Genomic DNA, 57267 nt, shown 5'->3' with positions numbered 1-57267 from the left:
GTAGTCCTTGTCGAAGATCGCCTTGTACTGGCAGGTGGTCACGCCGCCGCCGGCCTTGCGGAAGTGGAAGATGTAGTCCCACTCGCGCGGGCCCGCCATGCCTTCGCTGAAGTGCGGACGGCCGAGCAGGTCGTACAGCTGATCCTTGGTGACGCCGGGCGCCACGGCGCGCAGGTTGTCCAGGTTGGGGAAGGTGCCTTCCTTGAGCCATGCATCGTTGTCGATGTTCGGGAAGATCACCTCCGTGGCCTTGCCGTCGTCGGTGATGCCCCGGCTCACGTAGGAGCTGCAGCCCTGCAGCAGCAGCAGTGCCGCGGCGCCCGCTGCGATGGCCGTGAAGCGATGGAATTGCGTTGTCATGATGTTGTGTTCCTCTTTTGATGCGGCCGGCTTACCAGTGGAAGCCCGCACCGGCTGCCACGCCGACCTTGCCGCGCGAGTTGGCCGAGCCGCTGAACTTCACGACCCAGCGGCCGTTGTCCGAGAGCTTCGACACGCCGATGGCGAGGGCGGCCTGGCCATCGAAGCCCGCCACGCCCGCGGACACCATGCTCTTGCCCGGGATGTAGGCCTGCGGCATGTTGGCCATCGCCATCGCGCCGGCCGCGCCCGCGCTGGCATCCTTGGCGATGCTGCGGATCTCGCCGCCCAGGGCGTTGACGCGCGCATCGGTGTAGGCGTTGGCCCCGGCGATGCCGCTGTTGAGCTGGTTCACGTTGACCGCATCGGTGCCCGCGACGCCGGGCGCCACGTTGTGCACCGTGACCGGACCGGTCGCGTTGCTGCCGCCCATCGACACGCTGTTGTAGTTGATCGAGCCATCCGGGTTGGTGTCGTACTTGACCGTCGACTGGTCGATCACCGCCACCTGGCCCTGCACGCCGCGCAGCTGCGAGACGTTGACCGCATCGCTGTCGGCCGAGCCCGCGGCCACGCCGGTGATCTGGCGGAACTGGCCGTTGGCCGCATCGCCCACCGACACCGCCGCCAGCGTGCTGGTGGTGGCGCCGATGGCGATGCGCTGCGCCTCGGTGGCCGTGGGCGGCACGTAGCCGGCCACGCCCGCGGCGGTGGAGGCCACCGAGCCCGCGCCCAGCGCCACGCCGCCGGCCTGCGTCACGCTGCTGCCCGCGCCCAGCGCCACGCCTTGCACAGCCGCGGCCGACGACTGCGTACCCAGCGCGATGGAGTCGGCCATGTGCGAGGTCGCGCCCTGGCCGATCGCCACGCCGCCCGGCGCGGTCTGCTGCACCACCGCGCCGTTGCCGATGCCGATGCCGTTGTTGCCGTTGACCACCGTCTGCGGGCCCACCGCCACCGACTCCGCGCCGATGGCCAGCGAGTCCGCCGCGCTCGAGTTGGCGTGGAAGTACAGCGTCGGCGTGACCGCGAAGGACATCAGCGCACCCGAGAGCTGGCGTACCGTGACCGCGTCCTGCGCCTGCGTGCCGTCGGCCACGTTGGTGATCTGGCGGTAGCTGGTGGCGCTGCCGACCGACAGGGCGCCCAGCAGCGTGCGGTCGGTGGTGTTGTAGCTGATCAGCGAGCTGCCCGCCGGGATGCTGCCGGTGGAGGGCGCCACGAAGCGGTCGGAGACCGCGCCCGCGCCGATGGCCACCGAGCCCGCGACCGTGGCGCTCGCATCCTTGCCCGATGCGATCGCATCGGCCCCCGTGGCACCCAGGTTGTCCTCGTTGCCGCCACCGGTCGAGTTGACGCTGTAGTACCGGGTCTTGTTGGCCGTGACCGTGGTGCTGAGGTTCTCGATCGACTGGTTGGTGGCGAACAGCTGCGAGCCGTTGATCGCATCGGTCGAGCTGCCCGAGATCCGGCCCGCCGCCACGTTGGTGATGGTGCGCTCCGCGCCCACCGCACCGACGCTGACTGTGCTTGCCGGCGTGGTGCCCGCGAAGCCGTAGGTCGTGCCGTTGATCACCGTGCTGGCCGTGCCCACCGCGGCCACCGTGGTTGAGCCGGCGCCCAGCGCCACGTCGTTCGCGTTGTTGGCGACCGCATTCGGGCCGATCGCGACCGAGTCGGTGCCCAGCGCCTGCGAGTCGGGCAGCGTCGAGGTGGCATGGAAGTACTTGATGCCTCCGCCGTTGTTGATGTCGCCGATCGTGTTGCCGAGGTTGGTGATCTGCGTGGTGTTCGCCGTCACCTGCTGGTTGGTGGCAAAGAGCTGCGAACCGTTGATGGCATCCGTCGAGGTGTTGGAAAGCCGGCCCGCCGCCACGTTGGTGATGGTGCGTTCGTTGCCCGCGCTGCCCACGCTCACCGTGCTCGCCGGCGTGGTGCCGGCAAAGTTGTAGGTGGTGCCGCCGATTACCGCGCTGGCCGTGCCGACGGCCGCGGCCGTCGTCGAGCCGGAACCCAGCGCCACGCTGTTGGCGTCCGACGCCGTGGCGCCGAGGCCGATGGCCACGGCCGACGTGCCGCTCGCCGCCGCGTTCTTGCCCGACGCGATGGCGTCGGCCCCGGTGGCGCCAGTGTTGTCCTCGTTGGTGCCGCCGGTGGAGTTGACGCTGTAGTACTTGGTCTTGTTGGTCGTGACCGTGGTGCTGAGGTCCTCGATCGACTGGTTGGTGGCGAACAGCTGCGAGCCGTTGATCGCATCGGTCGAGGTGCCGGAGATCCGGCCTGCCGCGACGTTGGTGATGGTGCGCTCGGCGCCCACGCTGCCTACGCTCACGGTGCTCGCGGGCGTGGTGCCCTGGAAGTTGTAGGTCGTACCGTTGATCACGGCGCTGGCCGTGCCGACGGCCGTGGCCGTGGTCGAGCCGGAGCCCAGCGCCACGTCGCCCGCATTGGCCGTTGCCGCCGCAGCATCGCCGATGGCCACGCTGCCCGCCTTGCCCACCGCACCGGCGGTGGAGCCATTGCCCAGTGCCACCGAGCCCTGGCCGATCGCCTTGTTGGCATTGCCGATCGCGACCGCACCGTTGGCCTGGTTGGCTGCGGTGGCCGAGGCCGTACCGTCGCTGTTGGCGGTGTTGTTGGCACCGCCGGTAAAGGCGCCGGTGCCGCTCGCGTAGCTCGGATCGCCGATCACCACGGCGCCGTTGCCGTAGGCCGTGTTGCCCGAACCGATCGAGATGGCCTTGCCGCCCGTGGCAGTTGCTCCCTTGCCGATGGCCACCGCCTCTGCCGAATCGGCCGTCGCGCCGCTGCCGATCGCCACGGTATCCGCGGCACTGGCGCGCGAGCCGTTGCCCATTGCCACGCCGCTGGCACCGGCCGCCGAAGCGTTCACGCCGGCCGCCAGGGCATTGAGGCCCGTGGCGCCGTCGTTCGCATAGTTCCCCTGCTTCGTGCCGCCGTCGTTCACGCTGTAGTAGCGGATCTTGGCTCCGTCTATCTGGGTGTTCAGCTGGCTCACGTTCACCGCGTCGGTGGGTGCCACGCCGGGGGCCACGTTGGTGATGACCGTGTTGCCGGCATTGATGCCGGTGATCGTCACGCTCGGGCCGCCCGTGATCGTGAGGCCGTTGTTGTTCAGCACCGTGCCGCCCGTGGTCACGCTGGTGAAGGTGGGCGTTGCGCTGGTGGCGATCTGCACCTCGGCGCCATTCTGCGTGATGGCGATGTTGTTGCCCGCCGTGTAGGTGGCGGTGGCGCCCGGGGCGATGTTCTGCACGCTGGTGCCGGTCACGGTGCCGGTGCCGGTTTGCGCCGTGGTCACGTTCCAGCCCTTGCCGGCGGTGACGGCCACGGCATCGATCGCCGAGTTGGTGGCGAACAGCTGGCTGCCGTTGATGGCGTCGGTCGAGGTCTGGGAGATCCGTCCCGCCGCCACGTTGGTGATGGTGCGCTCGGCGCCCGGAGCGCCCACGCTCACCGTCGAAGCCGGCGTGGTGCCCTGGAAGTTGTAGGTCGTGCCGTTGATCACGGTGCTGGCCGTGCCGGCCACCTTGCTCGTGGTGGAACCCGCGCCCAGCGCCACGTCGCCCGCGTTGGCGCTCGCGTTCGCGCCAGAGCCCAGTGCCACCCCGTTGACCGTGCTGACCGCGGCGTTGGTGCCCATGGCCACGCTGCCGGTGGCCGCCGCGGTGGTGCTGGCGCCCACGCCTGCGGCGATGGAGTTGATGCCCTGCGCCCCGTCGTTGTTGACGTTGCCGCCGGCCACCCCGTTGTCGTTCACGCTGTAGTACTTGGTCTTGTTGGCCGCCACTGTGTCGTTCAGCTGGTCCACGTTGACCGCATCGGTGGGTGCCACGCCGGTCGCCACGTTGGTGATGACCGTGTTGCCGGCATTGATGCCGGTGGTGGTGATGCTCGGGCCGCCGGTGATGGTGACGCCGTTGTTGTTCATCACCGTGCCGCCGGTGGTCACGCTGGTGAAGCTGGGCGTCGCGCTGGTGGCGATCTGCACCTCGGCGCCGTTCTGCGTGATGGCGATGTTGTTGCCGGCCGTGTAGGTGGCGGTGGCGCCCGGGGCGATGTTCTGCACGCTGGTGCCGGTCACGGTGCCGGTGCCGGTCTGGGCCGTGGTCACGTTCCAGCCCTTGCCGGCGGTGACGCCCACGGCATCGATCGCCGAGTTGGTGGCGAACAACTGGCTGCCGTTGATCGCATCGGTCGAGGTGCCGGAGATCCGGCCGGCCGCGACGTTGGTGATGGTGCGCTCGGCGCCCGGAGCGCCCACGCTCACCGTCGAAGCCGGCGTGGTGCCCTGGAAGTTGTAGGTCGTGCCGTTGATCACGGTGCTGGCCGTGCCGACGGCAGCGGCCGTCACCGAGCCCGAGCCCAGCGCCACATCGCCTGCATTGTTGGCCACGGCCGTGTCGCCGAGCGCCAGGGCCGAAGCTGCGAGCGCCTGCGCGCCGTTGCCGACCGCCGTGGCGCGCACCGCGGCGGCGGTCGCGCCCGGGCCGATGGCCGCCGCAGCCTCGCCGGACGCGTTGGCGAACTCGCCGACTGCCAGGCTGTTGGTGGCGCTGGCGGTGGAGAAGGCGCCCAGCGCCGTGGAGCCGCTGGCCCCCGATGCCGTGGCGTTGACGCCGATCGCGGTGCTGCTGACGGCCGAAGCCTTGGTGCCGGTGCCGATCGCAATCGCATCGCCGGCCGACGCGCTCGCCCCGAAGCCCTGCGCAACGGACTGATCGCCCGAGGCAGAGGCTGCCACGCCGCTCGCCAACGAGTTGACGCCTGTCGCACCGTTGTTGGTGTAGTTCGCCTGCTGCACGCCACCGTCGTTCACGCTGTAGTAGTGGGTGGGCGTGCTGGCCGCGATCGCCGCAACTGCCTGGTTGGTGGCGTAGAGCTGGCTACCGTTGATCGCGTCGGTCGAGTCGCCCGCGATCCGCCCCGCCGCCACGTTGGTGATGGTCCGTTCGGCGCCGAGGCTGCCGACGCTCACGGTGCTCGTCGGCGCGATGCCGGCGAAGTTGTACGTCGTGCCACCGATGGTGGTGCTGGCCGTGCCGACCGCCGCCGCCGTCACCGAACCCGAGCCCAGCGCCACGTCGTCTGCATTCTTGGCCACTGCCGTGTCGCCGAACGCCACCGCACCCGCCGCCAGCGCGCTGCTGGTGCTGCCGATCGCGACACTGCCCTGGCCCACCACCGTGTTGCGGTAGCCGATGCCGACCGCGCCCTGTGCTGCCGTGCCCGGCGTGCTGACCGCCTGCCCGCCGCCGCCCACCATGTTGGTATTGCCCATGGCCACGGAACCGTCGCCGGTGGCGGTGTTGTCCAGGCCCGAGGCGATCGCACCGTTGCCGGTGGCAGTGTTGGGATCGCCGATGGCGACCGCGCCGTTGCCGTTGGCGACGTTGCCCGAGCCGATCGAAACCGCGCGACCGCCGGTGGCCCTGGCGCCGTGGCCGATCGCGACCGCGTCATCGGCATCGGCGACGGATTCACCGCCCATGGCGATGGCATTGGCGCCCGATGCGAGGGCGCCCAGGGTGGCATTGCCACCGATGGCGAGCGAACCGGCGCCGGTGGCGCGCACGGCTGTCGCCGCGCTGTTGCCGCCTGCGCCGAGTGCCGTCGCGTAGTTGGCGGCCGCAGTGGCCCATGTACCTGCCGCCAGTGAGTCCTGGCCGGTTGCCTGGCTTACGACACCCAACGCGACTGCGCGATCCTGCGAGGCCGTCACGTCCGTACCGATGGCGATGGCGCCCTGCGCCAGGGCGCCCGACCCTGCAAGCGTGCGTGCGCCCAGGTTGATGGAGTTGATCTCCGAGGCGATCGCCTGGAAGCCGATGGCGATGGCGTTGCGGCCGGCTGCGCTCGTGTTGGTACCTTGCGCGACGGCGTCCAGAGCGGACGCTTTTGCTTGAGAGCCGAAGGCGATCGCCCTGTCCGCGCTCGCATTCGCGCTCAGGCCGATCGACGTGGTTTCGCTGGCGGCGACGCCGATACCTGCGTTGGTGCCGATGGCGATGTTGTCGCTGCCGCTGACCAGGCTGCCTGCCGAAGCCTTCAGGGTGCCATCGTAGGCGACCGTGCCATCGCCCGAGCCGAAGGCGACGTTGCGCGTTCCCGTGACGCCCGAACCCGCGCCCCGCATCACGCTCGCAATGCCCCCGCCCATGGCAGTGTTCTGCGCACCGCTGACCAGCGTGCCGGCGGCGATGCCCACTGCGACCGAACCCGTGTTGGCGACCGTCGAGCCCGCGCCGGCCCCCTGGCCGACCGCAACCGTGCTGTCCCCGATGGCGAGTGCTTGCGCTCCGAGTGCAAGCGAACTGTTCCCTAGCGCCCGAGCAGTGTTCCCGACGGAGGTGGCTGCGTCGCTGGTTGCTTCTGCCTGATTGCCTATCGCGACGGTGCGCAATCCGGTTGCCTGGGCCAAAAAGCCTCCGGCGAACGCGAAGTTTGCACCTGCCACGGAGTTGACGCCGACGGCGGTGGAGTTCCCTCCCGTAGCTGTGGCAGCGGTGCCCAACGCGCTGGCGCCAGCTCCGGTGGCATTGGCGTTAACGCCCAGCGCGACCGTATTGATATTGTTCGAGACCGTGCTGCTACCGATCGCGACTGCGCCGCCCGGGCCTGACGCTGCTGCATTCAAGCCAATGGCCACCGAGTATTGTGTCGACGAGACGGACTGACCGCCGATGGCGATGGCATCGACGCCCGATGCAAGCGCGCCACTGGTGGCATTGCCACCGAGAGCCGTCGAACCGACGCCGGTGGCCCGTGTGGCTGTTGCTGGACTGACGCCACCGCCACCGAGTGCTGTCGCATAGTCGACAGCGGCATTGGCTTGCGCACCCAAGGCAACGCCCCTAGTTCCCATTGCTTTCGACTGCGCACCAACAGCGACCGCTGCCGCGCCGCCGGAGTTGACATCCGTACCGATAGCAATCGACGACTCCCCGGACGCTCCGACTCCACCGGTGCGCGCACCAACGTAAATGGCGTTGGTGGCTGAGGCAAGGGCTTGGTAGCCGAGAGTCGTGGCATTCAGCCCCGTACTCTGGGCGTTATAGCCTATGGCAGTGGCTCCGCCGAAAGTCGCTTGGGACAGATAACCCGCGCACGTCGCGCTGCCGCTGTAGAAGTTGTAAGGCGCCGCAGTGCAGTTCACCTGGGCTTGGACCGACGAGGCCCAACCCATTCCGCCCATCGCCGCCAGCGCGGCCACGATCCTGGCGAACTTGCCGTAGACCTTCGAGGTGCCCGCCGGCCGCGATGCCTCGGCATCCAGGCCGCTCGCCAGTGCGCGCGAAGAACCCTTTTTGCCCCGTGCCGATGCGAGCTCGGAGGCCGCCACCCAGGCGCCCAATGCCTCATTCCAGATGCTGCGGTACGACTTATTCATGCATTTCTCCTCGATTGTTCAAGACGCCAGAAGCCTTGCTCCACGGCAAGCGGTATCCACGGATGGCATTGCCCATAGAACCTTTAGAAGTAATTGCAAAACTATTCGATCAATTGCAATTAAGCGGAAACATTTTTTTTGGCGAATCTTAAGAGGTTGTCGCGGAATGCAACTGGCGTGTGGCGAATTAACGTCAACGGCGCATTGCGGCAATTGGAGATTTTTATCGGACGGGCTTCTAGGTTAGTAATATGAATTTATTATTTATCATTAATGCATAGCATGATTTTCAATGAATTATTTTGGAAATTTCTATTAACTTAAGAATACAAATAGTAATACAAAGTTTTTAAATGTTCTATTCATCGCCACGGATTTCCGTAGCTTTCGATTAAAAATTTATATCAATTGTTTTATGGCGGTAGTACGCCGAATTGGCGCGTGCCCCTGATCGGATGGCACCAAATTGATGCGCGCTGAATAGCGCGGCGCCCGAATATCGGCTCGATGCCGTTTGCTGTGCGGAGGGTTGGCCGAGGCCGGGGAGGATGGCGCGCCGGACAGGCAGCGAACTGCGATCCGATCTGGCGCGCGCGCCGCCTCCGTGCGAGCTGCTGCCGATGGCTACGGCTCGCGCTCAGGAGGTGGTGCGGCGATCCGTCGAGCGCGGAAGGGGAGATTGCTGCTGCGAACGCCTGCCGCCATGGGGTATTCGCCTGGCCGATGCGCCGCGGGAGCCGCGGCGCATCCTAGGAGAGCGGCTTAGCGCAACACGTAGCCGCTCAGGCGCCACGTGCCGCTGGCGTCGAGGCGAAAACTCGTCATCTCGCGCACCACCCGGTTGCTCGCGTTGGCAAAGCGGGTTTCGTATTCGACGTTGATGTATTGGCCGGCCACATCGGGATCGTCGTTTGCAACCAACTGGCGATTCACCGAGACCCATGTGCGCTGCTGCGCCGCGCCGAGCGGCGACCGCGACGCCTCGACCTGGCGAACGAACTCGGGACGTGCGACCCGCTTTTTGGTGGCGGGGCCCGAGCCGTCCCAGAGTTCGCCGATCTTGCCCTGGTCCACCAATTGGATCGCTTGCAGGCCGCCGCGAACCATGTTCGTCGGATCGGCGTCCTGGGCCGAGGCTGTGCTCATCCAACCCGCCAGGAATGCGGCGCCGAGCAGCAGTTTGCTTTTTGAGGTCATGTCAGGTCCGGGAGTGATATGAATTTCAGTGTGTAACTACGTCGATATTGCATGCGGCACTTCCATGGTGCCATTCGTTTATAGCATTCGGGATTGATGTCGAGTGCGGATGCATCGCGCGATTGCCGCATGTCGGGCAATTCAAGGAATCGCGCCGATGTTTCCATTGCCATTGAAGCGCGAGTCGTCCATGTGCATGCAACACGCTCCGATGCCTGCGGCACTTGAAAGAAATGAAGAAGCAGCAATCGTTTTGCCGGGCGTTGCTTGCATTGAATTCGGATGCCGGGGGAATGGCGCCCCGCGCAGCGGTTGCGGATCGCGGCCTTACGCTGAGCCCGCCTGCGTCCATCGCAGCGACACGCGGGTGCCTTCGCCGCTGCGGCTGTCGATGCGCAGATGGGCGCCGATCGCGTCGGCCTGCTCCCGCAGTCCCACGAGCCCGTAGTGCCCCGCGGCGCCTGCACTCGGCTCGAAGCCGATGCCGTCGTCCGCGATCTCCAGTTCGATGCTGTCGCTCGCAGCCATGCGCTGCAGGCGGATCAGCAGCCGTGCCGCGCCCGCGTGCCGTTCGACGTTGCGCAGCACTTCCTCGCACATGTGGAACACGGTTTCAGCCGGCTCGGCCGCGAGCGCGGACAACACAGGGTCGATCCGGCAGTCGAGCTCGATGCCGGAGCGCTCGCTCAGGTTCTTGGCCAGCTCGGCCAGCGCTGCTCCCAGCCCGATGTCGCGCACCGGGTTGCTGCGCAGCTGGTCGATCGCGCGGCGCGCCTCGTCCAGCCCGTCGCGCGCCGCCCGTTCGGCCCGGACCAGCTCGTCCGGCAGCGCATCGGGCCGGATCGATGCCAGGTGCTTGAGCACGCGGATCTCGGTGAGCATCGCCATCATGGAATGCGCCAGCGTGTCGTGCAGCCCGCGCGCCAGCCGAAGGCGCTCGCGCACCACTGCGGCATCGCGCGATTCCTGCGCGAGCCGATTGATCTCTTCGGTGCGCTGGCGTACGCGTTCGTCCAGCTCGGCATTGAGCCGGCGCAGCTCGTCGCGTTCGCGCCGCAGCGTGTCCAGCAGGCGGTCGAGCGCGCTGCCCAGCCGCGCGGCTTCGTCGACGCCTTGCGGCACCTCGATGCGCGTGGCGCTGCCGGCCAGCACCGCGTCCGCGGAATGGGCGATCACGCTCACACGGCGCGTGAGGCGGCGCGCCATGACGATGCCCGCCACCGCGGCGGCCAGGCCCAGCAGGCTCAGCACGATCGAGATGCGCCATTCGATGGCAGTCGCAAACGCCGCGACCGATTCGACCGGCTGGATCACCACGGCCTGCCAGCCGAGGCGGCGCAGCGTGCCGTCACGCGCATTGGGCGGGGTCGCGATCAGGTAGGGCCGGTTGTCCAGCAGCCGCCTCGTGCGGATGCGCGTGGGCAGATCGGATCCGTCGTTCCCCAGGCCTGCGACCACGGGATCGAAGGGCGTGATCGGATCGCCGGCGTCCTGCCAGCGTTGCCCCAGAAGTGCGCCCGGCCCGTGGCGCACGATGCCGTCGCGGTCGATCAGCAGCCATTCGCCCGGCGAGGCGCGGATCTCGCCCATCATCTTCTGCACCCAGTTCCAGCGCAGGTTCGCGGCGACGACGCCGATGATTGCGCCGTCCGCGTTGCGCACCGGCGCGGTGAGCTTCAGGAAGCGCTCCTGCGGCGAGCGGCCTTCCTCGATCCATGCGGCGTCCAGGCCCTGCGAGATCCACGCGTGCTGATTGACGTTCTGGCCGACCACCTGCTCGTCGGTGGCGGCGACGATGAAGCCGTCGGCATCCGTCACCGCCAGCCAGATCAGGTCGGGCACGCCGCGGCGCACCGCCTCGAGCGAGCGCTTCAGGCGCGCGCCCTCGCTGTGCTGCACATCCTCCGACAGCATGGCCGCCACCACGCTGACGGCCTGCAGGCGCAGCAGCAACGCGGTGTCGAGTTCGGCATTGACGTGCTCGGCCGCGGCTTCCAGGCGCTGGCCGTGCTGCTCGAGCAGCGTCGCACGCACGAAGCTGCGCAGCCACAGGTTGGCCACGAGCGCCAGGCACAGGGTGAGCGCAATCAGCAGCCAGCCGATCGCGGCGGCCATGGAGCGCCGTGGGTCGATGCGGCGTGCGAGGTTCATTGGCTGCGGATTCTCGCAGCCGGTGGCCGTGACTTTCGGCATGGGTACTTCCCCGGAGTCCTCGGGGTTTGTCTCGATCCGTCGCGTGACTTCCGGCAGGCGCGCCGGCGGCGGTTTGCGGCAACAGTTGCACCCATCGCGATCCGTGCCCGCAGCGCGACTGAATCCCAACCCTCAACGTGCCGCGACGCGATCGGCGCGACAACGAATGGAGACCCAACGAATGAACCCCGCTTCCCTGACGCAGGCCGCATCCGGCGCGCCGCCGCGCCTGTTCGACAACCGCTGGCTGCAACTGGCCGTCGGCATCGTCTGCATGATTGCCACGGCCAACATCCAGTACGCATGGACCTTGTTCGTGCCGGAGATCCAGGGCAAGTTCGGCTGGGAGCGCGCATCGATCCAGATTGCCTTCACCATCTTCGTGCTGGTGCAGACCTGGCTCGCGCCGATCGAGGGCTATTTCATCGACAAGTTCGGCCCGCGCCTGATCGTGGCCTTCGGCGCGCTGTTCATCGGCGCGGCCTGGGCCATCAACTCGCAGGCCACGACGCTGATGGGCTTCTACATCGGCGCGGCCATCGGCGGCATCGGCGTCGGTTCGATCTATGCCACCTGCATCAACAACGCGCTCAAGTGGTTTCCCGACCGGCGCGGCCTGGCGGTGGGCCTGACCGCAGGCGGCTACGGCGCCGGCTCGGCCGCCACCATCCTGCCGATCGCCGCGATGATCGAGAGCTCCGGCTTTCAGCAGGCCTTCCTGTTCTTCGGCCTGCTGCAGGGCTCGCTGGCTTTCATTGCGGCCTGGTTCCTGCGCGCGCCCAAGGGCAACGAAGTGCGGGGCTCGACCAAGCTGGTGCAGAGCCGGCGCGACTACACGCTGGGCGAGGCGCTTCGCACGCCGCTGTTCTGGCTGATGATCCTGATGTTCTCCTGCGTGGTCACCGGCGGCATGATGGCCGTGGCGCAACTGGGTGTGATCGCGCAGGACCTGGGCGTGAAGAACTTCAAGGTGGACCTGTACTTCGTCACCATGGCCGCGCTGCCGCTCGCGCTGATGCTCGACCGTGTGATGAACGGCATCTCGCGCCCGCTGTTCGGCTGGATCTCCGACCACATCGGCCGCGAGAAGACGATGGTGATCGCCTTCACGCTGGAGGGCATCGGCATCATCGCGCTGGGCTACTTCGGCCACAACCCGTGGGCCTTCCTGATCCTGTCGGGCGTGGTCTTCCTGGCCTGGGGCGAGGTGTATTCTCTGTTCTCGGCGCTCGCGGGCGACGCCTTCGGCACCAAGCACATCGGCAAGATCTACGGCGTGCTGTACTGCGCCAAGGGCGTCGGCGCGCTGTTCGTGCCGCTCGGCAACCTGATGATGGAAGCCACCGGCACCTGGTCGACCGTGCTCTACACCGTCGCGGCGCTCGATCTGTTCGCCGCCTTCCTGGCCATCGTCGCGCTGCGGCCGATGCTGGCCCGGCACACCGCCAGCAATGCCGCCGCATCGCATGCGCCTTCGCCGGCAGCACCTGATCTCGCGATGCCCGGCGGCCTGTCGCCTGCAGGCCGCACGGCCTGACACTCCGCTGCCCATTCCAGTGCCCCCTTGGGGGGAGGCGCCGAAGGCGCTCCGGGGGCTTACTTCTTCAACACCAGCACCGCCAGTTCGGTGCGGGTGTTCGCGTGAAGCTTCTGCATGATCCGGCTCACGTGGTTCTTTGCCGTTCCCTCGGCCAGGTTGAGCGCGGTGGCGATCTGGCGATTGCCATAGCCCTTGGCGATCAGTTCGAGCACGGCGGCCTCGCGCTCGGTCAGGGGTTTGGTCGCCGCCGTCGAATCGGGCGGCGATGGCTCGCCGGGCGCGGCGGCCTGCGGTGCGGCGCGGGAATCCGGCGCGGGCGGGGAGGGCGGCTCCTGCGCGACGCGATCGGCCAATAGCCGGAACTGGTCCATCACCTTGCGCGCGATCTGCGGCGTCAGCCGCGACTCGCCGCGGTGCACGGCCCGCACGGTGTCCAGCACCTCTTCTTCCGAAGCGTCCTTGAGCAGGTAGGCCTGTGCGCCGGCACGCACCGCGTCGAAGACGAGGTCGTCGCGGTCGAAGGTGGTCAGCACCATCACGCGCGTGTGCGGCAAGGCAGCCGAGATCTCGCGCGTCGCGAGCACGCCGCCCTTGCGCGGCATGTGCAGATCCATCAGCACCACGTCTGGCAGCAGGCGGCGTGCCAGCTCCACGGCTTCCACGCCATCGGCCGCCTGGCCGAGCACCTCGATGTCCGGCGCAGCGTCCAGCAGCATGGCCATGCCGCGACGGATCAGTGCCTGGTCGTCGGCAATCAGCACGCGGATTTTCTGCGCGGCATGCGAAGAAGAGGATGACGGTTCGGCAATGGTGCTCATGGCAGGGCCGATTGTGCCCCGAGGGCTCCGAGCCCGTCACAATTTGCTGAGTCGACCGCTACACAAAAGGAAATCCGATGTCACATGCCAACCAACTGCGCCCGTTTTCGTTCGTGCTCGCTGTTCCGGACCTCGAGCGAAACACCGCCTATTTCAGGGACGCCCTGGGCTTCGAGGCGCAGTGGCCGGAAGGAACCGGATGGCAGCTTCTTTCGCGAGGAGATGTGCGCATCATGATGGGCCATTGTCCGGACGCCCTGCTGCCGTCTGCGACGGGCGACCACAGCTACTTCGGCTATCTGCATGTGGATGACGTCGATGCGCTCCATGAAGAATTCGTCCGGCGCGGCGCGTTGATAAAGCAGGCGCCGGCAGACAAGCCGCATGGCATGCGCGAGTTCTCGGTTGCGACGCCTGACGGACACCGGCTCATGATTGGCCAGGACCTTGCGTCGAGGGCGGGGAGCTGAACTGGCTTGCGGAAAAACGACCATGGAGAGTCCTCATTTGAAGAACTCTTGCCTGACCTCGCAAGATTCAACATCAGGACACGAGGCCAGTTGGTGGCGCTCATGACTCATCATCGAAAGCGGCTCCTGCGAATCGACAGTGAGCCGCTCGATGCATGGCATCCGCCGTCAGTACTGGTTCGCCTATCCCGCGCTGATTCGCATCGCGCTCGGACCTTTCGGCTCACTGCCTGTTGAATATCATGTGGCTCATGGCGATATCCGCGTTTGCTGTCAAAGTGCCCTCGGCCGAGCCGTGGGTCGGCGACCTTCGGCAGCGCTTCGACGCGACGACGGAGCTGGGCGTGCCAGCGCACATCACTGTGCTTGTGCCGTTCATGGACCCTCAGCACATCACGCCTGCCGTACTGGATCGGGCGCAACACGCGTTGGATCGCGTGGTTGCGTTCTCCTTCTCGCTGGACAGGGTCGCGCGCTTCCCGGCGACCGCGTATCTCGCGCCGGAACCGCCCGGGCCGTTCATCGCGATGACCAGGGCGCTCGTGGATGTCTTTCCAGATTTCCAGCCGTACGGCGGGGAGCACCAAGGAGTGGTTCCGCACCTGACCGTTGCCCATGGAAACCCATCCGAGGCCGATGCAGCCGCTGCTGAGTTGCAAAAGCGGCTGGATGCATTCGGCGGCATCCGAGCGGATTGCGCCTCGGTCGTGCTGATCGAAAATTCGACAGGCCGTTGGGAAGAGTTGCATGTCTTCCACTTGCCGTCGGCCGATACCCTGGACCGCGGCGATTGACGCCACTCGGTTCCGGATGCCAAACCACTACCTGGTCGTTCTCGCGTTCGCCTCGTGCCTGGCTGGCGCCTTTGTCTGCATCTGCCTCTGAGGCTTCTACACGATGAAGGTCATGACACCAGGCTCGACATTCGGGATCGGCATGCTGTGCGAGCCAACGAAGCGCCGCACGAGAGATCGGGTGCCTACGCGCCGTAGGCCGCCATGAAGACCCGCACGGCCTCGCGCAGAAGTGCCCTGTTTTCCCGGGAATCCGGCATCTCGAGCTTCAGCAGCCCGCGGATGTGCCCGGAGCCCAGGAACATCGACAGGAACAGGTCCGCTGCCTGAAGCGGGTTCCGCACCTTCAGCGTGCCCGCCGCGTCGGCACGGCGCAGGTATGCAGCCAGCTCGCCGTTCGCACGCTCCGGACCTTCCTTGTAGAACGCACGGCAGGCTTCCGGCTGCGCCCCCGCGACGCCGTAGACAGCGCGCAACGCGCCGAGGGCGTCCCCGCGCGCCAGTGCGAGAAACCGGGTGCCGACCGCCAGCAGCGCCTCCTCAGGGTGGTTCGGGTCCAGCGCCCCGGCGCCCGGGACGCCATCCACCACCGGCGCCGTCCTGTCGCGCACGACCGCCTGGAACAGCCCCTCCTTGGAGCCGAAGTTGCTGTACACGGTCATCTTGGACACACCGGCTTCCGCGGCAATGGCATCCACGCTGGCACGCTCCAGCCCATGCTCGTTGAAGTGCCTTTGCGCCGCTTCCAGGATACGCCGCACGCGCTCGGGATCGCGTGGCCGGCCGCGTTGGGGCTTGGGAGCAGGAACTGGGGAGCGGGCCATGGGCATATTTAGTGGACTTGACAGTTTACTATATCGACTCTACATTACTGTACTAGATAGTCCAATAATCAACCAGCCCACACGGAGCCCATCACCATGAATGACGTCATCATCGTCGGCGGCAGCTTTGCCGGCCTCGCCGCCGCCCTGCAACTCGGCCGTGCCCGCCGCAAGGTCACCGTTCTCGATACCGGCCGGCCGCGCAACCGCTTTGCCGGCCACTCGCATGGCCTGCTCGGCCACGATCACAAGCCGCCGCTGGACATCCTGGCCGAGGCGCGGCAGCAGCTGGCGCGCTATCCAACGGTCAGGCTGGTCAATGCCCGGGCCGAGAGCGTGTCTGGCGCCATCGACGATTTCTGCGTCGTCACTGACGATCACGAAAGCCTCGGGGCGCGCCGCGTGATCCTGAGCTACGGCGTTGCTGACCAGATGCCTGAGGTTCCAGGCTTTGCCGAAAGCTGGGGCACGTCCATCGTGCCCTGCCCCTATTGCGACGGCTTTGAAGTCGCCGACCGGCATTGGGGCCTCGTCTGGTCCGGCCCGCAATCGCACAATCAGGCCAGGCTGTTCCGCGATTGGACCGACAAGTTGACTGTCTTCGCCGATGGTCACGACATCCCGCCCGATATCCAGGCCGATCTGGCGCGCCGCAACATGCCTGTCATCGATGGCCGGATCGTCGAGATCGCCCATCACAAGGGCCATATCTCCACAGTCAATCTCGATACCGGCCGCAACGTCGCGGTCGACGTCCTGTTCGCCCATCCGCGCAACAAGCCGTCCGCAAGCCTGCATGAATCACTGGGCCTCGCCACGGTGGATACGCCCACCGGCATCGTCCTCAAGGTCGACGAGCGCCGCCAGACCAGCATGCCCGGCATCTACGCCGCCGGCGACCTGACCACGCCCTTCTTGCCCTCGGTCACCCAAGCATCGTCGCAGGGCGCGATGGCGGGAATCTTCGCCCAGCAATCGATGGTGGTTTGAGAAGACACACATGGAGTTCGAACACGTCACCTTCGACCTGCCGCACGGCACCTTTCATGCGTTGCAGGGGGGTGATCCCGATGGCCAACCGACTATCGTCTTGCACGGCTTCCCGGACCATCCCCCGACCGCGAAGCCCTTCCTTGCCGAACTCGGCCGCCGTGGACGTCACGTCGTCGCACCCTGGCTTCGCGGCTACGCGCCGTCCCCGACTGCGGGGCCGTTCGACTTCGCAGCCCTCACCAGCGACGTGCTCGCGCTGATCGACCTCTGGTCTCCGGGGCGACCCGTTGAGTTGATTGGCCATGACTGGGGGGCCCTGATCACATACGATGCCTGCGTGACCGCGCCGGAGCGGATCGAACGCGCGGCCACTCTCGCAATCCCTCACCCGCTCACGTTCATGCGCCAGCTTGCGCGCCCCGCTCAGCTGCGCCGGAGCTGGTACATGGGACTCTTTCAACTGCCGGGAAGCGGCTGGATGGCCGCCGCCCGCGATCTCGCCCTCATCGATCACCTCTGGCGTCAGTGGTCGCCCGGCCTCTCGCTAGCTCCTGCTCTCCAGGCAGAGCTGCACGAACGCCTGCGGGCGAGCATGCCCGCGCCTCTCAAGTACTACCGGGCGATGCTGCGGCCCGGCATGCTTGGGGCGACGCGCCGCCTGTCTCGGCCGATCGCGGTGCCCCTGTTGCAGCTTCACGGTGCCGACGACGGCTGCATCCTCCCCCAGCAGGTCGACGACCGACATCGGTTCGCCGCTCCGCACGCGCTGGAAGTCATCCCCGGGGTCGGTCACTTCCTGCACATCGAGGCCCCCGAGGCGATCGCGAAACGGATCGCGGCATGGGCCGAGTAGCGTCATTTCCCCCTGCCTCGATAAAAGGGTAGCTAGTTAAGAACGAATCAGAACAAGGAGATAGCATGACAGAGAAAAATGCCTATCAGGTCGCCGACTGGAATGGCCAAAGCGGAGAGCGCTGGGTCGCCAACCAGGCCCGGCTCGACGCTATGGTGGCGGTGTTCGGCCAGGCCGCGATCGAAGCCGTCGCGCCTGCGACGGGCGAGCGCGTGCTGGACGTCGGCTGCGGCGCGGGCGCGTCGAGTCTGGCTCTGGCCGCCCGCGTTGGCCCGGGGGGCCAAGTGCTGGGAGTGGACATATCCGAAGCGCTGATCGACCGAGCGCGCGCGCTTGCGCCACAGGATACGCCGGCCCTGTTCCGGGTGGCCGACGCCAGCAGCGCCGAGCTGCCCGAGGGCGCGTTCGACATCCTGTTTTCGCGTTTCGGGGTGATGTTCTTCGACGATCCGACAGGGGCGTTCGCCCACTTGCGACGCGCGCTCCGGCCGGGTGGGCGGGTCGCTTTCGTCTGCTGGCGCGGCGTGGCCGAGAACGATTGGGTGCGCCTGCCGATTGGCGCGCTCAAGGGCATCGTCCCGCTGACCGCGCTGCCCGATCCCGAAGCGCCCGGCCCATTTTCGTTCGGCGACCAGGGACGAGTGGCGCGCATCCTGACGGCAGCCGGCTTCACCGATATCGCTATCGCGCCCTTCGATGCTTCCGTCCCGTTCGGCGAGGGCGGGACGCGGGACGCTGCGATCGACGACGCGGTGAAGATGGCGCTCGAGGTCGGCCCGCTTTCGCGCGCGCTCGCTGATCAGCCCGACGACATCCGCGCCCGCGCCTCGGCCGCGGTTCGTGCCGTCTTCGCAGGCCTCCCCGGCGAGCGTTCGGTGATGATCGACGGCGCAGCGTGGATCGTCATGGCACGCAATCCGATCAGACCTGCCTCCTTACACAACTGATCCTCCTCACTCCACTGCCTCTACACAACGGAACTGCCATGTCGAATTCCAAAGTTGTCCTCGTCACCGGCGTGTCGTCAGGCATCGGGTGCGCCGCCGCCACAAAGTTTGCCGAACAAGGCTGCCGGGTCTTCGGCACCGTGCGCAACACGGCAAAGGCCCAAGCCATACCTGGCGTCACGCTCATTGAGATGGACATCCGCGACGATGTTTCCGTTGATCGAGGCATTCAGGCCATCATCGCGCAGGCCAAGCGCATCGATGTGCTGGTCAACAATGCGGGTGTGACCCTGCTGGGCGCGACTGAAGAAACCTCGATTGCCGAAGCCCAGACGCTGTTCGAAACCAACCTTTTCGGCCTCTTGCGCGTGATCAAGGCCGTGCTGCCGCACATGCGTCAGCAGCGTTCCGGTCGTATCGTCAATGTCAGCTCGGTGGTGGGCTTTCTATGTTCGCCGTACATGGCCTTGTATGCGGCCTCCAAATACGCTGTTGAAGGGCTGTCCGAGTCACTGGATCATGAAGTACGCCAATTCGGCATCCGCGTGTCGCTGGTCGAACCCTCCTTCACCAAAACCAACCTTGATCTCAACGCGCCTCAGACTGCTGCCAGAATCCCGGACTACAGCAAAGAGCTTGCCATCGTCACCAAAGCCTTCCAGAACAACGTGCAAAAGGCGCCCACGCCTGAAGGCGTTGTGGCGACGATGGTCAGCGCGGCACTTGGTCCGTGGAAGATGCGCCACACGCCCAAGGGCGAAGCGTCCCTCCTGGCCAAGTTGCGCCGTTTCATGCCCGCTGGCCCGGTCGAAAAGGGCCTGCGCAAGACGTTCGGACTGGGCTGAAATCACAGCTGTGTTCACGGCCGGGTGCTAGACCTCATGGAGTGATATGAGCGTGCTTGAACTGAAGGTTCCTCCCCCGATCGTGGCGCTTGTCCTGGCGCTTCTTATGTGGCTGACACCAGCCCTCGCGGGGCTTGTGCAGATTCCCTATCCGGCCCGCGTGCTCTGCGCCGTCGTTTTGGTGTGCGTCGGCCAAGGCATCAGCATCGCCGGAATGCTTGCGTTTCGGCGCGCCAAGACCACCGTGAACCCGGTCAAGGCAAGCTCGGCCTCCTCGTTGGTCATCCGAGGCGTGTACCGCTACACGCGCAACCCCATGTATGTCGGGCTCTTGCTGACCCTGTTGGCGTGGGCAGTGTTTCTGGCGAATCCGCTCGCTGTCCTGTGGGTTGTCGTGTACGTGCTCTACATCACTCGGTTCCAGATCATTCCGGAAGAACGCGTTTTGGCGTCTCTGTTTGGGGCAGAGTACGAGGCTTACAAAAGCAGGGTACGCAGGTGGGTATGAGGCCTGACTGGTCTGCATCGTGCCCGGCACCCAACAAGTTGGGCCCATGGCCTGCGGCGGAATCCACCGACCACCGCTCTTCGCCGCGGACCCACCCGGCACACAGGCATCGCCCCATGGGCTTCAGCATCTACTACACCGCGAAGCAGGACACGCCACTGACCCCCGTCGAGTCGCAGCGCATCGATGCGATCGTGCAATCCTTCGACGTCATCGCCGACGTCGAGCGCTACGCGCACACGGGCAAGGGCCTCAACTGGGAGAGCTTCACGCGCTACGAGACATCGCGGCTGACCGGCGCAGAGGTGTTCTCGGGCGCGACGGCCCTGCCCGACAACACGCCCTTCGCCATGCACAAGGGCGCCCGCCATTGGATCGAGTGCCTCGACCGGATTCGCCGCGAAGTGCTTGCCGATGCGCAGTGGAGCGTGCAGATCGAAGACAACGCGCTGCTGTGGGACGACAAGCATGGCTGGCACGACAAGGCCTCCAACGGCCTTGTGTCGCTCTGGCTGGGCTGTCTGTTGAGCTCGCCGTTCCGGCTGTTCAGCCGGAGCGCCTGAGCCGTCGGCCGCGCCGGCGGCGTGTTTGCTTGCAACGGGCGGTGCCTAGCCCGCGAGCGTCGGATAGTCCGTGTAGCCCTTGGCACCGGGCGTGTAGAAGGTTTCCGGCGCAGGCGCGTTCAGCGGCGCGTCCTGGCGCATGCGGTCGACCAGGTCGGGGTTGGCGATGAAAGCCCTGCCCATGGCCGTCAGGTCCGCGCGCCCTTCGCTCAGGGCCTGCAGTGCGCTGGCCTTGTCGAGTCCGCCGGCAAGGATGAAGGGGCCGTCGAACGCAGCCCTGAGATCGGTCTTCAGCTGGGCGGGGACGGGCGGGGTGCCCATGGCCGAATGGTCCAGCACATGGACGTACATGAGGCCGAGTGCGGAGAGCTGCTTCACCAGCGCCAGGTACTGTTCGTCCACGCCTTCGAACGCGCCGGTGCCATTGAGCACGCCGTGCGGCGACAGGCGGATGCCCACGCGCTCGGCGCCGATCTCCTTCACGGCCGCACGCGCGACCTCGAGCACCAGCCGGTTGCGCCCTTCGGCCGTGCCGCCGTAGCCGTCGGTGCGGCGGTTGACGTTGGCGTTCAGGAACTGCTCGAGGAGGTAGCCGTTGGCCGCGTGCAGTTCGATGCCGTCGAAGCCGGCCTCGATGGCAAGGCGCGCGGCCTTGGCGTATTCGCCGATCGCGGCCTGGATGTCGGCCTCGGCCATGGCGCGCGGCGGCGTGTGCGGCTGGTTGCCTTGTGTATCCGTCCACATCTGGCCGGGGCACGTCTCCGACGACGAGCTCAGCACTTCGGCACCGGCCGGCAGGTTGTCCGTGTGGGCCACGCGGCCGGTGTGCATGAGCTGCACGACGATCCTGCCGCCCTTGGCATGCACTGCGTCGGTCACGAGCTTCCAGCCTTGCACCTGCGCGTCATTGAACAGGCCGGGGATCCGGGCGTAGCCCAGGCCGTTGGGCGAGGGCGAAGTGCCTTCGGTGATGATGAGTCCGGCGCCCGCGCGCTGGGCGTAGTACGTGGCCATCAGGCTGTTGGGCGTGTTGTTCTCGGCCGCGCGGCTGCGGGTGAGCGGCGACATCACGGCACGGTTCTTGAGCGGGGTGGCGCGCAGGGAGAAGGCGTCGAAAAGCATGGACTGTCCTGAAGAAGAAAAAGGGGAGTGAGAAAAAAGAAGAGGGAATGGCCTCGGTCTGCTGGGGCTCAAGCGACCCGGTAGCGCGGGGCCGGCGTTCCCACCTGGGTGGCGGCGAACAATGCGGAGCGCGCCGCTTCGTACTTCTCCCACAGCGTTGCATCGGCGACCGACGGCCACGTGACCGCTTCGCCCTGGTCCCATCCCGCGAGCGCCGCATCGACCATGTGCTCGGTGGTCATCAAGGCGTCCTTGTTGAGGGCCGCCAGCGGAATGCCCGACAGGTCCCAGATCTCGGTGGCCGTCGAGGCCGGCAGGACCAGCTGGACCTTCACGCCGGTGCCGGCCAGCTCTTCCTGCAGGCCCCGGCTGTATTGCAGTACGAAGGCCTTGGTGCCGCTGTAGACGGCGCTGACGGGCAGCGCATGGATGCCCAGCACCGAAGCGATGTTGATGATCACCCCGTCGTTTCTGGCGATGAAGGCCGGCACCACCGCCTGGGTCAGGCGCGTCAGCGCCGTGACGTTGAGGGCGATCTGCGACAGCGCGTCGCCTGCGGACCTCTGGGCCACCGGTCCCAGCCGCGCAATGCCGGCGTTGTTCACCAGGACGCGCAGGTCGGCACGGGTGGACAGGATCGTCTCGATGCGCGCCAGGTCCTCGTCCCGGGTCAGGTCGGCGGTGACCGGCTCGGCCTGGATGCCGTGCGCCTTCGAGACCTGTGCGCAGAGGGCTTCGAGGCGGTCGGCGCGGCGGGCGACAAGAATGAGGTCGTAGCCGCGCGCAGCGAGGCGGTCCGCATAGACGGCGCCGATGCCGGAGGAAGCCCCGGTGACAAGAGCGACTTTCCTGGAGCTGGGATGTGTCATGGATGGCTTTCCAATAAAATTGAGGGCTCAACCAAAAAAGTTGAGGGCTCAAATGTAGAAGCGGTCCGACCCCGGCTGCCGTTGGTACAGCACTCAACCATTTTCTGAACATGGGAATAAGCACCAAAGCCGTCGACGCAAAGAACAGCCTGGCCAAGCCGCCCGCGGACGAGCCGGGCGTGCTGGGCGGGCGTGTCTGCACGAACACGGCACTGCGGCTTGCCGCCCGCCGGCTCGGCCAGCTGTATGACGAAGCGTTGGCGCCGTTGGACCTCAAGGCCACGCAGCTCGCGCTCATCGCGGAAATAGACAAGCTCACGGCGACCGCCCCGCAAGGACCGACGCTGCAGGACCTGGCGGCGCGGCTCGCGATCCAGCTGTCGGCGCTGACCCACGCGCTCAGGCCGCTGGTGCGCGACGGCTTCGTCGAGTTGCGTGCGGACGCCAAGGACCGGCGCACCAAGCACGGCGTGCTCACTCCGCTTGGCAAGGCTCGGCTGTCGGAAGCGGTGGTGCGCTGGGCCGCTGCGAACGACCGCGTGGAGGCCGTGCTGGGCCCTGCCTCGGCGGCGAGCCTCCGGGCCCTGGCCGATCAGGTGTCTTCCGACGCGTTCCTGGCGGCCTACAAGTCGCAGGATTGATCGGCGGCCGCGCAGGTCGAGCCCGGCCTCGGGATCTATGCGGCCACCAAGGCCGGCATCGCGCAGATGGTGAAGGGCTTCGCGTCGAAGGTGGGCAGACACGGCTGCCTCCTCGTCCTAAACTGCGGCCCGCACAACTTCCGTTCGGAGCACCGATGACGACCAATTACCAAGGCAGCTGCCACTGTGGCCGGATCGCCTTCGAAGTCGAGGGCGACATCCAGGGGGCGATGGCATGCAACTGCTCGATGTGCCAGCGCAGGGGATCGCTGTTGTGGTTCGTGCCGCACGACCGGCTCAGGCTGAAGACGCCGCCCGAGGACATCGGCACCTACATGTTCAACAAGCATGTGATCGCGCATCGCTTCTGCGCGGTCTGCGGCATTCATGTCTTTGGCGAGGGCACCGATCCCAAGGGCAACAGGATGGCGGCCATCAACATCCGCAGCCTCGAGGGCATCGACCTGGATGCGGTGCCGGTGCAGCATTTCGACGGGCGTTCGAAGTAGGCCCGGGGCAGCCACCCGCTTGCGCCGGCACGGCCAATCCCGTACGCTGGCCTGGCGTCCACGCGCAGCACCCGAGCCCCCGCAGGCCGCCGGGCCGGCCATGCGGGCGCGTAAGGAGTGCATGCCATGCCAAGCCGATCGAACGGCCTTGCGGCCGAAATGCAGGCCGTGCGAACGCTGGCGCTGGTGGGCGCGGCGGCCGCCGGCAAGAGCTCGCTGGCCGAGAACCTGCTGCACAAGGCGGGCGCCATCGCGGCGTGCGGCAGCATCGAACGCGGCAGCACCGTCAGCGACCATGACCCGCTCGAGCGCCGCATGCAGCACTCGCTCAATGCATCGGTGATGCACCTCACGCACGCCGGCACGCGCATCCACCTGATCGACACGCCCGGCGGGCCCGACTTCCTCGGCCAGAGCCTGCCGGCGCTGGAGGCGGTCGAGACCGCGGCGGTGGTCATCAATGCCGCCACCGGCATCGAGCCGATGACCGTGCGCATGATGGAGTACGCGGCCTCGCGCCACCTGGCGCGCATGATCATCGTCAACAAGATCGACTCGCAGGGCGTCTCGCTGGCGGGCCTGCTGGCCGATATCCAGGCCACCTTCGGCCGCGAATGCCTGCCGCTGAACCTGCCCGACGGGGTCGGCCGCCAGGTGGTGGACTGCTTCTTCAACCGCTTCGGGCAGTCCGACTTCGGCCCGGTCGAGGCGGCGCACCGCGCGCTGGTGGAGCAGGTGGTCGAGGTCGACGCGGCCTTCGTCGACCGCTACCTCGAGGAAGGCGACGTGGACCCGGCCGAGCTGCACGCGCCGCTCGAGCAGGCACTGCGCGAAGGCCACCTGATCCCGGTGTGCTTCGTCTCGTCGCGCAGCGGCGCCGGCGTGGCCGAGCTGCTGGACGTGATCGTCAAGCTGCTGCCCGACGCGACCGAGGCCAACCCGCCGGACTTCATCATCGGCGAGGGTGCGCAGGCCAAGCCCATGGAGGCCAGCCCCGACCCGTCGCTGCACGTGCTGGCGCATGTGTTCAAGGTCACGGTCGACCCCTATGTCGGCAAGATGGGCATCCTGCGCGTGCACCAGGGCACGATCACGCGCGACAGCCAGCTCTACATCGGCGACGGCCGCAAGCCCTTCAAGGTGGGGCACCTGTTCATGCTCCAGGGCAAGGACCATGTCGAGGTGTCGCATGCGGTGCCGGGCGACATCGTGGCGGTGGCCAAGGTCGAGGAGATCCATTTCGATGCCGTGCTGCACGATGCGGCGGAAGACGCCCACGTGCACCTCGCGCCGCTGCCTTTTCCGGTGCCGGTGCACGGCCTGGCCGTGGAGCCCAAGCGCCATGGCGACGAGCAGCGCGCCTGGGAGATCCTGGGCAAGCTCGCGGCCGAGGACCCGTGCCTGCGCATCGAGCACGTGGCCGCGACCAACGAGACGGTGCTCTACGGCCTGGGCGAGCTGCACCTGCGCATCGTGCTCGATCGCCTGCGCGAGGTGTACCGCTTCGAGGTCCAGACGCGGCCGCCGCGCATCGCCTACCGCGAGAGCGTGACCGCACCGGCCGAGGGCCACCACCGCCACAAGAAGCAGACCGGCGGCGCCGGCCAGTTCGCCGAGGTCTTCCTGCGCATCGAGCCGCTCGCGCGCGGCGCGGGTTTTCAGTTTGCCGACGAAGTCCGGGGCGGGGCGATCCCGGGCCAGTTCATTCCCGCGGTGGAGAAGGGCGTGCGCGAGGTGCTGGCGTACGGCGCGATCGCGGGCTATCCGGTGGTCGACGTGCGCGTGGTGGTGTACGACGGCAAGCACCACAGCGTCGACAGCAAGGACATCGCCTTCGCGACCGCCGGCCGCAAGGCCTTCATGGCCGCGATCCGCGAGGCCCGCCCGGTGGTGCTCGAACCGATCGTGCAGATCGAGATCGCCGTGCCCGAGCATGCCGTGGGCGACGTCACGAGCGACCTGTCGGCGCGCCGCGGCCTGGTCACCGGCACGTTGGGCCTGGGAGGCGGCACCGTGGCCATCGGCGGGCAGGTGCCCGAGGCCGAGCTGGCCAGCTACCAGTCGCGGCTCAATGCAATGACCAGCGGGCAGGGCCGCTACACCATTGCGCTGTCGCACTACGAGGCCGTGCCGCCGACGGTCCAGCAGACGCTGGTGAGCCAGTACCGGGTGCGCGACGAGGACTAGTATCGCCCGCCCGAGGCGGCCGGCGGCCCACGGCGCGCGGATGCGCTGCACGCTTTATGGAGACAATGGATCCCCTCCAAACCGACCATGAGGGGATCAAGATGTCAGCCGACGACTGGTGGAAGTGCGGAATCGTCTATCAGGTCTATCCGCGTTCGTTCCAGGACAGCAACGGCGATGGCATCGGAGACCTCGATGGAATCCGCGCCCGGCTGGATCATCTGGTCTCGCTCGGTGTCGATGCGGTCTGGATCTCGCCGATCTATCCCTCGCCGATGGCCGACTTCGGCTACGACATCTGCGATTTTTGCGGCATCGATCCGCGCTTCGGCACGCTGGAAGGCTTCGATGCGCTGGTGCAGGAGGCGCACGCGAGAGAGCTCAGGATCATCCTGGACTTCGTGCCCAACCACACCTCGGACCGCCATCCGTGGTTCGTGCAGAGCCGCAGCGCACGCGGCGATCCGCGGCGCGACTGGTACATCTGGCGCGACCCGGCGCCGGGCGGCGGGCCGCCCAACAACTGGCTCAGCAATTTCGGCGGCCCGGCCTGGGCCTTCGATGCGACCACCGGCCAGTACTACGGCCATTCGTTCCTGAAGGAGCAGCCCGACCTCAACTGGCGCAACCCCGAGGTGCGGGCCGCGATGTACGAGGCGCTGCGCTTCTGGCTCCGGCGCGGCGTCGACGGATTCCGCGTCGACGTGCTCTCGCAGATCATCAAGGACGCGCAGTTCCGCGACAACCCGCCGAACCCCGACTTCGTCGAAGGCCAAGACCCTTTTTTTCGCTGGCTGATGCTCTACAACACGGACCTGCCGGAGGTGCAGCCGATCGTGGCCGAGATGCGCCGCGTGGTCGACGAGTTCAGCGACGCACGCTCGTCGCGCGTGCTGATCGGCGAGCTCTACCTGCCGCTCGCGCGCCTGGTCGCCTACTACGGACTCAACACCGACGGTGTGCTCGAAGGCGTGCAGCTGCCCTTCAACTTCCAGCTGATCGCGACCGAGTGGCAGGCGGCGCGCATCGACCGCCTGGTGCGCGACTACGAAGCCGCCTTGCCCGAGGGCGCGCAGCCGAACTGGGTGCTGGGCAACCACGACAGATCCCGCATTGCGAGCCGCGTCGGGCCGCAGATGGCGCGGCTCGCGGCCATGCTGCTGCTCACGCTACGCGGTACGCCGACGCTCTACTACGGCGACGAGATCGGCATGACGGACGTCCCCATTCCCGCCGATGAAGTCCAGGACCCGTTCGAGAAGAACAAGCCCGGCATGGGCCTGGGCCGCGACCCGGAGCGAACACCCATGCAGTGGAGCGCCGCAGCGCACGCGGGCTTCACGACCGGCACGCCGTGGCTGCGCCTGGCAGCCGACTGGCCCACGCACAACGTGGAAGCGCAATCGCAGGACGCAGGGTCGATGCTGGCGCTCTACCGGCGCCTCATCGCGCTGCGCCGCGCGCAGCCTGCGCTGAACCGGGGCAATTACGAAGCGCTCGATGCAGGGGGCGAGGTGCTCGCCTATGCGCGAAACTTCGAAGGACAGCGGCTGGTGGTGCTCCTGAACTTCGGCGCCACCCCGGCGCCGATCCCGCCGGCGTTGATGCCGCGCCAGCCGATCGTGCTGGCATCGACCGATCCAGCGCGCACCGGGTCCATCGAGTCGCCGCTGGTGATGGCCGCTCACGAAGGCATCGTTCTGGGCGCCGTGAACGACAAAGGTCCGGCGACACGCTGAGCAATCAAGGCCTGCCGGTCTGGATCTCCACGTAGCTGCGCGCGTGCCAGCGCACTCGAATGGGCCACTTCGCGTCGGCGATGGTTTCCGAATTCACGTCCTTGCCGCTGCCGTAGTTGATCTGCCGGTCGGGTCGCTTGTTGAGGCCAACCAGCAGCACGATGCGGCTGCCCGCCGCAAGCCTGCAAGCCGTCACGCGCTCGGCGGTGAACGCCAGCAGCTGGCGCTCGCCGGCCCGAAGAAGCCTGCGGCGCACGCGATGGCCTGCGTAGCTGGCGCGGAAGTCGTAGGGATCGAACAGCAGCTGGTACTCGCCGCTTTCCGTCTGCTCGTAGAGCGAGATGCTGAAGTCCACGTCCTGCCGCGAGGGCGTGATGTCGAACACGCCGTGCAGGCTGCCGGCGATCTCGGTGTCCTGCGGGAGCGGATCACTGACAAAGCGGATGCCGTGGCCCGCCGGCAGCTGCGTCGAGCGCAGCGCGTCCGGCCACGGGATGCGCACGTCACGCCGATCGGCAAGATCGACCGAGAGCCGCGTGCTGCCACCGCCTTCCTCGGGTGGTGACGGCAACAGGCGGTGCGGGTCGTTGCGCTCGCGGGTGTCGAGATAGAAGCGCAGCCGCGTGCGCTGCGGCGCGTCCAGCGCCGGCACATGGCGCCACTGGTCCGCGCCCATCACCTGGTAGTTGATGCGGTCCATCAGCAGGGAAGGCTTGCTCGCGCCCTTCAGGATGTGGTCGAGCCACTGCAGGCGCAGCTCGGGCAGGTCGACGCGTGCGGCGGGGTCCAGCGTGTAGCCGCGCAGCGTTGCCGCCGTGCCGAGCCGGATCGAGGCCGCGTCGTAGGGGCCGAGCAGCAGCGTCGTGTCGGCCTGCGGCCGGTTGTGGCGATGTTCCTGATGGAAGTAGAGCGCGCCGGCGTCCGCGCCGTAGTAGCCGGCGAAGCTGAGCACCGGGATGTCGATGCGCGCAAACTGCTCCGCCGACGGCAGGAATTTCTGCCAGTAGCGATCATGGCTTGGGTGCGTCAGCCAGGTTCGGACCAGCCGGCTGCGCCTGCCCAGCAGGACGCGGTCCACGTCCCAGTAGGGGCGATGGCCGCGATACCAGCGCGCGTCGAGTGCCTGCCACATCGCGTCCGGGTCGGCATCGGCGCCGGCGCGCAGGGGCTCGCCATCCGCGTGCTCCTGCGCCCAGCGCACCATGGCGTTGCGGAAGATCTGTCCGGCCATCGGGAAGTCGATGCCCGGCGCCATCGGCGCGATCGTGGCGATGGCCTTGAGCGCCGCCGGCCTCCTGCGGGCGGCGGCCCAGGCGGCGTAGCCGGAGTAGCCGTCGCCGATCATGCAGACGCGGCCGTCGCTCCACGCCTGCCGGGCAATCCAGTCGATGACGGCAGCGGCATCTTCGCCGTCGCGAACGAACGGCCACACGGCGCCCTTGCCGTCGGGCGTGCGTCCGCGCACGTACGCCGTGATGCCGACGTAGCCTCTGGCGGCGCTGCGCTGGGCGTCGTCCTCGGCCGGATCGAGCGTGAAGCGCAGCAGCGTCGGCAGGGCGCCCAGCGCGTCATTGGCGCGGCCGGGCCGAACCAGGCTCGCGAAGATGACGCCTCCGCGTACGGGAATCCTGAGGTCGGTCTCCGTCACGTAGCGGTTGCGGTTCTCCGCCGCGAACAGTTCAGGCAGCAGCGCACCGAAGCTGCGGCGCGACTCGTACGAAAGCCAGGTCCGCACGAGCGCCAGGGCATCGGCCTGCGGGAGGCTGCCCTTCGCGCGCCAGAGATCGAAAGCCCGGCGCAGCGGCTCTGCGTATACCGCCGCCGGGATGTCGAGCCGCGCCATGATGGCCTGGGCCTGCGCATTGTCGAGCGGCGACACCAGTTCCCGGAACGCGCGCGCGTAGGCTTCGGCGAAGCCGAGGCGCTCGTTCGCTTCGAGCGCGCGCGCACGCGCATACATGCCGTCGAGAATCGCGCGCTGCACCAGGTCGTCGAACGGCTTGCCTTGGCGGCGGGTGCGCAGCGACCGGCTGCTGTCGGAGGCCGCACGGTAGGCGCCGCTGACGATCTGCAGGGCGGTCAGGTTGGCCAGGAAGACATCGGTGTCCGCGTCCTGGTACACCGGCAGGATGCGCTCGGCCAGGTCCCGCATCAGGTCCGCTGCGGCGGCATCCTCGGGATCGCGCGGCGGCCGGAAGCCGAAATCCGCCGCCCAGGCCCCGGCGGGCAGCGCAAGAATCAGCCGCATGAGGGCGCGGCGCGCACGACCGACGGTGGACCCCAGGTGTGTCATGCCCGCTGCTCCTCGCGCACCGTGTTCGGCGCCTTGACCAGATGCACCACCTGCGTGAACAGCCGGTCGCGCGCTTCTCCGGCCGAGCCGATGTGGACTATGCCGGTGTGCTTGAGCCTGCCCAGCACGTCGATGATGAGTTCGACGGTGTCGTCGTCGAACGCGCCGAAGGCTTCGTCCATCACGAGCCAGGGCGGTGCCTGCAGCACCACGCGGGCGAAGCCCAGCCGCAACTGCTCGTCCATGCTGAGCTCCCTCTCCCAGCGGCCGGTCTTGTTCAGCAATGGCTCCAGGCGCTGGAGGCCCACGCTCGCCAGTGCGGCCACCATGGCTTCTCGCGGGTAGCTCGACGGTTCCATCGCATACGACAGCACTTCGGCCAGCGTGCCGCGCGGAATATAGGGCGTGCCGCGCGGCATGTAGTGGATGGTCTCGCCGGCAGGCCGGCGCACGGTGCCGGAGCCCCAGGGCCAGAGGCCCGCGAGCGCGCGGAACAGCAAGGTCTTCTCGGTGCCCGGCGTGCCGAGGATCAGGACGCGCTGGCCGCGGTGCAGGACGAGGCCCGGCGCGTCCAGCCGATCGTGGCCGGTCCAGGAGCGGACCTCGAGCGCTTCGATCGCGAGCGCCCCGGCTTCGCTTTCCTCGTAGGCGATGCGGCTGCCGCCTGCGCGTGCCTCCAGGTCGGACGCCAGCATCCGGCGCAGGTCGGCAACGCGCAGCAGCGTGGCGCGCCAGTCGGCAATGATGCTGAAGTTGTCGACGAACCAGCGCAGCGACGACTGCGCCTGCGTGAAGGCCGCGGCGGCCATCATCAGGCCGCCGAACGACACCTTCCCCGAGAAGTAGAGGGGCGCGGCCACCAGCGTTGGCGCGATGATGGTGATCCAGCCGAAGCCCGCCGTGACCCATGTCAGGTTGGTCAGCCCCAGCACCACGCGCGACGTGGCGCGCAAGACGTCGCCGAAATGCATGGCGACGCGGCGCTTTTCGTCCGCCTCGCCACCCGCCAGGGAGATGCCGTCGAGGTGCTCGTTGATGCGCGTCAGCGAGAAGCGCAATTCGCCTTCGCGCGCGTAGCGCTCGGCATTGCGCGAGATCAGGCCGTTGCCGACCCAGTAGGTGACCAGCGAGCCGGCGACCGCATAGGCAATGGCCGCCCACAGCATGAAGCCCGGCAGCACATGGTCCTTGCCGCCGAAGAAGAGGCTGAAGTCCTTGGAGAGGACCCACAGCACGCTCGCAAAGCTGCCGAACAGCATCGCCGCCTGCAACAGCCCCACGCCAAGGGTGACCGACAGATCGCACAGCTTCAGCGTGTCGTCGTGCATGCGCTGGTCGGGGTGGGCACCCATCGGGCCGCTGGCCTGGAGCCAGAACGCCCGGCGCGGCTGCAGCCACAGCCCCACGAGGTCATTGACCACGGCCTCGCGCAGCTTCAGCTGCAAGGTCTCGCCGAGCCAGCGCTGCGCCACGTTCAGGACCAGCAGCGCACCCGCAATGACCGCGAAGACGCCGACCTGCACGACGAATTCGCCCAGGTCGCGGCGCGAGATCGCATCGTAGAACGGCTTGTTCCAGCTGTTGAGTTCGATCTGCCCATACGCCGTGAGCGCAACGACCACGACGATCGCACCCATCAGCGCGACAAGCGTTTTCGCGACCGGGGACACGCGCAAGGCGCCGAGCAGCTCGCGGACCTGACGGAAGAAACCGGTCCTTGCAGCCGGCTCGACACGGTTCTCTGCCCGCGCGCTCATCCCCGCCGCGACGCCTCGCAGGCGGCGGCCGCGATCCGGCGCGCCGAGACACACGAAATGAACGCGGCGTGGCTCCAGGCCAGTTGCTTCGCCGAGGTCTGCGCGCCGCTGCGCTGGTCGAACTGTTCCGACAGCTCACCGCCGGCCGGCGTGTAGGCGCGCACGGTGGCGAGGTAGGCATCACCGCGTTCGAACCAATGGTGTGCATCGCCGCCCGCCGCCGCGGCGGCACGGAAGCAGAACTCGGCGGCGCCGAGTGTCGAGAAGTAGTACGCGCCGCCCGAGTAGTACACGTCGCCGGCATACCGGCCCATGGCCGCACCACGGCCTGCGGCGCGGCCGTGGTTGATGGGATAGGCCGCATCGAACAGCGCGTCCAGGCGCGCCAGCGTGGCCTGCATGCGCGGATCGGCCGGTCCATGCGCGGCCCCGGTTCCGAGGCTGTGGATTGCCGACAGGATCACCGCGATGTCCAGTGCCTTCGGACCGGGCCGGCCGTCCGACAGCGCGCGTGAGCGGTAGTAGCCGGACGCCGCGCCTCGTTCGCCTCGCTCGTCCACCCAGTAATCGTCGAGCAGGCGCAGCACCGCGCGCGACTCTTCCCGGCAGCGCTGCGCCTGCGCCGCGTCGCCCAGGTCTTCCAGCCAGGCCGCGCCTTCGGCCAGCGCTGCCGCCGCGACGCGCAGCGTGTAGTAGTGCTGGCCGAGTTCCTCTTCCCAGATGTCGTAGGACGGCTCGCGCCAGCGGCGCAGCGTGAAATCGAGATCGAAACGGATCAGCTCGGAAACCTCCGCCAGCAGCGGTGCGTCGAGGTGCCCGCTGGCCGCCCAGCGCAGCAGCGCCAGCGCGCGCAGCGGTGCGCCGTCGTGCTGGGGGCGGTTCCATCGGCAGACGTCGAGCGTGCCGTCGGGGTTCACCCGCGTCTCGGCGGCCACCAGGTCGCCGAAGGCTTTCGCCAGGTCGTGGTCCTCGCGCAGGTACTGCAGGAGTTCGGGGGCCACGCACGCGCTGCGGTCCTCCACCGCGGCAGCCGCGCGGCCGTCGAGGCGGTTCAGGTCCAGGCTGAAGCGGGTGAAGTCGCGCAGGTGCTGCAGGGCTTCGCTGCCGACGCGCCCTTCGGCATAGAGCAGGCGCAGTGCATCGATGACGACGGCGGAATCCCGGAACCAATGAAAGAAGTAGTCCGGGTCCGGGTTGTAGTCGGCGAGGGCGGGCGAGGCGACGATGGCGCCGGGGATCGGCCGCACGGTCTGGCCGAAGCCCGGCCGGTGCTTGACGATCGACACCGGCGAGATGCTGGACAGCATCGCCGCCGCCGAATGGCGCAGCTGTGTTTCGAGCCATGACTCGAACGCCGGATCTACCAGGCTCGCCACGCTGGAGCTCACGCGGCCGACGACCCGAGATGCGGGCTGCTGAAGTCCAGGGCGCGCAGCCCGGCCTGCACTTCGGGCACGCTCATGAACAGTTTCCACAGAAGGCCCGTTCGATGGTTCTCCATCATCACGACGATCGGGCCCTGGTCGATGGCAAGGAAGGTGTCTGCGAACCAGCCTCGCTGCTCGCAGAACGCATCGACGAAGCCGTAGTCCCTCCACACCCGCTCGCCATGCACGGTGAGGAAGTGCCGCAGCACCTGCATCACCTCGGCGGGCGCGTAGGGCAGGCTGGCCAGCGCGGCCGTCGGCGAGATGGTGCCGTTGTCGTTGCTCGGATCGTGCGCGAGGTAGCCGTCGGGGTCGTCGCTCGCGGTCAGGCCCCAGCACGATTCGCCGTAGCCCCGGAAGCCCCGGGGATTGGCGACGCAGTGGGCACGGTTGATCTGCAGGTGGCGGGTGTTGAGATCCCAGTAGTCGGCGTAGCGGTCCTTCAGGCCGCGCGGATCGAGGCCGCAGAACGAGTAGTGTGTGAAGAACAGCGGGCCGCCGTACGGCATGCCCAGCGGTATCTCGATGCCGTAGTACGACCGGCCGTTGAGGAAACCGGACCCCGCTGCGAAGCCGCGGTGGTAGACCCTCGGATCGATCGCATGGCGCGGCGCGGCCGCCGCCAGGAAATAGGTGATGAGGCACTCGTTCCAGCCCCGCACCTCATGGTTCATCGCCCAGCCGTGCTTCGGGCTCCAGTGCCAGTACAGCACGTCGCGCCCGCCCTGGGTGAACCAGTTCCATTCGACCTCGTGCCACAGCGTGTCGATGTCGCTGCGCAACCGGCGCGCCGCGGCCGTGTCCTCGCTGAAATACTGGCGCGCGCAGAGCAGGCCCATGCAGAGGAACGAGGTCTCGACCAGGTCGCCCGCGTCGTCCTTCGGGCTCATCGGGATCGTCGCGCCGCTCGCTGCGTCCATGAAGTGGGGGAAGGCGCCGTGGTAGCGCCTGGCGCGAAAGAGGGCGTCCCGCATGCGCCCCAGGCGCTCCAGCGCCGCGTCGCGCGTGACCCAGCCGCGCTCCACCGCGACGATCAAGGCCATGATGCCGAAGCCCGTGCCGCCGATCGCAACCCGGTCGTCGGCCAGGTCCTCGCCCGTGGCCGCGACCAGCGTGCGGCGGTCGAGCGCCAGGCCGCTGGCGGCATCCGCACCGTCCCAGAAATAGCGGAAGGTCTGCCGCTGCACGGCGTCGATCAAGGCTTCATCGGGCAGGGCTGCCAATGCCTTCGGGTTCCTGTCATCCTTCATCAACACGCACGGCTCCTTTCGTTGGGGTCCCGGGTGTCACGTTTGGTTTCACCGAATCGTCGGCGACGCCACGCGGCCGGGGGGCTCGCTGCCCGCAGCATGCCATCATTAAGGCCCTTGGGTTCTATTCGAAATCCCTGATGAGCCGCATCGACACCCTCATGGCCCGGATGACGCTGGCCGAAAAGCTGGGTCAGCTGACGATGACTGCCTCCAGCTACACGGTCACCGGACCGGTGCTCGCGGGGGACTCCACGCAGTCGATCATCGACGGCACCGTCGGCAATCTGCTGAACATGGTCGGCGCCGGTCCCACGCACGAGATGCAGCGGCTGGCGGTCGAGAAGTCGCGGCTTCGCATTCCGCTGCTGATCGGCCTGGACATCATCCACGGCCATCGCACGCTCTTCCCGATTCCGCTGGCGGAGGCCGGCACCTTCGACGAAGAGCTCTGGGAGCGCACGGCGCGCGAGGCCGCGCGCGAAGGCGCCGCCGATGGCCTGGCGATGACTTTCGCGCCGATGCTCGACGTGTCGCGCGATCCGCGCTGGGGCCGCACCGCGGAAGGCCCCGGCGAAGACCCCTGGCTCAACGCACGCATCGCGCAGGCCAAGGTGCGCGGCTTCCAGGGCGCCGATCTGTCGTCGGCCGAATCGCTGGCCGCCTGCGCGAAGCATTTCGTCGCGTACGGCGCCGTCACCGCGGGGCGGGAGTATGCCGCCGTGGACATCTCCGAGCGCAGCTTGCGCGAAGTGCATCTGCCGGGCTTCGCGGCAGCGGTGCGCGCCGGCGTCGCGACGCTGATGCCCGCTTTCACCGATCTCAACGGCGTGCCGATGACGGCGCACATCCCCTTGCTGCGCGGCTGGCTGCGCGGCGAGATGGGCTGGGACGGCGTCATCGTCAGCGACTACAACGCGATCGCGGAATTGATCAAGCACGGCGTCGCGGCCGATCTCGCCGATGCCGCGGTGCTGGCGCTGAAGGCCGGCGTCGACATCGACATGATGGCCGACGCCTACCGCAAGGGCCTGCCGATCGCGCTCGCGCAAGGACGGGTGACGATCGATGAGATCGACGCGAGCGTGCGCCGCGTGCTGCGGCTCAAGGAGCAGCTCGGCCTGTTCGACGACCCGTACCGCCGCGGCGCGGCACCGGAACCCGAGGCGGTTGTTGCCGAGCGGCGCGCAGTGGCGCGCGACGCCGCGCGCAAGGCCATCGTGATGCTGAAGAACGAGCGCGACACGCTGCCCTTGCCCGTTGCGCCGAAGGCACTGTGTGTCATCGGCCCGCTGGCCGATGCGAGCACCGAGATGAAAGGCCCGTGGTGGGGTGCCGGCGAACACGAGCCGGCCGTCAGCGTGCTTGCCGGCCTGCGCGCCGCGCTGCCGCAGGCCGACATGCGCCATGCGCCCGGCGTCGCCATCGAGGGCGGCGACGACAGCGGCATCGAAGCGGCCATCGCGATGTGCGACGGCGCCGACGCGGTCGTGCTGTGCCTGGGCGAGCGCGCCACGATGAGCGGCGAGGCGGCGAGCCGCGCCACGCCCGCGCTGCCCGGGCGGCAGCAGGCGCTGGCCGAAGCGGTGGTGGCGCGTGCACGCACGCTCGGCATCCCCGTCGTCGCCATCCTGTTCTCCGGCCGCCCGCTGGTCGTGCCCTGGCTGGCCGAACACGCCGATGCGCTGCTGGCTGCGTGGTTCCTCGGCACCGAGGCCGGCCATGCGATTGCCGACGTGGTCACGGGGCGGGTATCCCCCGGCGGCCGCACGCCGATGAGCTGGCCGCGCGCGCTCGGGCAGGTGCCGATCTGTTTCGGCCAGCGTCCCAGCGGCCGGCCGATGAATCCCGCCGACCACTTCACGAGCAAGTACCTGGACGTGGCCAATACGCCGCTGTACGACTTCGGTCACGGCCTGACCTACGGCCGGTTCGACTACGGCGAGCTCCAGGTCGAGCCGCGGCGCGTGCGCGAGCAGGAGCGGCTTGCGATCAGCGTCAGCCTGCGCAACGTCGGCGCGCGCGAGGCCGAAGAGACGGTCTTCCTGTTCGTTCGCCACAAGCTGGGCCGCGTCACCCGGCCGCTGCTGGAGCTCAAGGGCTGCGCGAAACTGAGATTGGAGCCGGGCGTTGCCGGCGCGGTGACTCTGGAGCTGCCGGCGGCCGAGTTGCGCTACCTCGGGCCGGACCTGCAGCCCCTGTTCGAGGCGGGCGAAGTCGAGATCCTCGTCGGGCCGAGTGCCGAGCCATCAGGGTTGCTGCGCCAGACCATCGAGTTGTGTTGAAACCCCGTGGATGTCGGTCGCTTGTGACCGAAGCTCCTCGTACGCGCTTTGTTCTCCTATCCCCAGGCTCTGGTCGTCAACTCGTCCATCGCATCAATGATCTGTTGCCCATGCTCCGCAAGAGAGTCGACCACGGCACCGAGTTGATCGGTCGCCACGGATACCACCTGCAAAGGATTGAGGACGACTTCGACACCACCCATGCGGAAGATGGGATTCATCCGGGAGCCGGAAACCGATGAGCCAGGGGCGTACTGGCGCAAGACCAAGGGAACAACCACTCTGCGGCGGTAGGCATCGAATCGCGCAGACTGGATGACCACCACAAAGGGAATGCTTTCTTTCTGACTCCCTTTGTTGCGATGAACGTCGAATTGCGCCACTGGTTCAGAGAGTCGAGTGCTCGTCCGCGAACGAGCCGAACTTGGTGTCGAATTCATTCCAGGCCTGTGCGCTTGCCGTGGCCCAGTCGCGCGCAGATTTGCCTTCGCCGCTGCGTGCACGCGCCTCCTGAAACTCCTTCATGTCTTGAGGCGAGATCATGTAGGCAGCGGGCCGCCCGTGACGCGTGATGATGACGGGCTCGCGTTGCGCTGTGTCCAGTAGCTGCCCAAACTTGTTTTGCGCCTCGACGGAGGTGACGGTGATCATTGCCCGATCCTGCAAAGTAGCTAACATGGACAGTTTAGCGCGCCGGATGCCGATGTCCAGTCCGGGCGCCGAGTTCGCTGTGGGCTTCACGTTCGCGGTGGGCAATGCAACCAGTCTCTGCGGCGAAATCGGCAGGCGCTGCGCCGGAGGACCGCCCTCTGGACAGCGCCCGCAGGCCTTGCCACACTGCCCGCATGGCACTCACGCACGCATCCTCCGGTCAGGTCGTGAACCTCGGCGCGCTCGACGGGCAGGCGACGGAAACCTGCGCTCTCCTGAAGGCCCGCGACATCGAACTCATGTGGCTGGTGCTGCCGGCCGGCAAGCGGGTTCCGTCGCATGCCGTCTCGACCTCGATGACCTTGCAGTGCATGCGCGGCAAGGTCGAGGTGCAGCTGCGCGGCGAGGCGAGGGTGCTCGAGGCCGACCAGGTCATGTACCTGGCGGGCGACGTGCCGCACGGCCTGCATGCGCTGGAAGATGCCAGGCTGCTGATGACCGTCGTGCTGCCGGCCAGCCGCACCGACTGAGTCAGCAGCCCGCCGCAGCCAGCTGCGCCACTGCGCCGAGGTCGGGCGCCACCCCGATGCCCGGCTGCTCGCCCAGGCTGCAGCGGCCTTCCATCACGCGCGACAGCGCCGGCGCGAGCGCGGTGCGCAGCGGATTGGGGTTGGCGTCGATCTCGAGGATGCCGCCGCCGCCCACCGCGGCCAGCAAGTGGGCCGAATGCAGCAGGCCGATGCCGCCGCCCAGGTAGTGCGGACAGTAGCGCAGGCCTGCCGCCTGGGCGCGCGCGATCACGGGCCAGCAGCCCGAGATGCCGCCCCACTTGGCGCTGTCGGGCTGCAGCACGGAGAGCACGCCCTGCGCAATGGCGGCATCGAAGGCCGCCGGGCCCGCGATGTTCTCGCCGGCCGCGAGCGGAATGCCTGTGGCCTGCGACAGCTGCTGCCACTCGTGCCAGGGCCGGTCGGCGCGCAGCGGCTCCTCGAGCCACCCGAGGTTGAAGGCTTCCAGCTGCGGCGCCATGCCGCGGGCCTCGTCCAGGCTCCAGGCCTGGTTGGCATCGGTCATGAGCGGCAGGCCGGGGCCCAGCACCTCGCGCATCGCCGCCAGGTTTGCAAGGTCGCGCTCGCGGCCGAAGCCGATCTTGAGCTTGAACGCGCGGTAGCCTTCGGCGAGCCGCTGCGCCGCGAGCTCCTGCGGACGGTCGGGATTGAGGCCGCTGGCATAGACACCCACGCCATCGTGCGCGCCGCCCAGGTAGCGCCACAGCGGCTGGCCGGCGCGCCGCGCGCACAGGTCCCACAGCGCCAGGTCGATGCCCGCGATCACCTGCGCCATCGGGCCCGGCTCGCCCGACTGGATCGCGAGCACGGCGGTGCGCTCGGTCAGCCAGTCGAAGGCTTCGGCGGGGCCGTCGAAGGCGCGGCTCGCCAGCAGCGGCGCCATCACGGTGTCGACGAGCCTCGCGCGGTGCTCCGCGCCGCAGGAAGGAAAGTTGCACCAGACCTCGCCCCAGCCGGTGGCGCCGTCACGGTCTTCCACGCGCACGAAGACGGCCGGCCGGTCGTGCATGGTGCCGAACGAGGTGCGCACGGGCGTGGCGATCGGGCAGCGGAACACGAAGGCCTCGATGCGCGCGGCATGGACAGGCGAAGAGGGCAGCGGCTTCATGGTTTCAGGTTCATTTCGACGCGGATGGCATCGCCGCGGTAGGTGACGTCGGCCAGGTAGATCACGGTGTCCTCGGCGTCCTTGAAGATGCGGCGCACCTCGGCCACGGGCGCATTCATCGGCAGCTCGAGCAGGCCGGCCACCTCCATGTCGGCCGTGCCGATGGTCAGCACCTGGTGCGCCTGGGCGATCTTCACGCGCTTCATCGCGATCAGCAGCGGGATCACGGTTTGGGTGCGGAACTTCTCGGGCGCCTTGCGGAAGATGCGCTCGTCCAGGTAGATGTTGATGACGCAGTAGGCGCGGCCGTCGCGGAAGTGCACGCGGCGCATGAAGGCATAGCGCGCGGCCGGCTGGCCTTCGCCCGGTGCGAGCGGCGGCGAGGTGGCCGCCTCGTCGATGTTCATGATCTTCGGCTGCGTGTCCTCGTAGACGCGCGCCAGTTCGTCCAGGCTGGTGACCACGCTGATGAAGCGGTCGCGGTTGGGTGTTCCGGTGACGAAGGTGCCGCGGCCCTGCTGCGGCGACACCAGGCCCTCGCGCGCGAGCAGGTCGATGGCCTGGCGCACCGTGACGCGCGCCACGCCGAACTCGGCCGTCAGTTCCTCGAGCGAGGGCAGCCGGTGCTCGCGCGGCCAGATGCCGCGCGCGATGCGCTGGCGCAGCAGGTCCGCCAGCTGGTGGTAGCGCGGCATCGGACTGTCGAGAAACCTGGCGGACATGTTTTATCGATAAAACGTATGGTCTATAGTATGACAGATTGACAGAGACGAAAGCCCACGGGCCCAAGTCCGCCAACGAGAGACAAACCGCCGATGAGAAGCTCCTCTTCCCCGCTGACGCGCGCGCTGCTGATCGTGGCGCCGTGGCTGCTGATCCTCGCGCTCTGGTACGCCATCCGCGCGAGCGGCCTGGTCAATCCCGCGCTGGTGCCGGCGCCGCACATGGTGCTGGCCAAGTTCGTCGAGCTGTCGCGCGGCAGGCTGTGGGAAGACATCTACATGTCGACGCAGCGCGTCTTCGTCGGTGTGGCGCTGGGCGTGTCGCTGGCGGTGCCGGTGGGCTTCTGCCTCGGCTGGTACCGGGGCCTGCGCAGCTTCATGGACCCGGTCATCAACTTCTTTCGCGCGCTGCCGCCGATTGCGCTGATCCCGCTGGTGATCGTGTACTTCGGCATCGGCGAGGCGGCCAAGACGGCGATTCTTTTCTATGCCTCGTTCTTCGCGGGCGTGATCGTCATGTACGAGGGCATCGCGCAGATCAGCCCGATCTACATCAAGGTGGCGCGCACGCTGGGCGCGAGCGACGTCGAGATCTTCGGCAAGGTGATCGTGCCGCTCACCATCCCGCACATCCTCACGGCGGTGCGCGTGGCGCTCGGCGTGGCGTGGGCCACGCTGGTCGCGTCCGAGCTCATCGCGGCGCAGCAGGGCCTGGGGGCGCTGATCCAGAACGCCTCCTCGTTCTTCCAGCTCGACATCATCTACGTGGGCATCATCTGCATCGGCGTGATCGCACTCGTCATGGACCTGCTGCTGCGGCTGGCCACGCGCCGGCTGGTGGCCTGGCAGGACCGCATCGCCTGAAGGAGGGCCGCCCGCCATGACGCCACAGCCACCCATCCGCATCAGCTTCGAGCACGTGTCGGTCGACTTTCCCACCGACCATGGCGCCATGCGCGTGCTCGACGACGTGTCGTTCGACATCCGCCACGGCGAGTTCGTTTCCATCATCGGCCCCTCGGGCTGCGGCAAGACGACGATGATGAACATCGTCGGCGGCTTCGTCCAACCCACCAGCGGACAGGTGCTGCTCGATGGCAAGCCGGTGGCCGCGCCCGGGCCCGACCGCGGCGTGATCTTCCAAGAGTACGGCGTGTTCCCGTGGCTCACGGTGCGGCAGAACATCGAATTCGGCCTGAAGCTTTCCGCGAGCCGGGTGCCCGCCGCCGAGCGCGAGGAGATCGTGCAGCGCTACATGCAGCTGATGGGTCTCTCGGACTTCGCGGGGCATTTTCCCAAGCACCTGTCGGGCGGCATGCGCCAGCGGCTGGCGATCGCGCGGGCCTACGCGGTGCGGCCGGAGTTCCTGCTGATGGACGAGCCCTTCGGCGCGCTCGATGCGCAGACCCGCTCGGCCATGCAGGACCTGCTGCTGCAGGTGCTGCAGAGCGACGGCAAGACCGTGATGCTGATCACGCACTCGGTGGAAGAGGCGATCTACCTGTCGTCGCGCATCGTCGTGGTCACCGCGCGGCCGGCGCGCATCCGCACCGTGATCGACATTCCCTTCGGCTACCCGCGCGCGGAGAACCTGCACGAGGATCCGCGCTTCGCCGAACTGCGGGCCCACATCCGCGAGCTCGTCATGCAGGAATACGCCGCGCAGGCCAGGCAGGCCGTGCGCATGTCGGACTAGCCGCTTCGCCGCTTTCACCACCCCGCCACAGGAGACACACCATGGCCCTTCGACGCAGACAACTGATCCAGGCCGCCGCCGCCGGCGCGGCCGCACTGGCCGGCGGCATGCCGGCCTTCGCCCAGGCGCGGACCAAGGTCAAGGTGGGCTACCTGCACACCCCGGCCGTGGACGGCCACATCTGGATCGGGCAGGAGAGCGGCGCCTTTGCGAAGCAGGGGCTCGAGCTCGAGATGATCCAGTTCACCACCGGCCTGGAGCTGTTCCAGGCCATGATCGGCGGCAGCCTGGACATGCTGTCCACCGGCGCCGTGGTGTCCAACTTTCCGGCGCGCGGCCAGGGCAAGGTGTTCCTGATGAACAACATCGAGTACGCGACGGCCCAGCTGTGGGTGCGCGAGGACGCCGGCATCCAGACGGTGGCCGATCTCAAGGGCAAGCAGATCTCCACCACCACCGGCACCACGGCGCACGTGTTCCTCGACCGCGCGCTGCGCTCGGCCAAGCTGGACCCGGCCAAGGACGTGAAGCTGGTCAACCAGCGCATGACCGAGGCCGTCACCTCCTTCATCTCCGGCGCGGTGCCGGCGGTGGCGCTGTGGGTGCCCTTCGATTCGGTGATCCGGCAGAAGCTGCCGGGCGCGCGCAAGCTGATCGACGCCTCGGCCTTCTTCCCCGAGGCCGCCATCATGGGCGGCTGGGCCGCGCGCAACGACTACTACGACAAGAACCGCGCCGTCATCGCCAGGCTGATCGCCGCATGGGCCGAGGTCAACGACGTGGTCACGGGCAAGCCCGACGCCGCGGCCGAGATGCTGCAGAAGACCCAGTACAAGGAAGTGCCGCTGGCCGACTTCAAGGAGCAGTTCAAGGCCTCCAAGTACTACACCAACGCCGAGTGGCGCACGCGCTACCAGGACGGCACGGTCACCAAGTGGCTGCAGCAGGTGACGGACTTCTTCGTGGCCAATGCGAACATCCAGGGCGCGCTGAAGGCCGAGCAGTACTTCGACGCCAAGCCCTTCCTGGAGACCGTCAAGGCATGACGGCGGGCGCCGGCGGCTACGACTACATCATCGTCGGCGCCGGTTCGGCCGGCTGCGTGCTGGCCAACCGACTGAGCGCCGATGCGCGCTGCCGCGTGCTGGTGCTCGAGGCGGGCGGCGAGGGCGGCGCCTTCTGGCTGCGCATGCCGATCGGCTACTTCCGCACCATCTACGACCCGCGCTATTCGTGGCAGTTTGCCGTGGAGCCGCAGGAGGCCACGGGCCACCGCGCCATCGTCTGGCCGCGCGGCAAGGTGCTGGGCGGCTCCAGCGCGATCAACGGCCTGCTGTACATCCGCGGCCAGCATGCCGACTTCGACGACTGGGCCGCCGTGGCGGGCGCCACGGGCTGGAGCTTTCGCGAGGTGCTGCCGTACTTCAAGAAATCCGAGCGCTACCAGGGCGGCGAGAGCGAATACCACGGCGCCTCGGGCGAGCTGTGCGTCTCGGACCTGCGCAACGAACACCCCTACTGCGCCGCCTGGATCGAGGCGGGCGTGCAGGCCGGCCACGGCCGCAACCCGGACTTCAACGGCGCGCGCACCGAGGGCCTGGGCGCCTACCAGCTGACGCTGCGCGGCCACTGGCGCTGCGATGCGGCCACGGCCTTCCTGGCGCCGGTGCGCGCACGGCCCAATCTCACGGTGCTGACGGGCGTGCACGTGACGCGGGTGCTGATCGAGCAGGGCCGTGCGGTCGGCGTGGAGTGGCTGCAGGACGGCGAGCGGCGCAGCGCGCGTGCGGACGCCGAGGTGCTGCTGGCCGCTGGGGCGCTGCAGTCGCCGCAGCTGCTGCAGCTGTCGGGCGTGGGCCCGGCCGGCCTGCTGCGTGGCCATGGCATCGCGGTGCACGCCGATGCGCCGCAGGTCGGCGAGAACCTGCAGGACCACTACCAGGCGCGGGTGATCGTCAAGCTCAGGAAGCGCATGTCGCTGAACGACCAGGTGCGCAACCCGCTCGCGCTGGCCGCGATGGGCGCGCAGTGGCTGTTCCGTCAGCGCGGCCCGCTCACGGTGGGCGCGGGCCAGGTCGGCGGCATGGTCTGCAGCCCGCATGCCCAGGGCGGCCGCCCCGACGTGCTGTTCAACGTGATGCCGCTGTCGGTGGACAAGCCCGGCGATCCGCTGCACCGCTTCTCGGGCTTTTCGGCCTCGGCCACCCAGTGCCGGCCGCTGTCGCGCGGCACGGTGCAGATCCGCTCGGCCGATCCGCTGGCGCCGCCGCGCATCGTTTCCAACTACCTGAGCGATCCGCACGACGCCAAGGTGCTGGTGGCGGGCCTCAAGATGCTGCGCGAGATCTACCGCCAGCCGGCCTTCCGCGACCTGGTCACGGACGAGGAATACCTGCCCGGGCGCGAGGCGGCCGACGACGCCGCGCTCGAGGCCTTCGCGCGCCACAAGGGCGGCACCGTGTTCCATCCCGCCGGCACCTGCCGCATGGGCGGCGACGCGCTCTCGGTGGTGGACCCGCAGCTGCGCGTGCGCGGCATCGAGCGGCTGCGCGTGATCGACGCGGCCGTGATGCCGGCGATGGTGTCGACCAATACCAATGCCGCATCGATCATGATCGCGGAGAAGGGGGCGGCGCTGGTGCGCGGGACGGGTTGACCGGTGTGGGCCTGTTTGGCATCCAAAATATACGCAATGCGTATTTTTTCTTGGAGGTTTTTTGCGCATGGCGTACATTCGACGCATGAGCCAACAGCAAGACCTCCTGCGCGACGCGATGCGCCGCCTCAATCTCACGCGCGACGCATTCTCCGAACGGCTGGGCGTGCGCCGCCGTGCGCTCGACACCTGGCTGCTGCCGTCCGACTCGAGCGAGTCGCGCGCGATGCCGGAGATGGTCGGCAAGTTCGTTGCCGAGATTCTTCAGCGCGAGGCGCTGGACACCGGTGCCGGTCCGGCGGGCGCAGGGCAGCGTCCGCTCGCGCAGCGCATCGCGGCTGAAGGCAAGCCGCAGCTGCTGTCGGTCGCACAGTTCGACCGTGGCAGCCTCGAGGACCTGTTCCACGTGGCCGACGTGATGCAGCCGATCGCGCGCCGGCAGAAGGTTACGCGCATCCTCGAGGGCGCCGTGCTCGGCAGCCTGTTCTTCGAGGCCAGCACGCGCACGCGCGTGAGCTTCGGCGCCGCCTTCTGCCGGCTCGGCGGCACGGTGTGCGACACCACGGGCTTCACCTTCTCGTCGATGGCCAAGGGCGAGTCGATCTACGACACCAGCCGCGTGATGAGCGGCTATGTCGACGCGCTGGTGGTGCGCCATCCCGAGCAGGGCTCGGTGGCCGAATTCGCGCGCGCCACCAACATTCCGGTCATCAACGCCGGCGACGGCCCCGGCGAACACCCGAGCCAGGCCATCCTCGACCTGTACACCATCCAGCGCGAGTTCTTGCGCATGGGCAAGCTGGTCGACGGCACGCATGTGGCGATGGTCGGCGACCTCAAGTACGGCCGCACGGTGCATTCGCTGATCCGCCTGCTGTCGCTGTACCGCGGGCTGAAGTTCACGCTGATCGCGCCGCCCTCGCTGGAGATGCCGGCCTACCTGGTCGAGCTGGTCGCGCGCAACGGCCACGTCATCGAGCAGACCTCCTCGCTGGCGCAGGGGCTGCGCGGCGCCGACGTGGTCTATGCGACCCGCGTTCAGAAGGAGCGGTTCGCGAACGGAGAAACGCTGGAGGGCTACACGCCCGAGTTCCAGGTGTGCAAGGCCCTGGTGGATGCGGCCTGCAAGCCCGACACCATCCTGATGCATCCCTTGCCGCGCGACGGGCGCCCGGGCGCGAACGACCTCAGCGTGGACCTCAACCACGACCCGCGGCTGGCGATCTTCAGGCAGACCGACAACGGCATCCCGGTGCGCATGGCGATCTTCGCGGTGCTGATGGGCGTGGAGCAGCAGGTCGCGCGCTCGATGCGCGATGCCAGCTGGCGCTCGCCCGCGCACATCGGGCCCGACGACGCGGACTTCGACGGGCTCGACTGAAACTACAAAGCACCTTTTCATGCGCCGGTGCATGGCGGGAGGGGTGCGCTCCTAGACTGGGTGTTCTGGCGTCCGGGGCGGGCGCCCCGAGGACCCCTGAATGAAGAACCACCTTTCCATGCAACCCCTGGCCGGCGTGCGCGTGCTCGACCTGTCGCGCGTGATGGCCGGCCCGCTGTGCGGCATGGCGCTGGCCGACCTGGGCGCCGACGTGATCAAGGTCGAGCATCCCGAGCGCGGCGACGACACGCGCGACTGGGGCCTGCGCATCGGCCGCCACAACACCTCCTACTTCAACAGCTGCAACCGCAACAAGCGCTCCATTTGCGTCGACCTGCAGGACAAGGATGGCCAGGCGCTCGTGCGCGAACTCGCGGCGCAGTGCGACGTGGTGATCCAGAACTTCAAGTACGGCGGCGCTCAGAAGATGGGCCTGGGCTACGAGGACCTGCACAAGCTCAACCCCAGGATCATCTACTGCTCGATCTCGGGCTACTCGGTGCTGAGCCCCGAGAAGGCGCGCCCGGGCTACGACCTGGTGATCCAGGGCGAGACCGGCCTCATGGCCATGAACGGCGAGGAGGGCCAGGGGCCGCTCAAGTTCGGCATCGCCGCGGTCGACATGTTCACCGGCATGTATTCGGCCCAGGCCATCCTGGCCGTGCTGTACGAGCGCACGCGCACCGGCGAGGGCCGCCACATCCAGATGTCGCTCTACGACAGCGGCATGATGATCACGTCCTACTACGGGCTGACCGCCTGGCTGGGCAAGGGCGATCCCGCGAAGTTCGGCAACTCGCATCCGTCGATCGTGCCCTATGGCGTGTTCGAGGCTGCGGACGGTCCGCTGGTGATCGCGGTCGGCAACAACGGCCAGTTCAGGAAGTTCTGCGACGAGGTGATCCTCTGTCCGGAACTGGCGACCGATCCGAAGTTCGCCACCAACACCGAGCGCGCGAAGCACCGGCACGAGCTGCTGCCGATCCTGCTCGGCCGCATCGCGCAGTTCCCGCGCGCCGATCTGCTCGCGCGCATGAACGAGGCCGGCATTCCGTGCGGCGAGGTGCTGGGCCTGTACGAGGCGCTGCAGTCCGACCGGACGGCGCAGACCGGCGTCTGGCACCGGTTCGAAGACGCGGAAGCCGGCGCGCAGGCCGTCCATGCGCCGCCCTACGTCATCGACGGCGCGCGTTCGGACGTGCGCCACCCTCCGCCGCACCTCGGGGAGCACACAGCCGAGGTGCTGCGCGAACTGCTGGACATGGGCGAGGGCCGGTTCGAATCGCTGGCGCGCAGGAGCGTCATCAAATAACGCGCGCTTCTACAGGCGCGCAGGCGTGCTGTTCAGCGCACCCAGTGGCAGACGCGGTGGTGATGGTGCGCATTCCACTTGCACACCTTGTGCGCCTTGTGCGCCCGGTGGTGGGGCGCGGCGGAGGCGATCGTCGGTGCGAAGGCGGCCAGGGTGGCGAAGGCAACGACGCTGGAGAGGACAAGCTGCTTGATCTTCATGATGTTCCTTCGAAGCAAATGGCGGAAGGACGCGTCGCGTGAACGGCGCAGCTTGAATAACGCTTGCCCCCGTTTTCCGGACGACGGGAGCCCCTGGAAATCCCGATCCGGAAAGAGCTGGCTGCACGGATGAGGGATTTCACGGCGTCCCGTGGCCGGCATCCTTCAGTGCGACTGCTTCGGCAGGTTCAAGCCGCGCAGCACGGGGAGCCAGCGGTCCGCCTCGGCCTTGATGAACTTGTCCAGCTCCTCGGGCGTGCCGCCGCGCGGCTCCATGCCGATGGCGCGGGCGCGCGCGACGAAGTCGGGGTCGGCGATCACCTGGTTGACGGCCTTGTTCAGGCGCTCGATCGCGGGCCGCGGCGTGCCTGCGGGCACCGAGAGCGAATACCAGAGCGTGGCTTCCATGTCGAAGCCCTGCTCCTTGAAGGTGGGCGCCTCGGGCACCTGCGGCAGGCGCTTCGAATCCATCACGCCCAGCACGCGCAGCTTGCCGGCCTTCACATAAGGCAGTGATCCCGTGATGGAGGTGCCGTGGATGTCGATCTGGTTGCCCAGCAGGGCCTGCAGCGCGGGTGCATCGCCGTTGAAGGGGATGTGCAGCGTGCTGAAGCCCTGCTCCTTCTCGAAGGCGATGGGTGCGAGGTTGGTCAGGATGGCCGCGCCCGGCGAGCCGCGGTTGATCTTGCCGGGGTTCTGTTTGGCATAGGCCACCATTTCCTTGATGTTCTTGTAGGGCAGGTCGGTGCGCCCGACGACGATGGCCGGCTGGTAGGCGATCTGCGTGACGGCGGCGAAGTCCTTCGCCGGGTCGTAGGGCAGTTTCTCGTAGAGCACGCTGTTGTTGGCCAGCGTGCCCAGCGAGGACACGAGCACCGTCTGTCCGTCGGGCTTGGCGCGGGCAACATAGTCGGCCGCGAGGATGCCGCTCGCGCCGGGCTTGTTCTCGATGATGACGTTCAGGCCCTGCTTGTTGAGCTCCTGGGCCAGGATGCGGCAGTACTGGTCGGTGCCGCCGCCGGCGGCAAAGGGCACGACGATGCGGGTCACCTGCTGGGCGAATGCGGGGGCGACGAGCGCGCAGGCGCCCAGCGCCAGCCCGATCACGAGTTTGCGGTAGCTCATTCTTGTCTCCTGTTCCGGCCCGGAATCGGGCTCTGGAGCCAGTCTAGGTGGCCGCCCTTGGCGCAGCGCTGCACGAAATGAAAAGCAGCTTTGCGGGATGCGCCGCCAGGGGACAGCCCGGCCCTGCACACTTCGCCGATGGCCGTGCAGATCATCAGAATCGGAACCACGAAAGACCTGTTGGGCGAAAGCCCTTGCTGGGATGCCGATGCGCAGGCGCTGAACTGGATCGATGCGCTCGGCGGCACGCTGTGGCGGCTCCATGCCGGAACCGATGCGCCCGAGCGGCACGAGCTGCCGGCACCCGTGGGCTCGATCGCGCCCTGCCGCGGTGGCGCGGCCGTGGTGGTGGCGCTGCGCAACGGCTTCGCGCGCTACGACTTCCCCACGCGCAGGCTGGAGCACCTGGCCCGCATCCCCGTGGACCATCCGAAGCTGCGCTTCAACGACGGCAAGTGTGATCCGGCGGGCCACTTCCTGGCCGGCACCATGCACGTCGACCGCCAGCCCGGCGAGCCGGTCCTGGGCGGCCTCTACCGGCTGCGCACCGATCGCCGCGTGGAGCAGCTGGCCGACGACATCGGCTTTGCCAACGGACCCTGCTTCAGCCCCGACGGCCGCGTGCTGTACCTGGCCGACAGCCTGGAGCGCACCGTCTGGGCCTACGACTACGACCCCGACGGCCCGCTGCGCCACAAGCGCGTGTTCGCGAAGACGCACGCATTCGATTCCGGTCCCGACGGTGCCACGGTCGACGCGCAGGGCTTCTTCTGGACCGTGCTGACCCGCGCCGCCAAGCTCGCGCGTTACGCGCCCGACGGCCGGCTGGAACGCCTGGTCGATCTGCCAGCGAGCTATCCCACGAGCATCTGCTTCGGCGGGCCGGACCTCGCGCACATGTACCTGACCACGATTTCGCGCAGCGCGCGCCTGGCGGGGAACAAGGCGGAGGATGGCGGGCTGTTCCGGATCGAGGGGCTGCCCGCGCCGGGGCGCCGGCCCCACCTGTTCGGCGGCTGCTAGCGCGCCCGGACTGGGCCTCGGTTTGTGATCGCAGTGCACGACCTGGCCTTCAACTTTGGGCGAAGTTGCCGATAACCGGATGTGGCAGGACCCCGGGGCCCCGCCGCCCGCGAAGTTCCGGTTCTCCAACTGGACACGTCCCCCACACTGCGAAAGAAGAGTTCCATGCGCCTGCGAGATATGAAAATCGGCTTCCGCCTCGGCGGAGGCTTTGCCGCCATCTTGTTGCTCTTGATGCTGGTTTCCGGGGTCGCCCTGATTCGGTTGAACGCCGTGGCCCATTCGGCCCGTGTGATGGTCGATGAGGCCCTTGTCAAGGAGCGCGTCGCGAACCGGTGGGCCAATCTTCTCGGCCCGAGCATCGTTCATTCCTTCGGCATGGCCAAGGCCACCGACAGTGCGAATGAAGCCTACTTCAAGAAGAACCTGACCGAGGGGGTGGCATCGATCAACCCCGTCCAGGAGGAGATGGGCAGGCTGCTCACGGCGCCGGAGGAAAAGAAGCTGTTCGCCGAAGTGGTGGCGGCGCGCAAGGCGGTGTTGGCCCATCTCGCGACGATCAACAAGCTGAAGGCGGCCGGCGACAGCGAAGCCGCCGGCAAGCTGGCCGACACCGACTATCAGGCCGCCCTTCAGATCTACGGCAAGGCGGTGCAGCAAATCGCGGAAAACCAGCGGGTGCAGATCGACGCGAAGGCCCGCGAGATCCAGCAGATCCACCGCAGCGGCCGCTGGGTCGTGATCGCCCTGTCCGCCGTTGCGCTGCTGGCGGGGGCCTTGTGCGCCTGGCAGTTGACCGTCGGAATCGTGCATCCGATGCGCGACGCCCTCCACCTGGCTGAGCGGGTGGCGTCCGGAGACCTGACCACCCGGATCGTCCCCAGCTCGCGCGACGAGGTCGGCCAGTTGCTGGCGGCGCTCAAGTCGATGAACGACAACCTCTCCAAAGTGGTCGGGGAGGTGCGTCAGGGCACGGAGACGATCGCCACCGCCTCGGGCCAGATCGCCTCCGGGAACCAGGACCTGTCGTCGCGCACCGAGCAGCAAGCGAGCTCGCTCCAGGAAACCGCGGCCTCCATGGAGGAGCTGACCTCCACCGTCAAGCAGAACGCGGACAACGCGCGCCAGGCCAACCAGCTGGCGGCCTCGGCTTCGGAGGTGGCGGTGCGCGGCGGCGGCGTGGTGAGCCAGGTGGTCGAAACCATGGGATCGATCAACTCGTCCTCGCGCAAGATCGTGGACATCATCGCGGTCATCGACGGCATCGCATTCCAGACCAACATCCTGGCGCTGAACGCCGCAGTGGAAGCCGCCCGTGCCGGCGAGCAGGGGCGGGGCTTCGCGGTGGTTGCGGCAGAGGTGCGCAACCTCGCGCAGCGCTCGGCCGCAGCGGCCAAGGAAGTCAAGGGCCTGATCGACGACTCCGTCGGCAAGGTCGAGGCCGGCAGCCAGAAAGTGGCCGAGGCGGGCCAGACGATGGATGAAATCGTCGCGAGCGTGCGCCGCGTGACCGACATCATGGGCGAGATCACCGCCGCCAGCCAGGAGCAGACGACCGGCATCGAGCAGATCAATCAGGCCATCACGCAGATGGACCAGGTCACCCAGCAGAATGCCGCGCTGGTGGAGGAAGCGGCCGCCGCGGCCGCCGCGCTGCAGGACCAGGCGGGTAGCCTGTCCCAATTGGTGGGTGTCTTCCGGCTCGACACGGCGCGCCGCGAATTGGCTCCCGCCTGATTCAACCTTGGGCCGGGGCCGCGTCCCACGCCAGATTCGCCTGGCCGGTTGCCCTGATCCGACCTGCCGGCCGACGTTCGCTGCGGGCTACGATGGCAAGCTTGGTGCACATTCCAGACAGGAGACATCGACATGGATGAGTCCCGCGCCGCACAGCAGCCCGACGATCTGTTGCATCTTTCGTTCCAGGCGGTCGCGCTCCTCGATGCAATCGGCCAGGTTGTCATCGTCAAGGACGAGGCCTTGCGTTTCGTGCATCTCAACCGGCGGGCCTGCGAGGTCCTCAACGTGTCGCTCGACCGCGTGCGCGGAAAGACAGACCGCGATATCCTGCCCCGGGCCGAGGCCGACCGGATCAGGGCCATCGATCTCGAAATACTCGCGAGCGGAAAGCCTCGCCATTTCGAGGAGGAGATCACCCTGGCAGACGGATCGACCAGGGCCCTGCTCACGCTCAAGCAAGCGGTCGATCTCACGGATTCCGGCGGCAAGCTGCTCGTGGTTGTGATCTCTGACGTGACCGAGCTGCGCACGACGGAGCGGGGGCTCCGGGCCAGCGAAGCGCACTACCGCTCGTTCGTCGAACTCCACCCGCAGATCACCTGGACTGCAGATCCTGCCGGCGCGATTACCGAGGTCGGACCGGGGTGGTCGGCGCTGACCGGCAATTCGGTCGAGAAGACGCTGGGATCGGGCTGGGAATGCGCGCTGCACGCCGACGATCTCGAACGCGTCCGAACGCTGTGGGCGGACTCGGTGGCCCGCGGCGTTCCCATCGACACCGAATACAGGGTGCGCAGCGCCGCTGACGGAAGGTATCGATGGTTCAGGGCCCGTGCGGCCCCCCGGCGCGACGGCAACCACGACATCGTGCGCTGGTACGGACTGCTCGAGGACGTTCATCAGCGTCGCATCGCCATCGAAGCGCTGCGCGAGAGCGAGTCGCTGTTCCGCCTGATCGCGGACAGCGTGCCCGTGATGATGTGGCTCACCGACCAGCATGGCGAGGCCACCTACCACAGCCGGCGCTGGCTCGAGGCGACGGGCCAGACCGAGACCGAGTCGCTGGGCGAGGGGTGGAGCCGTGCCGTCCATCCCGAGGACCGCGCGTCGGTGCTCGAACTGTTCAGGACGGCGAGCGCAGAGCGCAGGCCGGTCCAGCTCGAGTACAGGCTGCGTCGGGCAGATGGCAGCTGGGCCTGGGTCATCGACACCGGCACGCCGCGGCTGTCGCCTGATGGCGGGTTCCTCGGCTATGCCGGCTCCATTCTCGACGTCACCGAGCGCCGCGCGGCCGAATCCGCGCTGCGCGAGAGCGAAGCCTCGATCCGGAGCATCTTCGACAGCAGCCCCGATTGCATCAGCATGCTCGACCTGTCGGGCAAGACGCTGCTGATGAACAGGTCGGCGCGGCGGATGATCGGTCTGGATGTCTCGCAACTCGCAGACCGCGAGGCGCTCGAGCGAATCTTTCCTGAAGGCCGGCTTCGGAAACTCAGCGCCATGTTCGACGTGGTGCGCGCCGGCGGCACGTCGAGACTCGAGGTAGATGCCGTCGACGCGCAGGGCGTGCACCGATGGCTCGACGTCATCGCGGCGCCGGTCCTGGACGCATCGGGCGTGCCGAGCCGGATGGTGAGCATCTGGCGCGACATCACGGAGGCCAAGGCGGCGCGCAACGATGCGGTGGCGGCGCAGCAGCAGGCCGAACGTGCGGCGACGCGGCTCTCTGCGGTGCTCGAGAACACGATGGATTGCGTGCTGGTCGTCGATCATGCATGGCGGATCACGTACATGAACGAGAACGCCCGGCGGTTCCTGAAGCTCGGCGTGGAGGCCGTGAACGCAAGGCTGTGGGACCTCTACCCCGCCGAAGTCGAAAGCCTGTTCGGCGACTACTTCCGGCAGGCGATGGCGGGCAAGGCTGTGTCGTTCGAGGAATTCGTACCCATCACCCAGGTGTGGCTCGAGATCCATGCCTCGCCCACCGAGGAGGGCCTGTCTATTTTCTTTCGCGACACCACCGCCCGCCGCAAGGCCGAGCAGGAGCGGTTCCAGGCCCAAAGCCAGGTCTCCCACATGGCCCGCCACGACGCTCTCACCGGGCTGCCCAATCGCCAGGCATTCCGCGAGGCGCTGCAGCAGCACTTGACCGATGCCGGCAAACGCGGGACCTCGGTGGCCGTGCTGACGCTGGACCTGGACGGCTTCAAGGCCGTCAACGACGCTTACGGTCATCCCGTGGGCGACATCCTGCTGCAGGAGGTTGCGCAGCGCCTGAGGCTTGTCGTCTCCGGTGACGAGCACATGCTCGCGCGACTCGGCGCGGACGAGTTCGTGATCGGCTGTTTCGGGCTTCTGCGTCCCGACGCGACGGTCGAGATTGCGCGACGCCTCATGGCCACCCTGCTCGGCCCCTTCGACCTGGACGGGGGCAAGGTCAGCATCGGCGCCAGCGTCGGCATCGCCGTGGCGCCGGCCGACGGCGGCACGGTCGACGAGATCAAGCGTGCCTCCACCGTGGCGCTCCACCGCGCCAAGGCCGCGGGCGGAAGAAGCTTCTACAGGTACGACAAGAGCATGGACGCCGACCTGCAGATCCGCCAAACCCTGAAGCTCTCGATGGGCGAGGCGCTCGCCCGCGGAGATTTCGAGGTCCGCTACCAGGCACTCGTGAGTCTCGCGTCCAACCGCTACACCACCTTCGAGGCGCTGCTGCGCTGGCGGCACGCCGGCCGCGGCATGATCTCGCCGGCCGACTTCATTCCGATCGCGGAGGAGACCGGGCTGATCGTGGACATCGGCGAGTGGGTGCTTCGCGAAGCCTGTCGCGAGGCCACCGCCTGGCCCGACGGGATCGGCGTGGCGGTGAACCTCTCGCCCGTCCAGTTCCGCGACGACAACCTGGTCGACCTGATCAGGAACGCGCTGGATGCCTCGGGGCTCTCCCCGTCGCGCCTGCAACTCGAGATCACCGAGTCGGTGCTGCTCGGCAATGACGACAGGAACCTGCGCACCCTGCAGCAGATCCGGCAGCTGGGCGTGAAGATCGCGATGGACGATTTCGGGACCGGGTACTCGTCGCTGGGCTATCTGCGCAGCTTCCCGTTCGACAAGATCAAGGTGGATCGCAGCTTCATCGCCGACCTGCCCGACAGCAGGTCGCTCGCGATCATCCGGGCCGTGGCCGGCATCGGCAGAAGCCTGGGCATCGCCACGACGGTGGAGGGCGTGGAGACCGAAGCGCAGTTGCAGATCATCCGACAGGAAGGATTTGACGAGGTGCAGGGATATCTGTTCGCGCGGCCGCTCCCGGCCTCGGAGGTGCGAGGCCTCCTCGCGTCGCCCAGGAACTGAACGAGGCACCGCACAGTGGCGACACCTGCCCATCACCGGATTTCCAGTGTCGTGAACTAGGACGTCTCGCTTCGGAGTGCGTCAGCCACGTAGTCCACGAAGGCGCGCACCTTCAGCGGCAGCACGCGGCTTTGCCGGAACACGGCGAAGACGCCGTTGGAAAAGGCCCGCACCGCAAAGCGGTAGTCGGGCAAGAGCCGCACCAGCGTGCCGTTCTGCAGGTCGCCGCGCACGGTGGCCTCGGACAGCAGCGCCACGCCCATGCCGCCGATCGCGGCCAGGCGCAGCAGCTCCCCGTTGTTGGCGCTCAGCACGCCCTGGATCATCAGCTCCTGCTGCTCGCCCGCTTCGTCGATGTACTTCCAGGTGATGACCTCGCGCTCACGCCGGTAGGTGAGGCAGCGCACCTGCGGCAGGTCGCTCGGATGGCGGATGCGCGAGTAGGTCTTCAGGAAGGCCGGGCTGGCCACCAGCACCTCGTCGCTCGACAGCAGCCGCTTGATGACGAAACCCGAATCGGTGGATTCGCCGGTGCGGATGTCGACGTCGAAGTCGTGCTCGACCAGGTTGACCGGATGCTCGGAAAGCTCGAGCTCCACGCGGATGTCCGGGTAGAGCTCCGCGAAGCGCGGCAGCAGCGGCGCCAGCACGCGCAGGCCGATGTGGGTGCGCGAATGCACGCGCAGCCGGCCCTCGGGCCGCTGGCGCGCGTTGTGCACGACCTGCTCGGCTTCGCTCATGAGTTCCAGCACCGCCTCGGCCCGCTCCAGGAAGGCCTGGCCCGCCTCGGTCACCTTGAGGTTGCGGCTGGTGCGGTCCACCAGCTGCACGCCCAGTTCCTCCTCCAGCGCGCTGATGCGCCGCGAGATGGTGGCCGGCGACAGGCTGAGGCTGCGGGCCGCGGCCGAGAGGCTGCCCTTCTTCTGGGTGGCCACGAAGATGCGCAGCGAATCGAGGGCCTTCATTTCGAAAGACGCAAAGAAGGTGTGCGTTCGCTGGTGATCCGCAGGCGGTTCGAGTTCCTACGATGGACCTCGATCAAAACCAGCCAACCAGGAGTCACAGCGATGGATTTCGGAATCTTCATTCTGATGCAGCAGCGGAACAAGCACAAAACCTCCCACCAGATCCTGCGCGATGCCGTCGAGCAGACTCGCCTGGCGGACGAACTGGGTTTTGGTGCCGCATGGTACGCCGAGCACCACTTCAGCAACTACGGCATGTGCTCCTCGCCGCTGACCATGATCGCGCACTGCGCCGCGGTCACCCGCAAGATCCGGCTGGGCACCGGCATCGTGGTCGCGCCGCTGTACACGCCGGCGCGCCTGATCGCGGACGTGGCGATGGTCGACCAGCTGTCCGACGGCCGCCTGAACCTGGGCATCGGCTCGGGCTACCAGCACTTCGAGTTCGAGCGCTTCGGCGTCTCGCTCGAATCAGCCAAGGGTCGCACCTTCGAGATGCTCGACATGCTCGAGGCCGGCCTGACGCAGCCCAAGTTCAGCTACGAGGGCGAGTACTACCGCCAGCCGATGAGCGCCATCAGCCAGCGCGCGGTGCAGCGCCCCATGCCGCCGATGTGGATCACCAGCGTCGACCCCGCCTTCCTGTCGCGCGCCGTGAAGTCCGGCCACCACGTGTTCGTCTCGGGCGGCGACGGCGGGCTGGAGAAGCTGGCCGGCACCCGCGCGCTGATCGACCAGGTGGCCGCAGCCGAGGGCAAGGACCCGGCCGGCGTGCAGGTCGGCCTGCTGCGCGCGGCCTATGCCAGCAACGACAAGGACGAGGTGGAGCGCTACCTCGAGTGCGCCCGCTACCAGCGCCGCATTGCCGTCAGCCTGAAGCGCCGCACCGCGCAGATCGCCGACGATTACCAGGTGGAGGAGGGCATCGTCGAGGGCGAGCCGAGCCTGGACGAGATGCGCGCGCTGCTGCCCGTGGGCAGCGTCGACACCGTGATCGAGCGCGTGGTCAACGAGATCCGCACGCTCAAGCCGGTGCACTACTGCTTCCAGACGCAGATGGGCGACTTCGACCACAAGACGATGCTGCGCCAGCTCGAGACCTGGGGCAAGGTCATCATTCCGGCGGTGCAGCAGGAGATCGCCAACGATCCGCCGCACCGGCCCGCGGCGCGGCCCGAACTCGCCGCGGCCTGAGGCCGAGCGCGAGGAGACGCCATGTCCGAAGCCGCCGAAGGGATCCGCCCCGCCATCGAGCCCGCGCAACTGCGCCAGCTGCTCGGATGCTTTCCGACCGGCGTGGCCGTCATCACCACCTGCACGCCGGACGGCCAGCCGGCGGGCCTGACCTGCAATTCGTTCAGCTCGGTGTCGCTCGACCCGCCGCTCGTGCTGTTCAGCCTGCGCAATGCCAGCCGCCTGCTGCCGACCTTCCAGGCTGCGGAGGGCTTCGTGATCAACATCCTCTCGCAGCAGCAGGACGCGCTGTCGGGCCGCTTCGCCTCGAGCCGGATCGAGGACAAGTTCGACGGCGTGGCCTGGCGCGCCGGCCGGCTCGGCATGCCGCTGATCGACGACTGCCTGGCCAGCTTCGAATGTCGCGCGCATGCCGCCCACGAGGCCGGCGACCACACCATCTTCATCGGCGAGGTCCGGCACCTGAGCGCCGGCGTGCCCGACCAGGCGCTGGTGTTCTACAAGGGCGCCTACATGATGCTGGCCGAGTCGCTGCGCAAGCTGGTCGTGGAGGGCCGGCTCGGGGACGCCGACATCGACGAGGCCTACCGCACGCTCTACGGCACCTTGCTGCGCCTGGCGAGCGAGCGCGCCACCGAGGCCGAGCTGGACGCGGTGCGCGAGGCCGCCGACGCCATCGAGGCGCATCCCGACGACGCACCGCTCAAGGAACGCATTGCCTCCGCGAGCGCCTTCTTCTCGTCGATCGCGGCCGCCGGCCACAACGAGGCGCTGACGCTGATGGCGCAGACCATGACCAGCGTGCTGCGCGAACGCATGACGCATGTGCTCTCGGTGCGTCCGCGCCCCGACCTCTTTCCGCTGCGCCGCAAGGTGGCGCACGCGCTGCGCCGGCGCAACCCGGAGGGCGCCGCCGCCGCGCTGGACGAACTGATCACGCAGCTGCGCAAGGGCTGAGCCCTTTTCCAACTTCCAACAGCAACCATCTTGTATGACCAACTCAAGCTGCCACCGCAAAGTCGTCGCGCCAAGGTTGCCTGGTTCTGGCGATGGCGTTGAGGATGATGAGCAGCTTGTGCATGCATGCCACCAAGGCGACCTTCTTTGGCTTGCCTGCGGCCAGCAGGGCCGCATAGAAGGCCTTGAGCACGGGATTGAATCGCGTGCCTACCAAAG

At 67.9% G+C, this 57267-nt stretch carries 45 protein-coding genes and 2 pseudogenes (1 of these 47 only partly in view); 26 read left to right on the top strand and 21 right to left on the bottom strand.

Annotated features, from left to right (window positions below; genetic code table 11):
• The 5 genes and pseudogenes from IB278_RS23055 to IB278_RS23040 all read right to left on the bottom strand — a co-directional run.
• Nucleotides 1–360, bottom strand: the beginning of a protein-coding gene (locus tag IB278_RS23055; RefSeq protein ID WP_192325590.1) for an OmpA family protein. It extends 474 nt beyond the left edge of the window; 360 of the gene's 834 nt are visible here — the first part of the coding sequence; its start codon is at nt 358–360; the stop codon falls past the left edge of the window.
• 31 nt (nt 361–391) lie between these two features.
• Nucleotides 392–6589, bottom strand: coding sequence for an adhesin (locus IB278_RS23050; protein WP_412556333.1), 6198 nt, complete (start codon nt 6587–6589; stop codon nt 392–394).
• A 261-nt stretch (nt 6590–6850) separates the two neighbouring features.
• Nucleotides 6851–7771 (bottom strand): annotated as a pseudogene (locus tag IB278_RS34300) (ESPR-type extended signal peptide-containing protein); the annotation flags it as partial.
• Between the two features lie 762 nt (nt 7772–8533).
• On the bottom strand, nt 8534–8968 hold the full coding sequence (locus IB278_RS23045) for a DUF4019 domain-containing protein (protein WP_145744262.1): 435 nt from the start codon (nt 8966–8968) through the stop codon (nt 8534–8536).
• Between the two features lie 327 nt (nt 8969–9295).
• The gene (locus tag IB278_RS23040) at nt 9296–11161 is read right to left on the bottom strand and encodes a histidine kinase (protein ID WP_192325586.1); all 1866 of its coding nucleotides are present in this window, start codon (nt 11159–11161) and stop codon (nt 9296–9298) included.
• A 181-nt stretch (nt 11162–11342) separates the two neighbouring features.
• Between IB278_RS23040 and oxlT the strand changes: the two genes are divergently transcribed.
• Nucleotides 11343–12698 (top strand): oxalate/formate MFS antiporter, encoded by a 1356-nt coding sequence (oxlT, locus tag IB278_RS23035; protein ID WP_192325584.1) that lies wholly within the window; start codon nt 11343–11345, stop codon nt 12696–12698.
• A gap of 59 nt (nt 12699–12757) precedes the next feature.
• Here the strand turns inward: oxlT and IB278_RS23030 are convergent, their stop codons facing one another.
• Nucleotides 12758–13519, bottom strand: coding sequence for a response regulator transcription factor (locus tag IB278_RS23030; RefSeq protein WP_192325582.1), 762 nt, complete (start codon nt 13517–13519; stop codon nt 12758–12760).
• A 77-nt stretch (nt 13520–13596) separates the two neighbouring features.
• Here IB278_RS23030 and IB278_RS23025 point away from each other — a divergent pair, with 77 nt between their 5' ends.
• The gene (locus IB278_RS23025) at nt 13597–13989 is read left to right on the top strand and encodes a VOC family protein (protein ID WP_192325580.1); all 393 of its coding nucleotides are present in this window, start codon (nt 13597–13599) and stop codon (nt 13987–13989) included.
• Between the two features lie 242 nt (nt 13990–14231).
• A complete protein-coding gene (locus IB278_RS23020; RefSeq protein ID WP_225613104.1) occupies nt 14232–14783 on the top strand; it encodes a 2'-5' RNA ligase family protein in 552 nt (183 codons plus the stop codon).
• A 185-nt stretch (nt 14784–14968) separates the two neighbouring features.
• Here IB278_RS23020 and IB278_RS23015 read toward each other — a convergent pair whose 3' ends face one another.
• Nucleotides 14969–15607, bottom strand: coding sequence for a TetR/AcrR family transcriptional regulator (locus tag IB278_RS23015; protein ID WP_192325579.1), 639 nt, complete (start codon nt 15605–15607; stop codon nt 14969–14971).
• A gap of 96 nt (nt 15608–15703) precedes the next feature.
• Here IB278_RS23015 and IB278_RS23010 point away from each other — a divergent pair, with 96 nt between their 5' ends.
• The 6 genes from IB278_RS23010 to IB278_RS22985 all read left to right on the top strand — a co-directional run bounded on the left by IB278_RS23010 (nt 15704) and on the right by IB278_RS22985 (nt 20316).
• Entirely contained in the window at nt 15704–16597 is an 894-nt protein-coding gene (locus IB278_RS23010) for an NAD(P)/FAD-dependent oxidoreductase (protein WP_192325577.1), read from the top strand.
• Between the two features lie 10 nt (nt 16598–16607).
• Nucleotides 16608–17453 carry an alpha/beta fold hydrolase gene (locus IB278_RS23005; protein ID WP_192325575.1) on the top strand — a complete coding sequence of 282 codons (846 nt, stop codon included), beginning with the start codon at nt 16608–16610 and terminating at the stop codon, nt 17451–17453.
• A 65-nt stretch (nt 17454–17518) separates the two neighbouring features.
• Nucleotides 17519–18400: a class I SAM-dependent methyltransferase gene (locus IB278_RS23000; protein WP_192325573.1), complete on the top strand. Its 882-nt coding sequence runs from the start codon at nt 17519–17521 to the stop codon at nt 18398–18400.
• Between the two features lie 38 nt (nt 18401–18438).
• On the top strand, nt 18439–19245 hold the full coding sequence (locus IB278_RS22995) for an oxidoreductase (protein WP_007830949.1): 807 nt from the start codon (nt 18439–18441) through the stop codon (nt 19243–19245).
• A gap of 46 nt (nt 19246–19291) precedes the next feature.
• Nucleotides 19292–19753, top strand: coding sequence for a methyltransferase family protein (locus IB278_RS22990; RefSeq protein ID WP_192325572.1), 462 nt, complete (start codon nt 19292–19294; stop codon nt 19751–19753).
• Nucleotides 19754–19869: 116 nt separating this feature from the next.
• A complete protein-coding gene (locus IB278_RS22985) occupies nt 19870–20316 on the top strand; it encodes a hypothetical protein (RefSeq protein ID WP_192325570.1) in 447 nt (148 codons plus the stop codon).
• A gap of 45 nt (nt 20317–20361) precedes the next feature.
• Here the strand turns inward: IB278_RS22985 and IB278_RS22980 are convergent, their stop codons facing one another.
• Nucleotides 20362–21438 carry an alkene reductase gene (locus IB278_RS22980; RefSeq protein WP_192325568.1) on the bottom strand — a complete coding sequence of 359 codons (1077 nt, stop codon included), beginning with the start codon at nt 21436–21438 and terminating at the stop codon, nt 20362–20364.
• Nucleotides 21439–21506: 68 nt separating this feature from the next.
• On the bottom strand, nt 21507–22307 hold the full coding sequence (locus IB278_RS22975) for an SDR family NAD(P)-dependent oxidoreductase (protein ID WP_145744290.1): 801 nt from the start codon (nt 22305–22307) through the stop codon (nt 21507–21509).
• 110 nt (nt 22308–22417) lie between these two features.
• Here IB278_RS22975 and IB278_RS22970 point away from each other — a divergent pair, with 110 nt between their 5' ends.
• The 4 genes from IB278_RS22970 (at nt 22418) to IB278_RS22955 (ending at nt 27383) form a co-directional block, all read left to right on the top strand.
• Nucleotides 22418–22948 carry a MarR family winged helix-turn-helix transcriptional regulator gene (locus IB278_RS22970; RefSeq protein WP_192325566.1) on the top strand — a complete coding sequence of 177 codons (531 nt, stop codon included), beginning with the start codon at nt 22418–22420 and terminating at the stop codon, nt 22946–22948.
• Nucleotides 22949–23103: 155 nt separating this feature from the next.
• A complete protein-coding gene (locus tag IB278_RS22965) occupies nt 23104–23457 on the top strand; it encodes a GFA family protein (protein WP_192325564.1) in 354 nt (117 codons plus the stop codon).
• Between the two features lie 126 nt (nt 23458–23583).
• On the top strand, nt 23584–25644 hold the full coding sequence (gene fusA, locus IB278_RS22960) for an elongation factor G (RefSeq protein ID WP_192325562.1): 2061 nt from the start codon (nt 23584–23586) through the stop codon (nt 25642–25644).
• Between the two features lie 101 nt (nt 25645–25745).
• Complete coding sequence (locus IB278_RS22955) at nt 25746–27383, top strand: alpha-amylase family glycosyl hydrolase (protein ID WP_192325560.1); 1638 nt, start codon at nt 25746–25748, stop codon at nt 27381–27383.
• A gap of 4 nt (nt 27384–27387) precedes the next feature.
• On the opposite strand, the gene IB278_RS22950 is transcribed toward IB278_RS22955, so the two are convergent.
• Genes IB278_RS22950 through IB278_RS22935 form a run of 4 tightly spaced genes read right to left on the bottom strand, consistent with a single transcriptional unit; the run spans nt 27388 to nt 34110 of the window.
• Nucleotides 27388–29676: a CocE/NonD family hydrolase gene (locus IB278_RS22950; protein ID WP_192325558.1), complete on the bottom strand. Its 2289-nt coding sequence runs from the start codon at nt 29674–29676 to the stop codon at nt 27388–27390.
• On the bottom strand, nt 29673–31433 hold the full coding sequence (locus tag IB278_RS22945; protein ID WP_192325556.1) for an ABC transporter ATP-binding protein/permease: 1761 nt from the start codon (nt 31431–31433) through the stop codon (nt 29673–29675). Before IB278_RS22945 ends, IB278_RS22950 begins: the two co-directional genes overlap by 4 nt.
• A complete protein-coding gene (locus tag IB278_RS22940; RefSeq protein ID WP_192325554.1) occupies nt 31430–32821 on the bottom strand; it encodes a glycoside hydrolase family 15 protein in 1392 nt (463 codons plus the stop codon). The genes IB278_RS22945 and IB278_RS22940 overlap by 4 nt, the downstream gene beginning before the upstream one ends.
• Entirely contained in the window at nt 32818–34110 is a 1293-nt protein-coding gene (locus IB278_RS22935; protein ID WP_192325795.1) for a glucoamylase family protein, read from the bottom strand. The genes IB278_RS22940 and IB278_RS22935 overlap by 4 nt, the downstream gene beginning before the upstream one ends.
• A 140-nt stretch (nt 34111–34250) precedes the next feature.
• Between IB278_RS22935 and IB278_RS22930 the strand changes: the two genes are divergently transcribed.
• Entirely contained in the window at nt 34251–36395 is a 2145-nt protein-coding gene (locus IB278_RS22930; protein WP_192325552.1) for a glycoside hydrolase family 3 N-terminal domain-containing protein, read from the top strand.
• Between the two features lie 56 nt (nt 36396–36451).
• On the opposite strand, the gene IB278_RS22925 is transcribed toward IB278_RS22930, so the two are convergent.
• Nucleotides 36452–36778, bottom strand: a complete 327-nt coding sequence (locus IB278_RS22925) for a CcdB family protein (RefSeq protein ID WP_145744364.1) — start codon at nt 36776–36778, stop codon at nt 36452–36454.
• 4 nt (nt 36779–36782) lie between these two features.
• Nucleotides 36783–37046 carry a type II toxin-antitoxin system Phd/YefM family antitoxin gene (locus IB278_RS22920; protein WP_145744365.1) on the bottom strand — a complete coding sequence of 88 codons (264 nt, stop codon included), beginning with the start codon at nt 37044–37046 and terminating at the stop codon, nt 36783–36785.
• Nucleotides 37047–37240: 194 nt separating this feature from the next.
• Between IB278_RS22920 and IB278_RS22915 the strand changes: the two genes are divergently transcribed.
• The gene (locus tag IB278_RS22915; protein WP_192325550.1) at nt 37241–37576 is read left to right on the top strand and encodes a hypothetical protein; all 336 of its coding nucleotides are present in this window, start codon (nt 37241–37243) and stop codon (nt 37574–37576) included.
• 1 nt (nt 37577) lies between these two features.
• On the opposite strand, the gene IB278_RS22910 is transcribed toward IB278_RS22915, so the two are convergent.
• Nucleotides 37578–38723 carry a mandelate racemase/muconate lactonizing enzyme family protein gene (locus tag IB278_RS22910; RefSeq protein ID WP_192325548.1) on the bottom strand — a complete coding sequence of 382 codons (1146 nt, stop codon included), beginning with the start codon at nt 38721–38723 and terminating at the stop codon, nt 37578–37580.
• Entirely contained in the window at nt 38720–39445 is a 726-nt protein-coding gene (locus tag IB278_RS22905; protein WP_192325546.1) for a GntR family transcriptional regulator, read from the bottom strand. Before IB278_RS22905 ends, IB278_RS22910 begins: the two co-directional genes overlap by 4 nt.
• 93 nt (nt 39446–39538) lie before the next feature.
• Here IB278_RS22905 and IB278_RS22900 point away from each other — a divergent pair, with 93 nt between their 5' ends.
• The 6 genes from IB278_RS22900 (at nt 39539) to IB278_RS22875 (ending at nt 46490) form a co-directional block, all read left to right on the top strand.
• The gene (locus IB278_RS22900; RefSeq protein WP_062364815.1) at nt 39539–40309 is read left to right on the top strand and encodes an ABC transporter permease; all 771 of its coding nucleotides are present in this window, start codon (nt 39539–39541) and stop codon (nt 40307–40309) included.
• Between the two features lie 16 nt (nt 40310–40325).
• The gene (locus IB278_RS22895) at nt 40326–41141 is read left to right on the top strand and encodes an ABC transporter ATP-binding protein (protein ID WP_192325544.1); all 816 of its coding nucleotides are present in this window, start codon (nt 40326–40328) and stop codon (nt 41139–41141) included.
• Between the two features lie 41 nt (nt 41142–41182).
• On the top strand, nt 41183–42187 hold the full coding sequence (locus IB278_RS22890; protein WP_192325542.1) for an ABC transporter substrate-binding protein: 1005 nt from the start codon (nt 41183–41185) through the stop codon (nt 42185–42187).
• Complete coding sequence (locus IB278_RS22885) at nt 42184–43797, top strand: GMC family oxidoreductase (RefSeq protein WP_192325540.1); 1614 nt, start codon at nt 42184–42186, stop codon at nt 43795–43797. Before IB278_RS22890 ends, IB278_RS22885 begins: the two co-directional genes overlap by 4 nt.
• 85 nt (nt 43798–43882) lie before the next feature.
• The gene (locus tag IB278_RS22880; protein WP_192325538.1) at nt 43883–45178 is read left to right on the top strand and encodes an aspartate carbamoyltransferase; all 1296 of its coding nucleotides are present in this window, start codon (nt 43883–43885) and stop codon (nt 45176–45178) included.
• A 100-nt stretch (nt 45179–45278) separates the two neighbouring features.
• On the top strand, nt 45279–46490 hold the full coding sequence (locus IB278_RS22875; RefSeq protein ID WP_192325536.1) for a CaiB/BaiF CoA transferase family protein: 1212 nt from the start codon (nt 45279–45281) through the stop codon (nt 46488–46490).
• A gap of 32 nt (nt 46491–46522) precedes the next feature.
• Here IB278_RS22875 and IB278_RS22870 read toward each other — a convergent pair whose 3' ends face one another.
• The gene (locus IB278_RS22870) at nt 46523–46690 is read right to left on the bottom strand and encodes an HHHH-motif protein (RefSeq protein ID WP_186454192.1); all 168 of its coding nucleotides are present in this window, start codon (nt 46688–46690) and stop codon (nt 46523–46525) included.
• Nucleotides 46691–46855: 165 nt separating this feature from the next.
• Nucleotides 46856–47815 carry a Bug family tripartite tricarboxylate transporter substrate binding protein gene (locus IB278_RS22865; RefSeq protein WP_192325534.1) on the bottom strand — a complete coding sequence of 320 codons (960 nt, stop codon included), beginning with the start codon at nt 47813–47815 and terminating at the stop codon, nt 46856–46858.
• Nucleotides 47816–47953: 138 nt separating this feature from the next.
• On the opposite strand from IB278_RS22865, the gene IB278_RS22860 reads away from it, so the two are divergent.
• The 3 genes from IB278_RS22860 to IB278_RS22850 all read left to right on the top strand — a co-directional run bounded on the left by IB278_RS22860 (nt 47954) and on the right by IB278_RS22850 (nt 53932).
• Nucleotides 47954–48838 (top strand): SMP-30/gluconolactonase/LRE family protein, encoded by an 885-nt coding sequence (locus IB278_RS22860; RefSeq protein ID WP_192325532.1) that lies wholly within the window; start codon nt 47954–47956, stop codon nt 48836–48838.
• A gap of 165 nt (nt 48839–49003) precedes the next feature.
• Entirely contained in the window at nt 49004–50575 is a 1572-nt protein-coding gene (locus IB278_RS22855; RefSeq protein ID WP_192325530.1) for a methyl-accepting chemotaxis protein, read from the top strand.
• Nucleotides 50576–50707: 132 nt separating this feature from the next.
• A complete protein-coding gene (locus IB278_RS22850; protein ID WP_192325528.1) occupies nt 50708–53932 on the top strand; it encodes a PAS domain S-box protein in 3225 nt (1074 codons plus the stop codon).
• 56 nt (nt 53933–53988) lie between these two features.
• Here IB278_RS22850 and IB278_RS22845 read toward each other — a convergent pair whose 3' ends face one another.
• Nucleotides 53989–54897 carry a LysR family transcriptional regulator gene (locus tag IB278_RS22845; RefSeq protein WP_192325526.1) on the bottom strand — a complete coding sequence of 303 codons (909 nt, stop codon included), beginning with the start codon at nt 54895–54897 and terminating at the stop codon, nt 53989–53991.
• Between the two features lie 102 nt (nt 54898–54999).
• On the opposite strand from IB278_RS22845, the gene IB278_RS22840 reads away from it, so the two are divergent.
• Both IB278_RS22840 and IB278_RS22835 read left to right on the top strand, forming a co-directional pair.
• Entirely contained in the window at nt 55000–56091 is a 1092-nt protein-coding gene (locus IB278_RS22840; RefSeq protein WP_192325524.1) for an LLM class flavin-dependent oxidoreductase, read from the top strand.
• 21 nt (nt 56092–56112) lie between these two features.
• Entirely contained in the window at nt 56113–57048 is a 936-nt protein-coding gene (locus tag IB278_RS22835; RefSeq protein ID WP_192325522.1) for a flavin reductase, read from the top strand.
• A gap of 43 nt (nt 57049–57091) precedes the next feature.
• Here IB278_RS22835 and IB278_RS22830 read toward each other — a convergent pair.
• Nucleotides 57092–57267, bottom strand: a pseudogene (locus IB278_RS22830) (IS110 family transposase); the annotation flags it as partial.

This window comes from Variovorax sp. VRV01 (assembly GCF_014852545.1).
Taxonomy (GTDB): Bacteria; Pseudomonadota; Gammaproteobacteria; order Burkholderiales; family Burkholderiaceae_C; genus Variovorax; species Variovorax beijingensis_A.
The sequence above is the reverse complement of the archived record's forward strand: the minus strand, read 5'-3'. Positions and strand labels throughout refer to the sequence as shown.

What these genes read in the sequence shown, in the direction of transcription:
- IB278_RS23045 (WP_145744262.1), bottom strand. Translation starts at nt 8,968, where the DNA reads ATGACCTCAAAAAGCAAACTGCTGCTCGGCGCCGCATTCCTGGCGGGT.
- IB278_RS23040 (WP_192325586.1), bottom strand. Translation starts at nt 11,161, where the DNA reads ATGCCGAAAGTCACGGCCACCGGCTGCGAGAATCCGCAGCCAATGAAC.
- oxlT (WP_192325584.1), top strand. Translation starts at nt 11,343, where the DNA reads ATGAACCCCGCTTCCCTGACGCAGGCCGCATCCGGCGCGCCGCCGCGC.
- IB278_RS23030 (WP_192325582.1), bottom strand. Translation starts at nt 13,519, where the DNA reads ATGAGCACCATTGCCGAACCGTCATCCTCTTCTTCGCATGCCGCGCAG.
- IB278_RS23025 (WP_192325580.1), top strand. Translation starts at nt 13,597, where the DNA reads ATGTCACATGCCAACCAACTGCGCCCGTTTTCGTTCGTGCTCGCTGTT.
- IB278_RS23020 (WP_225613104.1), top strand. Translation starts at nt 14,232, where the DNA reads ATGTGGCTCATGGCGATATCCGCGTTTGCTGTCAAAGTGCCCTCGGCC.
- IB278_RS23015 (WP_192325579.1), bottom strand. Translation starts at nt 15,607, where the DNA reads ATGGCCCGCTCCCCAGTTCCTGCTCCCAAGCCCCAACGCGGCCGGCCA.
- IB278_RS23010 (WP_192325577.1), top strand. Translation starts at nt 15,704, where the DNA reads ATGAATGACGTCATCATCGTCGGCGGCAGCTTTGCCGGCCTCGCCGCC.
- IB278_RS23005 (WP_192325575.1), top strand. Translation starts at nt 16,608, where the DNA reads ATGGAGTTCGAACACGTCACCTTCGACCTGCCGCACGGCACCTTTCAT.
- IB278_RS23000 (WP_192325573.1), top strand. Translation starts at nt 17,519, where the DNA reads ATGACAGAGAAAAATGCCTATCAGGTCGCCGACTGGAATGGCCAAAGC.
- IB278_RS22995 (WP_007830949.1), top strand. Translation starts at nt 18,439, where the DNA reads ATGTCGAATTCCAAAGTTGTCCTCGTCACCGGCGTGTCGTCAGGCATC.
- IB278_RS22990 (WP_192325572.1), top strand. Translation starts at nt 19,292, where the DNA reads ATGAGCGTGCTTGAACTGAAGGTTCCTCCCCCGATCGTGGCGCTTGTC.
- IB278_RS22985 (WP_192325570.1), top strand. Translation starts at nt 19,870, where the DNA reads ATGGGCTTCAGCATCTACTACACCGCGAAGCAGGACACGCCACTGACC.
- IB278_RS22980 (WP_192325568.1), bottom strand. Translation starts at nt 21,438, where the DNA reads ATGCTTTTCGACGCCTTCTCCCTGCGCGCCACCCCGCTCAAGAACCGT.
- IB278_RS22975 (WP_145744290.1), bottom strand. Translation starts at nt 22,307, where the DNA reads ATGACACATCCCAGCTCCAGGAAAGTCGCTCTTGTCACCGGGGCTTCC.
- IB278_RS22970 (WP_192325566.1), top strand. Translation starts at nt 22,418, where the DNA reads ATGGGAATAAGCACCAAAGCCGTCGACGCAAAGAACAGCCTGGCCAAG.
- IB278_RS22965 (WP_192325564.1), top strand. Translation starts at nt 23,104, where the DNA reads ATGACGACCAATTACCAAGGCAGCTGCCACTGTGGCCGGATCGCCTTC.
- fusA (WP_192325562.1), top strand. Translation starts at nt 23,584, where the DNA reads ATGCCAAGCCGATCGAACGGCCTTGCGGCCGAAATGCAGGCCGTGCGA.
- IB278_RS22955 (WP_192325560.1), top strand. Translation starts at nt 25,746, where the DNA reads ATGTCAGCCGACGACTGGTGGAAGTGCGGAATCGTCTATCAGGTCTAT.
- IB278_RS22950 (WP_192325558.1), bottom strand. Translation starts at nt 29,676, where the DNA reads ATGACACACCTGGGGTCCACCGTCGGTCGTGCGCGCCGCGCCCTCATG.
- IB278_RS22945 (WP_192325556.1), bottom strand. Translation starts at nt 31,433, where the DNA reads ATGAGCGCGCGGGCAGAGAACCGTGTCGAGCCGGCTGCAAGGACCGGT.
- IB278_RS22935 (WP_192325795.1), bottom strand. Translation starts at nt 34,110, where the DNA reads ATGAAGGATGACAGGAACCCGAAGGCATTGGCAGCCCTGCCCGATGAA.
- IB278_RS22930 (WP_192325552.1), top strand. Translation starts at nt 34,251, where the DNA reads ATGAGCCGCATCGACACCCTCATGGCCCGGATGACGCTGGCCGAAAAG.
- IB278_RS22920 (WP_145744365.1), bottom strand. Translation starts at nt 37,046, where the DNA reads ATGATCACCGTCACCTCCGTCGAGGCGCAAAACAAGTTTGGGCAGCTA.
- IB278_RS22915 (WP_192325550.1), top strand. Translation starts at nt 37,241, where the DNA reads ATGGCACTCACGCACGCATCCTCCGGTCAGGTCGTGAACCTCGGCGCG.
- IB278_RS22910 (WP_192325548.1), bottom strand. Translation starts at nt 38,723, where the DNA reads ATGAAGCCGCTGCCCTCTTCGCCTGTCCATGCCGCGCGCATCGAGGCC.
- IB278_RS22905 (WP_192325546.1), bottom strand. Translation starts at nt 39,445, where the DNA reads ATGTCCGCCAGGTTTCTCGACAGTCCGATGCCGCGCTACCACCAGCTG.
- IB278_RS22900 (WP_062364815.1), top strand. Translation starts at nt 39,539, where the DNA reads ATGAGAAGCTCCTCTTCCCCGCTGACGCGCGCGCTGCTGATCGTGGCG.
- IB278_RS22895 (WP_192325544.1), top strand. Translation starts at nt 40,326, where the DNA reads ATGACGCCACAGCCACCCATCCGCATCAGCTTCGAGCACGTGTCGGTC.
- IB278_RS22890 (WP_192325542.1), top strand. Translation starts at nt 41,183, where the DNA reads ATGGCCCTTCGACGCAGACAACTGATCCAGGCCGCCGCCGCCGGCGCG.
- IB278_RS22885 (WP_192325540.1), top strand. Translation starts at nt 42,184, where the DNA reads ATGACGGCGGGCGCCGGCGGCTACGACTACATCATCGTCGGCGCCGGT.
- IB278_RS22880 (WP_192325538.1), top strand. Translation starts at nt 43,883, where the DNA reads ATGAGCCAACAGCAAGACCTCCTGCGCGACGCGATGCGCCGCCTCAAT.
- IB278_RS22875 (WP_192325536.1), top strand. Translation starts at nt 45,279, where the DNA reads ATGAAGAACCACCTTTCCATGCAACCCCTGGCCGGCGTGCGCGTGCTC.
- IB278_RS22870 (WP_186454192.1), bottom strand. Translation starts at nt 46,690, where the DNA reads ATGAAGATCAAGCAGCTTGTCCTCTCCAGCGTCGTTGCCTTCGCCACC.
- IB278_RS22865 (WP_192325534.1), bottom strand. Translation starts at nt 47,815, where the DNA reads ATGAGCTACCGCAAACTCGTGATCGGGCTGGCGCTGGGCGCCTGCGCG.
- IB278_RS22860 (WP_192325532.1), top strand. Translation starts at nt 47,954, where the DNA reads ATGGCCGTGCAGATCATCAGAATCGGAACCACGAAAGACCTGTTGGGC.
- IB278_RS22855 (WP_192325530.1), top strand. Translation starts at nt 49,004, where the DNA reads ATGCGCCTGCGAGATATGAAAATCGGCTTCCGCCTCGGCGGAGGCTTT.
- IB278_RS22850 (WP_192325528.1), top strand. Translation starts at nt 50,708, where the DNA reads ATGGATGAGTCCCGCGCCGCACAGCAGCCCGACGATCTGTTGCATCTT.
- IB278_RS22845 (WP_192325526.1), bottom strand. Translation starts at nt 54,897, where the DNA reads ATGAAGGCCCTCGATTCGCTGCGCATCTTCGTGGCCACCCAGAAGAAG.
- IB278_RS22840 (WP_192325524.1), top strand. Translation starts at nt 55,000, where the DNA reads ATGGATTTCGGAATCTTCATTCTGATGCAGCAGCGGAACAAGCACAAA.
- IB278_RS22835 (WP_192325522.1), top strand. Translation starts at nt 56,113, where the DNA reads ATGTCCGAAGCCGCCGAAGGGATCCGCCCCGCCATCGAGCCCGCGCAA.